The 56,015-nt window shown below is 43.4% G+C and carries 51 protein-coding genes, 6 tRNA genes and 1 other RNA gene (1 of these 58 only partly in view); 42 read left to right on the forward strand and 16 right to left on the reverse strand.

What is annotated here, in order from left to right; translation table 11 throughout:
- The 3 genes in view from lpxB to ACQP6D_RS09415 are tightly spaced (at most 18 nt apart) and all read left to right on the forward strand, a layout consistent with a single transcriptional unit that may run on beyond the window.
- Positions 1 to 815 carry the 3' portion of a lipid-A-disaccharide synthase gene (gene lpxB, locus ACQP6D_RS09405; RefSeq protein WP_427858042.1) on the forward strand. It extends 358 nt beyond the left edge of the window, so the window shows 815 of its 1,173 coding nt (coding positions 359–1,173); the start codon falls outside the window, past its left edge; it ends in the stop codon at positions 813 to 815.
- Positions 812 to 1,423: a ribonuclease HII gene (rnhB, locus tag ACQP6D_RS09410; protein ID WP_427858043.1), complete on the forward strand. Its 612-nt coding sequence runs from the start codon at positions 812 to 814 to the stop codon at positions 1,421 to 1,423. Before lpxB ends, rnhB begins: the two co-directional genes overlap by 4 nt.
- An 18-nt stretch (positions 1,424 to 1,441) precedes the next feature.
- Positions 1,442 to 1,624 carry a hypothetical protein gene (locus tag ACQP6D_RS09415; protein WP_367645234.1) on the forward strand — a complete coding sequence of 61 codons (183 nt, stop codon included), beginning with the start codon at positions 1,442 to 1,444 and terminating at the stop codon, positions 1,622 to 1,624.
- Here ACQP6D_RS09415 and dksA read toward each other — a convergent pair.
- The 3 genes from dksA to proC form a co-directional block, all read right to left on the reverse strand.
- The gene (gene dksA / locus ACQP6D_RS09420; RefSeq protein ID WP_100140828.1) at positions 1,602 to 2,018 is read right to left on the reverse strand and encodes an RNA polymerase-binding protein DksA; all 417 of its coding nucleotides are present in this window, start codon (positions 2,016 to 2,018) and stop codon (positions 1,602 to 1,604) included. The genes ACQP6D_RS09415 and dksA overlap by 23 nt on opposite strands.
- 160 nt (positions 2,019 to 2,178) lie before the next feature.
- Complete coding sequence (locus tag ACQP6D_RS09425; RefSeq protein ID WP_427858044.1) at positions 2,179 to 2,742, reverse strand: YggT family protein; 564 nt, start codon at positions 2,740 to 2,742, stop codon at positions 2,179 to 2,181.
- Positions 2,743 to 2,750: 8 nt separating this feature from the next.
- Positions 2,751 to 3,545 (reverse strand): pyrroline-5-carboxylate reductase, encoded by a 795-nt coding sequence (gene proC, locus ACQP6D_RS09430; RefSeq protein ID WP_427858045.1) that lies wholly within the window; start codon positions 3,543 to 3,545, stop codon positions 2,751 to 2,753.
- A gap of 303 nt (positions 3,546 to 3,848) precedes the next feature.
- On the opposite strand from proC, the gene ACQP6D_RS09435 reads away from it, so the two are divergent.
- Together ACQP6D_RS09435 and pdxY are read left to right on the forward strand one after the other, a co-directional pair.
- Positions 3,849 to 5,519, forward strand: coding sequence for a vWA domain-containing protein (locus ACQP6D_RS09435; RefSeq protein WP_427858046.1), 1,671 nt, complete (start codon positions 3,849 to 3,851; stop codon positions 5,517 to 5,519).
- A 623-nt stretch (positions 5,520 to 6,142) separates the two neighbouring features.
- Positions 6,143 to 7,009, forward strand: coding sequence for a pyridoxal kinase PdxY (gene pdxY / locus ACQP6D_RS09440; RefSeq protein WP_427858047.1), 867 nt, complete (start codon positions 6,143 to 6,145; stop codon positions 7,007 to 7,009).
- A 91-nt stretch (positions 7,010 to 7,100) separates the two neighbouring features.
- Here the strand turns inward: pdxY and ACQP6D_RS09445 are convergent, their stop codons facing one another.
- Positions 7,101 to 7,817: a YggS family pyridoxal phosphate-dependent enzyme gene (locus ACQP6D_RS09445; RefSeq protein WP_367645227.1), complete on the reverse strand. Its 717-nt coding sequence runs from the start codon at positions 7,815 to 7,817 to the stop codon at positions 7,101 to 7,103.
- A gap of 160 nt (positions 7,818 to 7,977) precedes the next feature.
- Here ACQP6D_RS09445 and ACQP6D_RS09450 point away from each other — a divergent pair, with 160 nt between their 5' ends.
- From ACQP6D_RS09450 to ruvC, 4 genes are all read left to right on the forward strand, one after another.
- Complete coding sequence (locus ACQP6D_RS09450) at positions 7,978 to 9,021, forward strand: type IV pilus twitching motility protein PilT (protein ID WP_267392020.1); 1,044 nt, start codon at positions 7,978 to 7,980, stop codon at positions 9,019 to 9,021.
- A gap of 387 nt (positions 9,022 to 9,408) precedes the next feature.
- The gene (locus ACQP6D_RS09455; RefSeq protein WP_427858066.1) at positions 9,409 to 10,617 is read left to right on the forward strand and encodes a PilT/PilU family type 4a pilus ATPase; all 1,209 of its coding nucleotides are present in this window, start codon (positions 9,409 to 9,411) and stop codon (positions 10,615 to 10,617) included.
- A 105-nt stretch (positions 10,618 to 10,722) separates the two neighbouring features.
- Positions 10,723 to 11,427 carry an N-acetylmuramate alpha-1-phosphate uridylyltransferase MurU gene (gene murU / locus ACQP6D_RS09460; protein ID WP_267392022.1) on the forward strand — a complete coding sequence of 235 codons (705 nt, stop codon included), beginning with the start codon at positions 10,723 to 10,725 and terminating at the stop codon, positions 11,425 to 11,427.
- Positions 11,428 to 11,547: 120 nt separating this feature from the next.
- Positions 11,548 to 12,099: a crossover junction endodeoxyribonuclease RuvC gene (gene ruvC, locus ACQP6D_RS09465; RefSeq protein WP_100140820.1), complete on the forward strand. Its 552-nt coding sequence runs from the start codon at positions 11,548 to 11,550 to the stop codon at positions 12,097 to 12,099.
- Between the two features lie 109 nt (positions 12,100 to 12,208).
- On the opposite strand, the gene ACQP6D_RS09470 is transcribed toward ruvC, so the two are convergent.
- Complete coding sequence (locus tag ACQP6D_RS09470) at positions 12,209 to 12,994, reverse strand: DUF2071 domain-containing protein (protein ID WP_427858048.1); 786 nt, start codon at positions 12,992 to 12,994, stop codon at positions 12,209 to 12,211.
- A gap of 322 nt (positions 12,995 to 13,316) precedes the next feature.
- On the opposite strand from ACQP6D_RS09470, the gene dprA reads away from it, so the two are divergent.
- The 23 genes from dprA (at position 13,317) to rpsJ (ending at position 37,100) form a co-directional block, all read left to right on the forward strand.
- Entirely contained in the window at positions 13,317 to 14,495 is a 1,179-nt protein-coding gene (gene dprA, locus ACQP6D_RS09475) for a DNA-processing protein DprA (RefSeq protein WP_367412756.1), read from the forward strand.
- 11 nt (positions 14,496 to 14,506) lie between these two features.
- Positions 14,507 to 14,965, forward strand: coding sequence for a DUF494 family protein (locus ACQP6D_RS09480; protein ID WP_267392027.1), 459 nt, complete (start codon positions 14,507 to 14,509; stop codon positions 14,963 to 14,965).
- Between the two features lie 139 nt (positions 14,966 to 15,104).
- On the forward strand, positions 15,105 to 17,399 hold the full coding sequence (gene topA / locus ACQP6D_RS09485) for a type I DNA topoisomerase (protein WP_427858049.1): 2,295 nt from the start codon (positions 15,105 to 15,107) through the stop codon (positions 17,397 to 17,399).
- A 79-nt stretch (positions 17,400 to 17,478) separates the two neighbouring features.
- Complete coding sequence (rsmD, locus tag ACQP6D_RS09490; protein WP_427858050.1) at positions 17,479 to 18,051, forward strand: 16S rRNA (guanine(966)-N(2))-methyltransferase RsmD; 573 nt, start codon at positions 17,479 to 17,481, stop codon at positions 18,049 to 18,051.
- A gap of 88 nt (positions 18,052 to 18,139) precedes the next feature.
- On the forward strand, positions 18,140 to 18,394 hold the full coding sequence (locus ACQP6D_RS09495; protein WP_100140814.1) for a YfhL family 4Fe-4S dicluster ferredoxin: 255 nt from the start codon (positions 18,140 to 18,142) through the stop codon (positions 18,392 to 18,394).
- A gap of 112 nt (positions 18,395 to 18,506) precedes the next feature.
- Positions 18,507 to 18,590 (forward strand) — tRNA-Tyr (locus tag ACQP6D_RS09500).
- A gap of 39 nt (positions 18,591 to 18,629) precedes the next feature.
- Positions 18,630 to 18,703, forward strand: a tRNA-Gly gene (locus tag ACQP6D_RS09505).
- 24 nt (positions 18,704 to 18,727) lie between these two features.
- Positions 18,728 to 18,802 (forward strand) — tRNA-Thr (locus ACQP6D_RS09510).
- A gap of 42 nt (positions 18,803 to 18,844) precedes the next feature.
- The gene (tuf, locus tag ACQP6D_RS09515) at positions 18,845 to 20,035 is read left to right on the forward strand and encodes an elongation factor Tu (protein WP_100140805.1); all 1,191 of its coding nucleotides are present in this window, start codon (positions 18,845 to 18,847) and stop codon (positions 20,033 to 20,035) included.
- Between the two features lie 8 nt (positions 20,036 to 20,043).
- Positions 20,044 to 20,119: transfer RNA gene (locus tag ACQP6D_RS09520), tRNA-Trp, on the forward strand.
- A gap of 62 nt (positions 20,120 to 20,181) precedes the next feature.
- Positions 20,182 to 20,634, forward strand: a complete 453-nt coding sequence (gene secE / locus ACQP6D_RS09525) for a preprotein translocase subunit SecE (RefSeq protein WP_427858051.1) — start codon at positions 20,182 to 20,184, stop codon at positions 20,632 to 20,634.
- Positions 20,635 to 20,636: 2 nt separating this feature from the next.
- Positions 20,637 to 21,170 carry a transcription termination/antitermination protein NusG gene (gene nusG / locus ACQP6D_RS09530; protein ID WP_100140812.1) on the forward strand — a complete coding sequence of 178 codons (534 nt, stop codon included), beginning with the start codon at positions 20,637 to 20,639 and terminating at the stop codon, positions 21,168 to 21,170.
- 126 nt (positions 21,171 to 21,296) lie between these two features.
- Entirely contained in the window at positions 21,297 to 21,728 is a 432-nt protein-coding gene (rplK, locus tag ACQP6D_RS09535; RefSeq protein ID WP_037406890.1) for a 50S ribosomal protein L11, read from the forward strand.
- Positions 21,729 to 22,424, forward strand: coding sequence for a 50S ribosomal protein L1 (rplA, locus tag ACQP6D_RS09540; protein WP_100140811.1), 696 nt, complete (start codon positions 21,729 to 21,731; stop codon positions 22,422 to 22,424).
- 279 nt (positions 22,425 to 22,703) lie between these two features.
- Positions 22,704 to 23,204 carry a 50S ribosomal protein L10 gene (gene rplJ / locus ACQP6D_RS09545; RefSeq protein WP_100140810.1) on the forward strand — a complete coding sequence of 167 codons (501 nt, stop codon included), beginning with the start codon at positions 22,704 to 22,706 and terminating at the stop codon, positions 23,202 to 23,204.
- A 54-nt stretch (positions 23,205 to 23,258) separates the two neighbouring features.
- Positions 23,259 to 23,633: a 50S ribosomal protein L7/L12 gene (gene rplL, locus ACQP6D_RS09550; protein ID WP_100140809.1), complete on the forward strand. Its 375-nt coding sequence runs from the start codon at positions 23,259 to 23,261 to the stop codon at positions 23,631 to 23,633.
- Between the two features lie 187 nt (positions 23,634 to 23,820).
- On the forward strand, positions 23,821 to 28,002 hold the full coding sequence (gene rpoB, locus ACQP6D_RS09555) for a DNA-directed RNA polymerase subunit beta (protein WP_100140808.1): 4,182 nt from the start codon (positions 23,821 to 23,823) through the stop codon (positions 28,000 to 28,002).
- 56 nt (positions 28,003 to 28,058) lie between these two features.
- Positions 28,059 to 32,234 (forward strand): DNA-directed RNA polymerase subunit beta', encoded by a 4,176-nt coding sequence (gene rpoC / locus ACQP6D_RS09560; RefSeq protein ID WP_370389597.1) that lies wholly within the window; start codon positions 28,059 to 28,061, stop codon positions 32,232 to 32,234.
- A gap of 207 nt (positions 32,235 to 32,441) precedes the next feature.
- Positions 32,442 to 32,813 (forward strand): 30S ribosomal protein S12, encoded by a 372-nt coding sequence (rpsL, locus tag ACQP6D_RS09565; RefSeq protein WP_025329900.1) that lies wholly within the window; start codon positions 32,442 to 32,444, stop codon positions 32,811 to 32,813.
- 92 nt (positions 32,814 to 32,905) lie between these two features.
- Positions 32,906 to 33,376, forward strand: a complete 471-nt coding sequence (gene rpsG, locus ACQP6D_RS09570; RefSeq protein ID WP_025329901.1) for a 30S ribosomal protein S7 — start codon at positions 32,906 to 32,908, stop codon at positions 33,374 to 33,376.
- A gap of 18 nt (positions 33,377 to 33,394) precedes the next feature.
- A complete protein-coding gene (fusA, locus tag ACQP6D_RS09575) occupies positions 33,395 to 35,497 on the forward strand; it encodes an elongation factor G (protein WP_100140806.1) in 2,103 nt (700 codons plus the stop codon).
- 83 nt (positions 35,498 to 35,580) lie between these two features.
- Positions 35,581 to 36,771 (forward strand): elongation factor Tu, encoded by a 1,191-nt coding sequence (gene tuf, locus ACQP6D_RS09580; RefSeq protein WP_100140805.1) that lies wholly within the window; start codon positions 35,581 to 35,583, stop codon positions 36,769 to 36,771.
- A 17-nt stretch (positions 36,772 to 36,788) separates the two neighbouring features.
- Positions 36,789 to 37,100 (forward strand): 30S ribosomal protein S10, encoded by a 312-nt coding sequence (rpsJ, locus tag ACQP6D_RS09585; RefSeq protein WP_025329903.1) that lies wholly within the window; start codon positions 36,789 to 36,791, stop codon positions 37,098 to 37,100.
- Between the two features lie 183 nt (positions 37,101 to 37,283).
- Here the strand turns inward: rpsJ and ACQP6D_RS09590 are convergent, their stop codons facing one another.
- The 3 genes from ACQP6D_RS09590 to lptM all read right to left on the reverse strand — a co-directional run bounded on the left by ACQP6D_RS09590 (position 37,284) and on the right by lptM (position 40,161).
- Positions 37,284 to 38,495, reverse strand: coding sequence for a PLP-dependent aminotransferase family protein (locus ACQP6D_RS09590; protein ID WP_427858052.1), 1,212 nt, complete (start codon positions 38,493 to 38,495; stop codon positions 37,284 to 37,286).
- 276 nt (positions 38,496 to 38,771) lie between these two features.
- Positions 38,772 to 39,998, reverse strand: coding sequence for a diaminopimelate decarboxylase (gene lysA / locus ACQP6D_RS09595; RefSeq protein ID WP_427858053.1), 1,227 nt, complete (start codon positions 39,996 to 39,998; stop codon positions 38,772 to 38,774).
- A complete protein-coding gene (gene lptM / locus ACQP6D_RS09600; RefSeq protein ID WP_100140802.1) occupies positions 39,991 to 40,161 on the reverse strand; it encodes an LPS translocon maturation chaperone LptM in 171 nt (56 codons plus the stop codon). The genes lysA and lptM overlap by 8 nt, the downstream gene beginning before the upstream one ends.
- A 130-nt stretch (positions 40,162 to 40,291) precedes the next feature.
- On the opposite strand from lptM, the gene cyaY reads away from it, so the two are divergent.
- The 6 genes from cyaY (at position 40,292) to ACQP6D_RS09630 (ending at position 46,018) form a co-directional block, all read left to right on the forward strand.
- Entirely contained in the window at positions 40,292 to 40,615 is a 324-nt protein-coding gene (cyaY, locus tag ACQP6D_RS09605) for an iron donor protein CyaY (protein ID WP_267392032.1), read from the forward strand.
- Between the two features lie 19 nt (positions 40,616 to 40,634).
- The gene (locus tag ACQP6D_RS09610) at positions 40,635 to 41,534 is read left to right on the forward strand and encodes a LysR family transcriptional regulator (protein WP_267392033.1); all 900 of its coding nucleotides are present in this window, start codon (positions 40,635 to 40,637) and stop codon (positions 41,532 to 41,534) included.
- Between the two features lie 601 nt (positions 41,535 to 42,135).
- Positions 42,136 to 43,257 (forward strand): T6SS immunity protein Tli4 family protein, encoded by a 1,122-nt coding sequence (locus ACQP6D_RS09615; RefSeq protein WP_427858054.1) that lies wholly within the window; start codon positions 42,136 to 42,138, stop codon positions 43,255 to 43,257.
- A 600-nt stretch (positions 43,258 to 43,857) separates the two neighbouring features.
- Complete coding sequence (gene thiL, locus ACQP6D_RS09620) at positions 43,858 to 44,823, forward strand: thiamine-phosphate kinase (RefSeq protein ID WP_267392035.1); 966 nt, start codon at positions 43,858 to 43,860, stop codon at positions 44,821 to 44,823.
- Positions 44,807 to 45,328, forward strand: coding sequence for a phosphatidylglycerophosphatase A family protein (locus ACQP6D_RS09625; protein ID WP_427858055.1), 522 nt, complete (start codon positions 44,807 to 44,809; stop codon positions 45,326 to 45,328). Before thiL ends, ACQP6D_RS09625 begins: the two co-directional genes overlap by 17 nt.
- Before the next feature lie 144 nt (positions 45,329 to 45,472).
- Positions 45,473 to 46,018 carry a ZapG family protein gene (locus tag ACQP6D_RS09630; protein WP_427858056.1) on the forward strand — a complete coding sequence of 182 codons (546 nt, stop codon included), beginning with the start codon at positions 45,473 to 45,475 and terminating at the stop codon, positions 46,016 to 46,018.
- A gap of 72 nt (positions 46,019 to 46,090) precedes the next feature.
- Here ACQP6D_RS09630 and ACQP6D_RS09635 read toward each other — a convergent pair whose 3' ends face one another.
- Entirely contained in the window at positions 46,091 to 47,509 is a 1,419-nt protein-coding gene (locus ACQP6D_RS09635) for an exonuclease domain-containing protein (RefSeq protein ID WP_427858058.1), read from the reverse strand.
- A gap of 220 nt (positions 47,510 to 47,729) precedes the next feature.
- Here ACQP6D_RS09635 and ACQP6D_RS09640 point away from each other — a divergent pair.
- Both ACQP6D_RS09640 and ACQP6D_RS09645 read left to right on the forward strand, forming a co-directional pair.
- A tRNA-Arg gene (locus ACQP6D_RS09640) sits at positions 47,730 to 47,806 on the forward strand.
- A 5-nt stretch (positions 47,807 to 47,811) separates the two neighbouring features.
- A tRNA-Glu gene (locus ACQP6D_RS09645) sits at positions 47,812 to 47,886 on the forward strand.
- Positions 47,887 to 47,989: 103 nt separating this feature from the next.
- Here ACQP6D_RS09645 and ACQP6D_RS09650 read toward each other — a convergent pair.
- The 4 genes from ACQP6D_RS09650 to ACQP6D_RS09665 form a co-directional block, all read right to left on the reverse strand.
- The gene (locus tag ACQP6D_RS09650; protein WP_427858059.1) at positions 47,990 to 48,706 is read right to left on the reverse strand and encodes an SIMPL domain-containing protein; all 717 of its coding nucleotides are present in this window, start codon (positions 48,704 to 48,706) and stop codon (positions 47,990 to 47,992) included.
- Positions 48,707 to 48,825: 119 nt separating this feature from the next.
- An RNA gene (gene ffs / locus ACQP6D_RS09655) (signal recognition particle sRNA small type) lies at positions 48,826 to 48,923 on the reverse strand.
- Between the two features lie 165 nt (positions 48,924 to 49,088).
- Complete coding sequence (locus tag ACQP6D_RS09660) at positions 49,089 to 49,415, reverse strand: hypothetical protein (protein ID WP_427858060.1); 327 nt, start codon at positions 49,413 to 49,415, stop codon at positions 49,089 to 49,091.
- Between the two features lie 105 nt (positions 49,416 to 49,520).
- Complete coding sequence (locus ACQP6D_RS09665) at positions 49,521 to 50,930, reverse strand: DEAD/DEAH box helicase (protein ID WP_370386576.1); 1,410 nt, start codon at positions 50,928 to 50,930, stop codon at positions 49,521 to 49,523.
- A gap of 425 nt (positions 50,931 to 51,355) precedes the next feature.
- Between ACQP6D_RS09665 and recA the strand changes: the two genes are divergently transcribed.
- Both recA and trpE read left to right on the forward strand, forming a co-directional pair.
- Positions 51,356 to 52,405, forward strand: a complete 1,050-nt coding sequence (gene recA, locus ACQP6D_RS09670; RefSeq protein WP_367431260.1) for a recombinase RecA — start codon at positions 51,356 to 51,358, stop codon at positions 52,403 to 52,405.
- Positions 52,406 to 52,637: 232 nt separating this feature from the next.
- Positions 52,638 to 54,113, forward strand: coding sequence for an anthranilate synthase component I (gene trpE, locus ACQP6D_RS09675; RefSeq protein ID WP_427858061.1), 1,476 nt, complete (start codon positions 52,638 to 52,640; stop codon positions 54,111 to 54,113).
- Positions 54,114 to 54,288: 175 nt separating this feature from the next.
- On the opposite strand, the gene modD is transcribed toward trpE, so the two are convergent.
- From modD to ACQP6D_RS09690, 3 genes are all read right to left on the reverse strand, one after another.
- Positions 54,289 to 55,134, reverse strand: coding sequence for a ModD protein (gene modD, locus ACQP6D_RS09680; protein WP_427858062.1), 846 nt, complete (start codon positions 55,132 to 55,134; stop codon positions 54,289 to 54,291).
- Between the two features lie 135 nt (positions 55,135 to 55,269).
- Positions 55,270 to 55,509, reverse strand: coding sequence for a hypothetical protein (locus ACQP6D_RS09685; protein WP_427858063.1), 240 nt, complete (start codon positions 55,507 to 55,509; stop codon positions 55,270 to 55,272).
- 309 nt (positions 55,510 to 55,818) lie between these two features.
- Positions 55,819 to 56,015 (reverse strand): hypothetical protein (locus ACQP6D_RS09690; RefSeq protein ID WP_427858064.1); only part of this gene is annotated, 197 nt, incomplete at its 5' end.

Raw genomic sequence — 56,015 nt, forward strand, 5'->3', positions numbered from 1 at the left:
CCACTGTGCATTATGTTAGCCCGTCTGTGTGGGCCTGGCGGCGCAAGCGAGTAAAAAAAATCGTCAGACAAGTTGATGAAGTGCTGTGTTTGTTTCCGATGGAGCCGGAATTATATCGACAAGCAGGCGGGCGAGCGCGTTTTGTAGGTCATCCACTGGCGCAGACATTGCCGTTGCAGGTTGATCGTCAGGCCAGACGTCAGCAATTGAAACTACCTGAGCAGGCTCCGGTATTTGCATTAATGCCGGGTAGTCGGGTGAGTGAAATTGATTTTATGGCGCCATTGTTTTTACAGGCAGCCGAAATCATCCGCCAGCGCTATCCGCAGGCTGAGTTTTTAATACCATTGGCTACTGCAGCAACGCGTCAGCGGATGCAAACTTTGCTGGCGCAGCCGGCATGGCAAAAACTGCCAGTACGATTGATGTCTGCGCATGCGGAAATGGCGTGTCAGGCTGCTGACGTGACTCTGGTAACCAGTGGTACGGCTACGCTAGAAGTAGCCTTGTGTCAGTGTCCAATGGTAATCAGTTATAAGATATCGCCATTAACCTATGCTTATGTAAAACATAAAATTAAAGTGCCTTATGTTGGGTTGCCTAATATTTTGTTAGACAGAGGCGTGGTGCCGGAGCTCTTACAGGGAAATGCTACTCCGCAGAAGCTGGCTCAGGCGGTGATCCAATGGTATGAATCGCCACAGGAAATTGAAACCCTGCGAACAGATTTTTTGGCACTGCATCAGCAGTTGCGTTTGAACACTGACGAACTAGCTGCACAGGCTGTGCTCCAGCACGCTATGGGGCAGGTATGAGCTTCGATTTAGGTGTATTACCCGCTCATGCCGGTGTGGACGAAGCTGGACGTGGCCCTTTAGTGGGCAGTGTTTATGCCGCAGCCGTGATTCTGCCGGCAAATTATGATTTACCCGGTCTCACTGATTCCAAAAAATTATCTGAAAAAAAACGTGATCAGCTGGCGATACAGATTAAACAGCAGGCAACTGCATGGTCTGTAGCCGCAGCCGATGTCAGTGAAATTCATCAGTATAATATTCTGTTTGCCACTATGCGCGCGATGGCTCGTGCGGTGATGAATTTGCATACTGTTCCTAGCAAAGTCTGGATAGATGGCAATCGCATACCTGCTGATTTAACCTTGCCGGCAGAAGCTGTGGTAAAAGGGGATTTGAAAATAGCTGCTGTGTCGGCAGCTTCGATTCTGGCTAAAACGGCACGGGATGCAGAAATGTATGCGTTGCACCAGCAATACCCTCAATATGGTTTTGACCGGCACAAGGGCTATGGTACGGCCGCACATTTGGCTGCTCTCCGGCAATTTGGGGTATTACCCCAGCATCGTCAGGATTTTGCACCGGTAAAAGCTTTACTGCTACAGGGTAAATGCTTTGTAGAAATCTAATTTTTTTTAGGTTTGATTTTGTCTGGTGATATGGGAATTACTGGTGGCAAAAAAAAGTCTGAGACACTGCCTATAATTGCAAGCTTGATAAGCGGAATAGTTGAAACAATATTTCTGGCGGCAAATAAAAAACGCTTTCTATTTCAGAAAGCGTTTTTTGGTGCTTATCAATTCAGTATCAGTCCACAAACTGTTTTTTAATTCGCTCACGCCTTTCCTGTGCTTCGACAGACAGAGTTGCAGTCGGTCGAGCCAGTAAGCGTTTCAGGCCGATAGGTTCACCGGTATCTTGACAGAAGCCATAATCCCCTTCATCCAGTTGACGTAAAGAGGCTTGAATTTTGCTAAGTAGTTTGCGTTCGCGGTCACGGGTACGCAGCTCCAGAGCATATTCTTCTTCCAGTGTCGCACGGTCTGCCGGATCTGGAGTGGTAGATTGTTCCTGCAAATGACCGGCAGTATTATTGGCATTGTGAATCAGCTCATCCTGAAGTTTCAGCAGCAAATCACGGAAGAAGGCTTGATGTTCTTCATTCATGTACTCTTCTTCAGGGCCGTTCCAGGCTTGGATGTCTTGTTCAGTGAGTTTAGCCATTATACAGTCTTTCTTTTGCGTAGCTCATTTAAGCAATTAGCTCAGGAATTGACAACTAGCTCTGTTTTTGAACAACATAATCCAGTTGTCAGGCTGTTAAAAAAGTTCGGGCATGATAGCATGTTTTTATAATCTATTCGTAAATTTGCATTAGACAACACTATCCACTAATCAGCCAGTATGAAATTTTATTTGCTGCTAGCGGTAACCACCAATCTAGACATAGCCATAATACAATTAGAATCACTGTCGCAGAAAAATCATATTTACCTAAGCGCAGTACAGCAAAAGGGCGGGTAAGAGGGGTGAAAATGCGCTGTAGGGTCAATAAAAGCACTGAATATGGCTTGCAGAGGCTTAAAAACATTCGTAATACCAGACCGATGAACAACGCGTAACACATGGCTCTGAGTGAAAACAGAACACTGGAAAATAAACTGGCTGCTATGCTACGCATATCTGGCTGTGTCCAGCCGAAAGTGGTAATGAGATTAATAACGGAAGCCAGAAAATAAATAATTATGGTAGCCACAATGCAGGCGATATCCCATCTACCTAGAGGTGGCACGATTCTGCGTAAAGGCCGTATTAGCCAATTGGTTGTTCGTACACTGAATTGCGCCAGCGGATGTAAAAAAGGCAAATTTCCCCACTGTAGCAAAAGCCGTGCCCAGCACATGATGGCTAGGGCACTGGCTAACAGAAAAATAGTTTTACTGATCACAAGTTACCTTAAGGAGCTAGTTGTTGTTGCATTTCTTCTGCACGGGTAACACTGGCTGCCACGCCATCAGCCACAACCTGCGACAGCTGATGCTGGTCGAATACTGATGTGGCGGCAAAAGTGGTTCCCCCTTTGGAGGTGACATTTTTCTGTAACTGCACAAATTCAGTACCAGACTGTTCTGCCAGTGAAACTGCACCTTTGAATGTGCCCAGACTTAATTGATGAGCTTCTTTTGTGCTGAATCCTTGTTGTATGGCAGCCTGTTGTAAAGCATTAAGAAAATAGAATACATATGCTGGGCCACTGCCACTGATGCCAGCAATACGGTTAATGGCGCTTTCTTCGTCCAGCCAAACCACTTCTCCAGTGGTACGCATAATGTTTTCGGCCAAATTTTTATCTGCTGTATCAATATTAGATGGTGCGTACAAACCGGAAATACCTAGGCCAATCTGACAGGGTGTATTAGGCATAATGCGGATGATGCGGTGGTGATTTTGAAGAAACTGGCTCAATGTGTTGATGGTTAATCCGGCAGCGATACTCAGCACTAAAGCACCGTTTAACTCAATACCTGCAGTTGACTGCTGCATATCCTGTGGTTTAACTGCTAGCACCAGTACGTCATCAGCATTCAGGGTAGGTAGTTTTTCACTACACCTAACCTGATAACAGCTGCTCAAATGTTGGCGTTTTTCCAGATTACGGTCAATCACTTCGATATCATAGCCGCCTTGTTTGCTCATTCCTGCAACGATGGCTGTAGCCATATTACCGCCACCCAGAAAATAAATACTCATTTCATTTCCTCTTTTTATTTATAAATATTAACAATTTGAATACAACAATATTCCAAGCTTGAAGCGAATGAATATTGAATATGCAATTCAATATTATATTCAAGATTTCTTGATACCGGTAAATGATTAAAGAGAGCTGTGGATTGAATAATCAGTTTTTATGTTGTGCGTAGCTCTTCCAACAACATAATTTTATTCGATAATTTCAAAGCTAAATACTATTTAAAATTACTACATGAGTTGGAATTTATTTAGGCTATATGTTAAATATATCATCTACTCTGATAAATAAAGGTGTTTATGTTGATAATAAATTCACAGCTTAGTAAAACCGGACGTTGTCTACTCGTGGCGTGGGTTGTAGGGTTATTGAGCGCTTGTGGTTCAGTCCATACAGTAAATGATGCTAAAGGTAGGGTGAACCAGGATGTTCCGGTAGCGGTCAATGCAGCGCCTAAGATAGGAAATTATGAATCCAGAATTGGCTTTAAAGGGGCTGAAACTTCACGCATATTTATGCAGACTGTGTACGAACATAATCAGCCAGATACAGCAAGGTATAAAAATTATTCAGATAATCCTATAAAACAAGTGATTACAGAGCCGGTAAGTACATTCAGTCTGGATATGGATACGGCCAGCTATGCAAACAGTCGGCGGTTTATAGCTAATGGAAGAATGCCGCATCCTGATGCTGTACGGGTGGAGGAATTTATTAATTATTTTCCGGATGCTTCGAATGAAGTACTGAAACCTCTCCTAGGTTCCCCGTTTGCTGCGACTTATGAGCTGACACCCAGTCCATGGAATGCAAACAAGGTATTGCTGAGGGTAAATATCAAGGCTGAAAACGTCCAATTTAAAGAGTTACCGCCATCAAATCTGGTATTCCTGGTTGACACCTCTGGCTCGATGGAAGGGCCGGATAGGTTAGATTTGTTAAAAAAATCATTAAAGTTATTAGTGAGCAGATTACGCCCGCAGGATAGAGTCTCTATTGTTACTTATGCAGGTAGTGCAGGGGTGGCGCTGGAACCAACATCAGGCAGCAATAAAGCCAAAATACGGGCTGCAATTGATAAGTTTGAGGCTGGTGGCAGTACAGCTGGCGGTGAAGGACTGAAGCTGGCTTATAAAATGGCTGAACAAGCCAAGGTAAAAGGTGGAATAAATCGCATATTACTGGCTACTGATGGCGATTTTAATGTTGGTATAAACAATGATGAAGAATTAAAGGCACTGGTGAGCACTGAAAAAGATAAAGGGATAACCTTATCAACACTGGGTTTTGGAGATGATAATTTCAATGATGCAATGATGGTGCAGATTGCGGATGCAGGAAATGGAAACTATAGCTATATTGATAGTTTGCAGGAAGCCCAAAAGGTATTACAGGAAGAAATGAGCGCAACTTTAGTTACTGTGGCTAAAGATGCAAAAGCACAGATTGAATTCAATCCTCGCCAAGTACTGGAGTATCGTCAAATTGGTTATGAAAAACGGCAGTTGAAACAAGAAGATTTTAATAATGATAAGGTGGATGCTGGTGATATAGGTGCAGGTAAAAAGGTTACAGTGCTGTACGAGCTTACTCTTGCCGGAGCCAAACCAAGTATTGATCCTTTGCGTTATCAACGCAAAAAAACGGATTCTGCCGGTGCTCAGAATGGAGAAATTGCTTTTCTCAAATTACGTTGGAAAGAGCCTGACAGTAAAAAAAGTGAAATGGTTTCTTTCCCAATAGAGAAGAAAGTGTTAGGAAGTTCTTTTGAACAGGCAGGGGTTGAAACTCGTTTCTTAGCGGCTGTGGCCGCATTCGGACAGAAACTGCGCCATAACCCAGAACTTGCAGAGACTTCTTACGAGCAGATTGCTAACTGGGCAAATAATGCCAAGGGTAACGATCCTCAAGGCTATCGCAATGAGTTTGTCCGCTTGGTCAGAAAAGCTGCTGTTCTTCAAACAAGTAAATAGTAATGAAGTGGATAACGAAAAATAAAGCAAACCATTTTTGTCATACATTAGTAATCGATGGAACTATTTTGCAGCTTTTTCAATGTTTGTGAATTCGATTTCAACGAATAATCTCTTTTTGAAGCTTAAAAACCAGCTATAAAGGCTGGTTTTTTGTTTTCATTGTATCTGGTTTAGTTTTAAAAAAAGAAAAACCTTTCATAGGCATAAGAATACTAGGTACATATAACAAAATAGGTAATAAAAGCAAAATGCACTGCCTACAGCGGAGAAAAGAGTTTTAGTATGCTGGAGTTACGACTACAATTTAATTAATAATCAGTTTAATCAGCAAAGTAGGGGTTTTTCTCCTGATGTATACTGGTGCACATTTCATCAGAAAACCTGATTAAATCTCTATATGAGGTGATGTAAGCAACCAATACAACTTTATATGTTGGCAATTGGTATGTATTGTTGTTAAAAAGAAAAATTGTGATTTAAGGTGTTGTGGTAAGTAAGTATTTATTTCTGCCGGCATAATCTGCGTATAATCGGCATAAATTTATATATGTCTGCTTACATAGCATATTTTTAGCACATTTGATGATTCTTGAATTATCAGATTGTAAAATGGCAATTTTATGAAAAATATACTTTCAATTCAGTCTCATGTGGTATTTGGCCATGCGGGTAACAGCGCAACGGTCTTTCCTATTCGCCGTTTAGGCGTTAATGTTTGGCCCTTAAATACAGTCCAATTTTCTAATCACACACAGTACAGGCAGTGGCAGGGTACAGTGATGCCGGCTCAGCATTTACTGGATGTGGTTGATGGTATTGCGGCCATTGATGAACTGAAAAACTGTGATGCTGTACTGAGTGGATATATGGGTTCTGCCGAGCAAGGCAGTGCCATTATTGATATTGTCCGCAAAGTGAAGCAGGCCAATCCTCAGGCCATTTATTTCTGTGACCCAGTTATGGGCCATCCAGAAAAAGGCTGTATTGTTGCCGGAGGTGTGGCCGAATTCTTATGTGATGTAGCCCTGCCACAGAGCGATATGATTGCGCCTAATCTGTTTGAACTTGAAGAGTTGAACAACAGGCAACGCATTCAAAATGTGGAAGAAGCGGTTGCTGCCTCTCGGGCTCTTTGTACAAAAGGTCCGCGTGCTGTGCTAGTGAAACATTTAAGTCGTGCTGGGTATCAAACCGACCGCTTTGAAATGCTGTTGGTTACGCCGGATTCAGCGTGGCATATTCACCGGCCGCTGGTGGATTTTGGTGAACGTCAACCTGTAGGCGTAGGTGATATGACAAGTGGAATTTTTCTGGCAGATTTTCTTTCTGGTAAATCTTTGCTTGAAGCATTTGAACATACAACTTCAGCTGTCTATGCGGTTATGCAGGAAACTTTAAAACGCCGGCAGTATGAATTGCAAATTGTAGCCGCTCAGGATGAAATTGCTCATCCGTCACAGTGGTTTAAGGCAGAAAAAATAGCCTGAAGCAGTACTTGATTAAACTGACAATAATTTAGTAGAAAAACGGCCGGTGAGCAGAGCTTACCGGCCGTCTTATAATCAATTTTAAAGCTAACTAATCATATTTTGTCTGTGTATAGTGACGTTGACCAAAAATAGCACTACCTATCCGAACATGAGTAGCTCCACTGGCAATAGCCGTATGCATGTCGGCACTCATTCCCATAGATAATACATCAACTGTGAATCCTGAATGATGCAGGTGCTGGAATAAAGTCTGCATCATACCGAATTGCTGCCGCAATTCGGTTTCAGTACTATCTGCTTTGGCCACGCACATCAGCCCGCGAAATTTTAGACGTGGTAAAGTGCTGATGAAACTAGCTAATTTCAATAATTCTGTTATATTTGCTCTAATACCATGTTTATTTGTTTCAGCAGCAATGTTTATTTCAATACAAACATTCAAGGGTGGTAAGTGCTCTGGCCGCTGTTCATTTAAACGGCGAGCAATTTTTTCACGGTCAATCGTATGCACCCATTGTGCCCGTTCTGCCACAATCCGGCTTTTATTTGATTGAATGTGTCCGATCATATGCCAGACAATATCGTATTCGGACAGCATGCTGGTTTTATCACTAAACTCTTGAATGTAATTTTCACCAAAATCACGCTGACCAGCTTGATACAGTGTGGCTATATCACTGACAGGAAAGGTTTTGCTCACCGCAATCAGTTGAACGTTTTGTGGCGCTTCAGTTTGCTGGCGGATGCTGGCTATTTCAGCCAATACCTCACGCCAGTGTGTAATCAGAGAATCTGAATTTTTCATATCACATAGTTTTTTTTCAGTTTTTTGAATTCAATTCGGCTGTCTTTGAAAAAATTTTTCCAGCATCACAAACATTTTCATTTTAAAGCTTCGGCAACTTGATTAAAATAAGAGCAGATATTTGTCCCTGCACATCGCAGGCAAGCATAACGGAGTAAATATGCAGCTAACCGATTTATTGGCCTTCGGCGTTAAAAACAAAGCTTCCGACTTGCATCTGAGTGCTGGTCTTCCTCCTATGATACGCGTTAATGGTGATATCCGCCGTATTAATCTGCCCGAACAGAGCGCAGAAGAAGTAGGTAAAATGATAGCTTCCATTATGAACGACTATCAACGCAAAGATTATCAGCAAAATCTGGAAACTGACTTTTCGTTCGAACTTCCCAATGTCTCTCGGTTTCGTGTCAATGCCTTTAACACCGAGCGCGGCCCCGCTGCAGTTATGCGTACCATTCCCAGTAAGGTATTGACGCTGGAAGAGCTCAAAGCGCCAGCAATTTTTCAAAAAATTGCTGAAATGCCACGTGGACTAGTGCTGGTAACAGGACCTACCGGCTCCGGTAAATCAACTACTTTGGCTGCAATGATTGATTACATCAATAATCACGATGCCGGCCATATTCTAACCATTGAAGATCCGATTGAGTTTGTGCATCAGAGTAAAAAATCGTTGGTAAACCAGCGTGAACTTCATCAGCATACACTCAGCTTTGCTAATGCACTGCGTTCAGCTTTGCGCGAAGACCCTGACGTGATTCTGGTAGGGGAAATGCGAGACCCTGAAACAATAGGTCTTGCACTGACAGCTGCTGAAACCGGTCACCTTGTGTTCGGTACTTTGCATACTACTGGTGCAGCAAAAACGGTAGACCGTATTGTGGACGTATTTCCTGCTGGTGAAAAAGAAATGGTGCGTTCTATGTTGTCTGAAAGTCTTCAGGCAGTAATTTCTCAGACTTTACTGAAAACTAAGGATGGCAATGGCCGTGTTGCAGCTCATGAAATCATGATCAGTACTCCGGCAGTGCGCAACCTGATTCGTGAGAACAAAATTGCTCAGATTAACTCTACTTTGCAGACGGGGCAGAAATTTGGTATGCAAACGTTAGACCAGTGTTTACAACAATTGCTGCGTGAAAATCGTATCAGTTTAGATGTAGCACGATCTAAAGCGGTCAGTCCTGATCAGCTGGCAGGATAGTAATTTATAGTTTTATATTCAGGAAAGCGTGTTGCCATGGATATGCTGAAAGACGCCTCAAAAGAGTCCAGCTTGTCTGATTTATTATCAGATATGGTTAACCACTATCAACATCCCACCGCTGCATCAGCAACAGCTACACCTTCTCCCATTGTGGCAGAAGCACCGTCAGCAAATACTGTAAAAACAGATGCAAATGTAGCGGCTATACCGATACAAAATACACCAGATTCGAGGTCGGCAGATAAAGAAACAAGCACAGCAATGATGCAGGCAACACCTGTTGCTGCAATAGAAACCAAATCTGTACCTGCAAACGAACAGATTCCGGTCTCATCGGTTTCATCTACTGTCGAGTCACGCCAGACAACTATACACAATAAAACAATGACAGATTCTTCTACCGCAGTGCCGGCTCCAGCTACAACCGTCAGCACCCCAGCTCCAGTCACACTGGAACGGGAAGTAGTTCATATTCATCCAGTGCTGGAAAAAATGGCTGTTGAAGCCGTACGTCTGAATGCCGCTGATATTTTTATCAGTCCTAGTTTTCCACCATCATGGAAAATCGATGGCAAAATCACCCCCGCACCAACCAAACCTTTAACCGGCGAGGAAACTGCCAAGATTGCCATGTCTACCATGACAACCGTTCAGCGGCAGCGGTTTATGCAAGAACTGGATTTAAACTATTCCATTATTGCCAAAAATGGTGTGCGTTTCAGGGTTAATGCCTATCATGAACAAGGTAGGGTGGGTATGGTGCTGCGTCGGATTACTACCGATATCCCCACCACCCAGAGTCTGTTTTTACCACCAGTGCTGGATGAGCTGGTGATGAAAAAACGCGGGCTGATTATTCTTGCTGGTCCTACTGGTAGCGGTAAATCCACTACCATGGCCGCTATGCTGGATTATCGTAATGCCAATTCCGCCGGCCATATTCTCACCATTGAAGACCCGATTGAATACGTGCATAAACCCAAGAAGAGTATTATCACCCACCGTGAAGTCGGAGTGGATACTCTGAGCTGGGACAATGCAATGCAAAGTGCATTGCGTGAAGCACCAGATGTTGTTTGCGTAGGGGAGGTACGCAGTGATGAGAGCATGGCCTATGCACTGAAACTAGCGCAGACCGGTCACTTGTGTTTCTTTACTTTGCACGCCAGTAGTGCTAATCAGGCAATTGAACGTATTCTGAATTTCTATCCTGAAGAACAGCATAAGCAAGTGCTGATGGACTTGGCACTGAATCTCGTTTGCATCATCGGCCAGCGGCTGGCTGTGAAAAAAGATGGTAAAGGCCGTCGGGCTGTTATTGACCTGTTAATTAACACCGCCACTGTTCAGGACTATATCTACAAAGGCGAACTAATGCAGATAAAAGAGCTGATGGCCAAAGCAGGTAATGATGGTATGCAAACGTTTGATCAGTGTTTGTTTCAGCTTTATGTTGATGGTGTTATTGATTTTGAAGAAGCTTTACGCCAATCAGACTCACCAAATGATTTGCGCCTGCGGATTAATTTATATGAGCAAGGTGAAAAAGGCACAGCAATCTTTAATAGTGGTACTGAGCTCAATCTGATTTAGATTGTCTGTTCCCATTAATCAATTATCATCCTTAATTTTCAGGCAAAGCTGATCGCTTTGCCTGTTGTATTATAGGCTGCAAAAATATCAAGGAATTTAATCATCATGAAAGCCATGATTCTTGCCGCAGGACGCGGTGAACGCATGCGTCCACTGACAGATACCTGTCCAAAACCATTACTAAAAGTAGGTGGAATACCATTAATCGAACATCATTTGCGCCGCCTACAGAAGGCAGGTTTTCGAGAAATTGTGATTAATCATGCTTGGTTGGGAGAACAAATTGAAAATTCTTTGGGAAACGGGCAAGCTTATGGTCTGGAAATTTCTTATTCTGCTGAAAAAGAAGGAGGGCTAGAGACAGCAGGTGGAATTGCTACTGCTTTACCTATGCTCGGCAATACACCGTTTTTGGTGATAAACGGAGATGTACTAACTGATATTGATTTTGTCGGGGCGTTAGAAATCAGTAACGAATTAGAACAGTCTGGTAATCTGGCTCACTTATGGCTAGTAGATAATCCATCTCATCATCCAGAAGGAGATTTCCATCTGTTGTCATCAGGAAAAATAACCGAACGTCAGACGAATACTTCAGCATTAACTTTTAGCGGAGTAGGTGTATATCATCCTGCCTTGTTTAAGGGTATTCAGGCTCATAACAGAGCAAAACTGGCTCCTTTATTGCGTAAAGCCATGCAAAATGATCTGGTTAGTGGTGAATATTACAATGGCTTCTGGCTGGATGTAGGAACAATAGAAAGATTACAGCAGGCCAATCAATGGTTCGAAACCAGACACGGCAAATGAGCCACAAACAATGGCTATATACGGTAACATTATTCTCATTCAAATAGATAAAATTAATTGACAGGCTATATTGTCTGTCACTTATTTTTAGCATATTTACTTTGATTTAGCAGTATAAACATGCAAATACAGCAGTCTGAACAATCCACTATCCGTATTCTTGGTGTCGACCCCGGTAGCCGTGTAACCGGCTTTGGCGTAATTGACGTAATCGGTCGCCAGCACATTTATGTTGCCTCTGGCTGCATAAAAACCGTCGCGGGCTCAACACTTGCCGATCGCATCCGAGTTATTGTACAGAATTTACGCGAAGTGATTGCCACTTATCAGCCCACACAGACAGCAGTCGAACAGGTGTTTGTCAACGTTAATCCTGCGGCCACACTGGTATTGGGTCAGGCACGTGGAGCGGCCATAGCTGCACTGACACTAGGTGAGTTACCGGTATTCGAATACACAGCCCTGCAGGTAAAGCAGGCTGTCGTCGGGCAGGGTAAGGCGGCTAAGGAGCAGGTACAGCATATGGTGGTACAAATGTTGTCTCTGTCTGGAACACCTCAGGCAGACGCTGCAGATGCCCTAGCAGTAGCATTAACCCATGCCCTACGCAATTATAGTCTGGCTTCGAAAATTCAACAGGGATTAACCATTAAATCTGGCCGTTTTCGTTAAATTAAAATAATCAGATTTATTCATAAACAATTTAGCAGCTGATAATCTAAATCTACTACTGAAATCCCAACCTTTGCCCAACTAACTTTATTATCTATTTGCAATTATTTTATAAAGCAGTGGGTGGCAAATAAATGGTAAATTCATTAATAGGTTGAAGCAATACACTGTAGGGCTGTTGTTGTTCATCTTCTTGAACCAGTTTCATCCGGCTCAATAAAGCAAATTGTGCTGATTCAAGTGTAGCTGGTTTCACAGCCAATCGATCATGCCAAACCCGATAAGTTCCCAATTTACCATTACGTCGATAGTAAAAACCAGCCAATGGATGGGTCAGATAGACTAGTGCCGTTTCGTTGTCAGCAAAACCTTGAAAATGAAATTGTTGTTCAGGTTGCTGCTTTAATTGTACTCTAGCCGGCGCCCACTTTGCCTTTGTATGCATTTCATAATGTCGATAGCAGCCTGATTGCTGGTCAAAGTCACAAATAAAACCCATTTTGCCCGGATGCCAAGGTAGTTTCCATATATGACGAGGTACCATAATGGTCCACGAATCCAATATCGTACCCAAAAACCAGACACAACGTTCGCCGGTTGTCGTATCAATTATATAAATTCGGTAATTGGTCTGTCCCATGCTGAATACAGGAAACGGATAAACTGCTGATGTAAAATCCACGTCCATAAATGGCACAACTGAAAGCAAACCTTTTTCCTGACCATCAATAAAGATAGTATCCAGCTTGAAACGAGGGGGAAATAATCCTGCAAATCTGTGTGCATCAACTGCATAAGTAATAATGGCAAAATGTTTTAATTTACAGTTAACATCGATTCCAGAAGGTGTTGGACGCGGATGTAGAAAATCCTTAAATTTAAGTGATAATGGCATATAATTACCCAAGACTTTCAATCCAGAAAGTTAATCAGTCTCAACCTACATTAATATTCGCAAAATTAAATATACAGTAATAATTTACAAAAATAAATATAAATTGATAATAATTTGCTAAAAATTTACAAAATAATGTTTTTAAAAAACAGCTAAGAATGTTGGATAATAAAATAAAACACAAAATTAAAATGTTATAATTTTTATTTTAATAATATTATTCTATTGAAATAATATTCAAATAATGCCATTAAATAATCAATTGTAATATAAATTATCCTTTGTCATAATTGATAAATTACAAACTGTAAAGAAAATGTAAATGAATGAGCTCGAGCGCTATGCTTGGATTGAGCTGGCATTAACACCTTATATTGGCAGTGAAACATTTTTACGTATCTTAAAACATTTTGGTTCGGCACAAATCGCTTTGGCCGCAGATGTGGCAGAAATTAAACCTTTCCTGATTCGTTCTCGGGCCGGTCAATACTGGCGCAGTGAGGAGGCAAGAAAAGCAGCTGAAGCCGCCCTGCAATGGGAGCAAAAGCATGAAAATGCACGCTTATTATTGCTGGCTGAAAATGATTATCCACCATTGCTTTCTGAAGGTTTGACACCGCCTCCATTATTATTTATACGTGGTAACATCCATTATCTGCAACAGCCCTCGTTGGCTATTGTTGGCAGCCGACATGCTACGCCACAAGCAATGCGTATTGCCCGTGATTTTGCCAAGGCATTAGCACAAAAAGAAATTGCTGTGATATCGGGCATGGCTGATGGTATAGATACCGCAGCCCATCAAGGTGCTTTACTTGGCAAAGGTACTACTGTTGCCGTCTGGGGCACAGGAATTGATCGCGTGTATCCGGCACGCAACAAATCATTGGCTGCTGAAATTGCCGAACATGGCTGTATAATTTCAGAATTTCCACTAGGCACTCGTTCTTTGGCCGGTAACTTTCCCCGTCGCAATCGCCTGATTGCAGCCCTCAGCCAAGGTACCCTAGTGATAGAGGCTGCAACCGAATCTGGCTCCCTGATTACTGCGCGATTGGCCGGTGAAATGGGTCGTGAAGTTATGGCAATACCTGGTTCGATTGATAACCCATTAAGCAAAGGTTGTCATGCATTGATAAAACAGGGTGCCAAACTGGTTGAAAATCTAGATGATATACTGCATGAGTGCCCTTTCCTCTTGCAAAAAACGCAAGTGCATTCATATAGCCATCAATCTTCACAATTTATTCAATTAGATACACCTGTACTGCTTGTTGAAGAGACTGAAGATCTCTTATTAGACAAAACAGCTGCATCAGCACTCACATCGCCGGAGAAACAAATTCTGGATGGATTAGGTTATGGTATCGTACATCCAGATACACTGGTCTCAACACTTGGCATCCCTGCTACAGATGTGTATGCTAATCTTATGGCACTGGAGCTAGGTGGCTGGATTACCGCACTGCCGGGCGGTTGTTATCAACGCATTAAATCTTGAAAGGATTGCAAATGATTGATGTAATAGCGTTTTTGATTGAGCACTTTCAAGACGTTGATGCTTTTCCTCCACGTAAAGATCTAGGAGCGCTTTTGGAAGAGGTGGGTTTTAATGATGATGAGATAGGGGATGCCTTAACTTGTCTTGACGAGCTGCGTTTCGAACCCCTGATTCCGGCCGATACCTTGCGCAGCAGTACCGGATTCCGAATTTTTAATGAAGAAGAGCTGGATGCACTCCCGTTGGATGTTCGTGGTCTAATACATTTTCTGGAACAGAATGGTGCACTCAATCCTGAACAACGTGAATTCGTACTCAATGCTTTAATGAATTTGCCGTATGACGACATCACTGTGGATCATGCTAAAGTACTGGCCTTACTGGTCTTGTGGGCACACCGGTCAGAATTGCCAGTACTCATTGGTGATGAATTAATGGCTGCGCTTAATGGTGAAGCCATGATGCAGTAAATTACTGACAGCGAAACGGCATTAAAGCTTTCAGTCAGAACGTCTGAAAGCTTTTTGCTTTGTCCGATTGTATTTATTAGAATAAAACAAACTACCAACATATCACAAATATTTAAATTACGAATGTGAGCCTGAGCGAATGGCAAAAAACCTGTTGATTGTTGAATCTCCATCAAAAGCGAAAACGCTGAAAAAATATCTTGGCAGCGACTTTGAAATTCTCGCTTCCTATGGACACGTGCGCGATCTGGTACCTAAAAGTGGTGCCGTCGATCCGGAAAATGACTTTGCCATGAAATACCAGCTGGTCAGCCGTAATGCCAAACATTTGGATGCGATTGTGTCAGCAGCAAAAGAAGCTGATGCACTTTATTTGGCAACCGACCCGGATAGAGAGGGTGAAGCTATTTCCTGGCATTTACAGGAAATACTCAAATCTAAGCGTGGCCTCAAAAACCTACACCCAAAGCGGGTAGTATTCCATGAAGTAACCAAAAAAGCCGTATTGGATGCGGTTGCTCATCCGCGTGAGCTGTCACAAACATTGGTGGATGCACAGCAGACACGGCGAGCTCTGGATTATCTGGTTGGTTTTAATCTGTCACCTTTATTATGGAAAAAAATTCGCCGAGGTCTGTCTGCTGGCCGCGTACAAAGCCCGGCATTACGCATGATTTGCGAGCGCGAACAAGAAATCCGTGATTTCACGGCACAGGAATATTGGACAGTTCATTTGGACAGCCACAAAGCGCGTACCAAATTCACCGCCAAACTCACACACTGGCAAGGACAGAAACTCGAGCAATTTGATATACCAGATGAAACTCAACAGCAGGAAATAGTCAGCGCCCTGCAGGGGCAGCCGGCACATGTTTCCAAGGTAGAAAAGAAAAAGCGCAGCCGTAATCCAGCTGGGCCATTTACCACCTCCACTATGCAGCAGGAAGCAGTGCGTAAACTTGGCATGACTACCGACCGTACCATGCGCACAGCCCAGCAATTATATGAAGGTGTAGACGTAGGGCAAGGTGCAGTGGGGCTGATTACCTATATGCGTACCGACTCCGTCAGCTTGTCAGATGATGCCGTTGTTGAAATACGCCATTATATTGATAACAAAATTGGCAGCGACTACTTACCATCTACAGCAAAGGTCTACAAAACCAAATCAAAAAATGCTCAGGAAGCACATGAAGCTATTCGGCCTACTTCGGTTTACCGTACACCAGAAGAAGTGAAACCCTTTCTGACTTCTGATCAGTTTCGCCTGTATCAGATGATTTGGCAACGTGCGGTGGCCTGCCAGATGGCACCAGCTCGTTTCGATACCACCAGTGTCGATATTGTTGTAGGAAAAGGTGTTTTTCGAGTAACTGGACAGGTACAGACATTTGCTGGTTTTTTAAGCGTTTACGAAGAAGGTGTCGACGATAGCGAAGATGATGAAAATGCCAAAAAATTGCCTCCATTGCAGGAAGGAGATGATTTGCCGGTAGATAAAATATTTGGCGAACAGCATTTTACTCAGCCACCACCCCGTTATTCTGAAGCCAGTTTGGTAAAAGCACTGGAAGAGTATGGCATTGGCCGTCCTTCAACCTATGCCAGCATTATTTCCACACTGAAAGAACGTGAGTACGTCACACTAGAACAAAAACGGTTTCTGCCCACCGATACCGGTGAAGTCGTCAATAAATTTCTTACCGAGCATTTCGGTCAATATGTAGATTACAACTTCACCGCCAGACTGGAAAATCAGCTGGATGATATTGCCGGCGGCAAGCGAGAATGGAAGCCGGTAATGCAACAGTTCTGGAAAGGTTTTGACAAAGAGGTTAAAGCCAAGGAAGACATCCCACGCGCAGAGCTGACAGCAGAAAATCTTGATGAAATCTGCCCGAAATGTGGAGCTCACCAGCTACAGATTAAATTTGGCAAACGTGGACGCTTTATTGCCTGTAGCGGTTATCCAGATTGCGATTACACCCGCAACGTGAATGAAACTGCTGAAGAGGCAGCCAAAGCTGCAGAAGAACCTACCATCGTTGAAGGGCGCAGCTGTCCCAAATGTGAAGGACAACTGGTATTCAAGCGTGGCCGTTATGGTAAATTCATTGGTTGCGCCAATTATCCCAAATGTAAATATATCGAACCTTTGGAAAAACCTAAAGATACCGGAATTGAATGTCCGAAGTGTCATCAAGGCAGCCTGATCGAACGCAAGAGCCGCTATGGCAAACTGTTTTACAGTTGCAATACTTATCCCGATTGTGACTATGCCGTGTGGAATCCGCCCATTAACGAACCCTGTCCGCAATGCGGTTGGCCGGTTCTGACCATCAAAACCACCAAACGGCGCGGAACCGAAAAAGTTTGTCCTCAAAAAGAGTGTGGCTATACCGAACAGATAGAACCTCCCGCACCCAAAGAATAGAGCAGGCTGCTCAAAATAAATAAAAAAACTTAAGACTTTCAGCATGCCTGAAAGTCTTTTTTTACCGGAAAAAACTGACATGGCCAGAATACTTCAGCAGCATCGCAATCAGGTACGCATTATTGGCGGTACCCATCGAGGCCGTAAAATAACATTTCCGACCGCCGAAGGTCTGCGTCCGACGGCAGATAGCGTGCGCGAACGTCTGTTTAATTGGCTGGGGCAAGACTTAACAGGTATGGCAGTACTGGATTTATTTGCCGGTAGTGGCGTAATGGGATTGGAAGCAGCTTCAAGAAGGGCTGAAACCGTTACGCTGATAGAAAAAAATCGTCTGGTGGCACAGGCAATAAAAAATAACCTTCAACAATTGAATTTCAATCAGGTAGAACTTATTTATACAGATGCACAGAATTTTCTCGCAACTAACAGCCAGCAGTTTGACATAATATTTCTCGATCCGCCTTACCAATGGCAGCAGTGGCCAGACCTTATGCAGGCCCTTGTCCCGCATCTGAGACCTCAGGCACATATCTATCTTGAAAGTAATACATTACCAACGCTGCCAACTGGGTGGCAGATACTGCGAGAGGGTAAATCAGGAATAAGTCGTTTTGAATTATTAACTTACTGTAAACCAGAAGCGCCTTGATTAACAGGCACTCAATGGGATACAGACAAAATAATGGTATAATCCGCGCCCAACGGTTTTGAGTAAAATTTAACGATAAAGGAAAAATATGTCACTCTTGATAACAGATGAGTGCATTAATTGCGACGTATGCGAGCCTGAGTGCCCCAACAACGCTATTTATCAGGGCGATGAAATTTATGAGATCACCCCGGAACGGTGCACACAGTGTGTAGGCCATTATGATGAACCACAATGTCAGCAGGTGTGTCCGGTAGATTGCATTATCATTGATGAAGAACACCCAGAAAGCGAAGAAGAGCTGGAAGCTAAATATCAACGGCTGATGGCAGAAAAAGAATAAAACGAAACAGGCTGAAGTGTATTTGAAACAGTTAATTACTCTCTTAAGTAAAAAAAATTGCTTAAGAAGCTTGACGAAGATACAAATCAACATTATCATGCCGTTCTCTTTTGGAGGGATTCCCGAGCGGCCAAAGGGGGCAGACTGTAAATCTGTTGCGAAAGCTTCGAAGGTTCGAATCCTTCTCCCTCCACCAAATTCCAGTCTTACTTGGAGTAGTTTTTTAAGTAAGTATGCGGGTGTAGCTCAATGGTAGAGCAGAAGCCTTCCAAGCTTACGGTGAGGGTTCGATTCCCTTCACCCGCTCCATATTAAGTAAATACCTACCGTAATGCCCATGTAGCTCAGGGGTAGAGCACTCCCTTGGTAAGGGAGAGGCCGACAGTTCAATTCTGTCCATGGGCACCACCTAAATTGATAAACCTAATCATCTTTAGATAGGAAGTAGCCATGGCTAAAGAAAAATTCGAGCGGAGCAAACCGCACGTAAACGTTGGCACCATTGGTCACGTTGACCATGGTAAAACCACATTGACTGCTGCAATCTGTACCATTTTGTCTAAAAAATTCGGTGGTGCAGCGAAAGCTTACGATCAGATTGACAATGCCCCGGAAGAAAAAGCCCGTGGTATTACTATTAATACATCACACGTAGAATACGAAACAGCCGAGCGTCACTATGCACACGTAGACTGCCCGGGACATGCTGACTATGTGAAAAACATGATTACCGGTGCTGCACAGATGGACGGTGCGATTCTGGTGGTATCTGCAGCTGATGGTCCTATGCCACAAACCCGTGAGCACATTCTGTTGGCGCGTCAGGTAGGTGTACCATACATCATCGTTTATATGAATAAATGTGACATGGTAGACGATGAAGAGTTGCTGGAACTGGTAGAAATGGAAATCCGTGATCTGCTGTCTAGCTACGAATTCCCAGGTGATGACGTTCCATTGATTAAAGGTTCTGCACTGAAAGCATTGGAAGGTGACCAGTCTGATATTGGTGAAGCTTCTATTATGGCTTTGGCTGATGCATTAGACAGCTACATTCCGACACCGGAACGTGCAGTAGACAAACCATTCCTGTTGCCGATTGAAGACGTATTCTCAATTTCAGGTCGTGGTACTGTGGTTACCGGACGTGTTGAACGCGGTGTAATCAACGTAGGTGACGAAATTGAAATCGTGGGTCTGAAAGACACCCAGAAAACTACTTGTACCGGTGTGGAAATGTTCCGCAAATTGCTGGATCAGGGTCAGGCTGGTGATAACGTAGGTGTATTGTTGCGTGGTACCAAACGTGAAGAAGTAGAACGTGGTCAGGTATTGGCAAAACCGGGCAGCATCACCCCGCACACCAAATTCAAAGCCGAGGTATACGTATTGAGCAAAGAAGAAGGTGGACGTCATACCCCGTTCTTCGCTAACTACCGTCCGCAATTCTATTTCCGTACAACTGACGTAACAGGCGCAGTAAGTCTGGCAGAAGGTGTAGAAATGGTAATGCCGGGTGAAAATGTGACCATCGATGTAGAGTTGATTCACCCAATCGCAATGGAAGAAGGCTTGCGCTTTGCGATTCGTGAAGGTGGCCGAACAGTTGGTGCCGGTGTGGTTGCTAAAGTTATCGCTTAAAGTTTTGTAGGCCAGTAGCTCAATTGGTAGAGTATCGGTCTCCAAAACCGAGGGTTGGGGGTTCGAGACCCTCCTGGCCTGCCAAAAAACAGACTAATCGGCCATAGGTCGGTTAGTCTTTTTTGTATTAATAAAAAGGTGGTTGTATGGACAACAAAACATCGAAAGATGTGGGAGCCAAAACCAAAGCACAATTAAAAGCTGAAGCTAAGCAACAACAGCAACTGGAAATCAAGCGTAATAAACGTTTTGATTTTCTTAAATACACCTTTTCAGCCATACTGATTGCTGCAGGTATTCTGGCATTCTATACTTTGGATGCGCAATTACCGCTTTACATTCGTTATTTATTTCCTTTAATCGGCGTAGTAGCGGCCATTGTAATCGTATTTTTCTGGAGTGCGGGCGGTCGTGAACTGACTGCCTATGTGCGCGATTGTGTGTCAGAAGCCAGAAAAGTAGTATGGCCTGAGCGCAATGAAGCATTGCGCATGACCCTGTTTGTACTGATATTTGTAGCTGTCTTGTCTTTATTTATTTGGGGTGTTGACAGCCTGATTTCATGGTTGTTGTTCGACATCTTTATGAAGAGGAGTTAAACATGGCAAAACAGTGGTATGTAGTACACGCTTATTCCGGTTTTGAAAAAAATGTTCAGAAAACCCTGAAAGAACGGATAGAACGTGAAGGAATGGGTGATTATTTTGGTCAGATACTGGTGCCGGTTGAAGAGGTAGTAGATATAAAAAATGGGCGCCGCAGTATTACTGAGCGTAAATTTTTTCCTGGTTACGTTCTGGTCGAAATGGACATGACTGATGCTTCATGGCATCTGGTTAAAAATACCCCGCGCGTTACTGGATTTATTGGTGGTACCGCTAATAAACCTTTGCCTATATCTGCTCGTGAAGTTGATGCTATTCTCCATCAGGTACAAAGTGGTGTGGAAAAGCCGAAGCCTAAAGTTTTATTTGATGTGGGTCAGCAGGTACGCGTCAATGAAGGTCCATTTAAAGACTTTAATGGTGTCGTCGAAGAAGTTAATTACGAACGCAATAAATTGCGCGTTGCTGTACAGATATTCGGTCGTGAAACACCAGTAGAATTGGAATTTTCTCAAGTAGAAAAAATTTAACTGTAAAAAATACAACACGAATAAACCTGTGCTTGTAAGGGAAAGAAATTTTCTTTATAATCACGGGTCTTGCTTTTGGGGAGCAGTATTAACTGCGTCATACCCGTTTATTTGGAGTTTAAACAAGTGGCAAAAAAAATTGTAGGCTACATCAAACTGCAGATTCCTGCAGGTAAAGCCAATCCATCTCCTCCGGTTGGCCCGGCTTTGGGTCAGCGCGGCCTGAATATCATGGAATTCTGTAAAGCATTCAATGCAGCTACGCAGAATGTAGAACCTGGCTTGCCGGTTCCGGTAGTGATTACAGCTTTTGCAGATAAATCATTTACCTTCGTGATGAAAACCCCTCCAGCATCTATTTTGCTGAAAAAAGCAGCTGGATTGCAAAAAGGCAGCTCTAACCCACTAACACAAAAAGTGGGTAAGGTAACTCGTGCTCAGCTGGAAGAAATTGCTAAGGCTAAAGAGCCTGATTTAACTGCTGCTGATTTGGACGCAGCGGTACGCACCATCGCTGGTAGCGCCCGTTCAATGGGTTTAGATGTGGAGGGTGTGTAAATGGCAAAACTTTCTAAACGTATGCAGGCTATCCGTGCTGCTGTAGAAACAAACAAATTGTACGCCATTGATGAAGCATTGAATCTGGTTAAAGCCAATGCTACTGCTAAATTTGATGAATCTATTGATGTATCCTTTAATCTGGGCGTGGATGCACGTAAATCTGATCAGGTAATCCGTGGTTCAGTGGTATTACCTAAAGGTACCGGTAAAACCGTGCGCGTTGCGGTATTCACTCAAGGTGCTAATGCTGAAGCAGCTAAGGCAGCTGGTGCTGACGTAGTAGGCTTTGATGATCTGGCTGCTGAAGTTAAAGCGGGTAATCTGAATTTTGATGTGGTAATTGCTTCACCAGATGCCATGCGTGTAGTTGGTCAGCTGGGTACCATTCTAGGTCCTCGTGGCCTGATGCCGAATCCTAAAGTAGGTACTGTTACCCCGAATGTGGCCGAAGCAGTGAAAAATGCTAAAGCTGGTCAGGTGCAGTATCGTACAGACAAAGCAGGTATTGTGCATGCTACTATTGGACGTGCTTCTTTCGAAGCTGCTGATTTGCGTGAAAACTTTAATGCATTGCTAGATGCTATTGTAAAAGCTAAACCGGCAGCAGCTAAAGGTCAATATCTGCGCAAAATTGCAGTTTCTAGCACTATGGGTGCTGGCCTGCGTGTTGACAGTGCTTCTGTAACTAATTAAGCAGTAAATATATAGTTATTGGCAGTCTGAATCAATTTTAGGCTGCCATCTAAATTCATATAAATGGTATGCATTTATATGTCGGGCTACTTAGAAATAAGTAGATGTCCAAGACCGTAGGGAATCTGTGCAAATTGTATAGATTTTAAAAATGTACCCTACGCAGACGGTAGTCCCAGATAATCTTAAGTAAGTGTGCTTACGGATGTCTTTTTGGGTTGCCGCGCTGGGTGGAGTAATACGCTTATTACTCTGTTTAAAAACAGTGGGAGGTAGACCTTGAGTCTCAATATTGAAACCAAGCAAGCAGCCGTAGCCGAAATCGTAGCAGCCATTGCTAACGCTCAAACTATGGTTATTGCCGAGTATCGTGGTATCAGTGTTGCCAGCATGACCGAACTGCGTGCCAATGCCCGTAAAGCAGGTGTATATCTGCATGTATTGAAAAATACATTGGCTCGTCGCGCTGTTGAAGGTACTTCATTTGCCGGATTAGCTGACCAGATGGTTGGTCCGTTGGTTTATGCGGTTTCTGAAGACCCGGTAGCTGCTGCAAAAGTACTGCACCAGTTCTCAAAAAAAGATGAAAAAATCGTATTGAAAGCAGGTTCATATAATGGTGACTTGCTGGACGTTGCTCAGGTAGCAGAGCTTGCTTCTATACCGAGCCGCGACGAATTACTGGCCAAATTGCTGGGTATTATGCAAGCACCTGTTTCTGGCTTTGCCCGTGCACTGGCTGCTTTGGCCGAGAAAAAAGCCGGCGAAGAAGCTGCATAATTTTCATCCTCTATATATTTAAATTTACATTCTCAATTATTGGAGTTTAATAGCATGGCTATTACTAAAGAAGACATCCTGGAAGCAGTTGGTAACCTGACCGTAATGGAATTGAACGACCTGGTTAAAGCTTTTGAAGAAAAATTTGGTGTATCTGCAGCTGCTTTGGCTGTTGCTGGTGGCGGTGCTGCCGGTGGTGCTGCTGCCGCTGAAGAAAAAACTGAATTTGATGTGGTATTGACTTCTGCTGGTGCACAAAAAGTTGGCGTGATTAAAGTGGTTCGTGCCATCACTGGCTTGGGTCTGAAAGAAGCTAAAGACTTGGTAGATGGCGCACCTAAAACTCTTAAAGAAGGTGTATCTCAGGCTGAAGCTGACGATATCAAAAAACAACTGGAAGAAGCCGGCGCTTCTGTCGAAATTAAGTAATTTCAGTTGTGTTTTACAGGCTGGTAGCTTAGGCTACCAGCCTGCTTTCGCTTGTCTACCTAAAGTGAAATTTTATAAATATTTACATAAATAGCTATTATTTACTTAATTTTACCTTGTTAGTTTGGCTAATTGCCTGAGTATTTATAAAACCTTACTTGCCAAACCTCCCTACTGGAGACTGTTCATGTCCTACTCTTTTACTGAAAAAAAACGCATCCGTAAAAGCTTTGCCAAACGCGCCAATGTATTGGAAGTGCCGTTTTTATTGGCTACGCAGTTGGATTCTTATACACAGTTTTTGCAGATGGAAACGCCTTTTGACCAACGCGCCGACATGGGTCTTCAGGCGGCATTCCAGTCTATTTTTCCGATTATCAGTCATAACGGTTACGCACGTCTTGAATTCACGCATTATGTTTTAGGCGAGCCATTATTTGATATTCCTGAATGTCAATTACGCGGTATTACCTATGCTGCTCCATTACGAGCTCGTATCCGTCTAGTTATCTTGGACAAAGAGTCATCTAAACCGAATGTCGTAAAAGAAGTACGTGAAAATGAAGTTTACATGGGTGAAATACCATTGATGACACCGAGTGGTTCGTTCATCATCAATGGTACTGAGCGTGTGATTGTGTCACAGTTGCACCGTTCGCCTGGGGTATTCTTTGAGCACGACCGTGGTAAATCACATTCGTCCGGTAAATTACTGTTTTCAGCTCGAATTATTCCTTACCGTGGTTCATGGTTAGATTTTGAATTCGATCCAAAAGACCTGCTATATTTCCGTATCGACCGACGTCGCAAGATGCCGGTAACGATTTTGCTTAAAGCATTAGGTTTCACGCCAGAACAGATTCTTAACATGTTCTATGATCGTGAAAGCTACCATCTGTCTAAAGATGGTGTGCATACCAATCTGATTCCATCTCGTCTGAAAGGTGAAACTGCTAAGTTCGATTTGGTCGACAAAGATGGTAAAGTATTGGTGCAGAAAGGCAAACGCATTAATGCTAAAAATATTCGTGATATTGTTGCCGCTGATATTAAATGGTTAGAAGTTGAACCAGAAAGCCTGATAGGTAAGGTGCTGGCTACAGATGTCATCGTGCCGGATACTGGAGAAGTGCTAGCCAAAACCAACGATGAAATCACTGAAGAATTACTGGCTCAGTTTGATATTCAGGGAGTTAAAGAAATTTCTACCCTTTATATCAATGATCTGGATCAGGGTGGCTATGTATCCAATACTCTGCGCACTGATGAAACCGATGGGCAGCAGGCTGCACGCATTGCCATTTACCGCATGATGCGGCCTGGTGAACCGCCAACCGAAGATGCTGTTGAAGCATTATTTAACCGTTTGTTCTTCAACGAAGACAGTTATGATTTATCTCGTGTCGGCCGGATGAAATTTAATACCCGTACTTATCAGCAGAAACTGCTGGAAGCACAACAAGAATCCTGGTATGGCCGTCTGATGACACAGACTTTTGCTGATGCCGATAAAGAAGGCAATCATGTGCTGACTATTCCGGATATCGTTTCAGTCATTGCCACGTTGGTTGAGTTGCGAAATGGTCATGGTGAAGTCGATGATATCGATCATCTGGGTAATCGTCGTGTGCGCTCCGTTGGCGAGCTGGCCGAAAATCAGTTTCGCAGTGGTCTGTCACGTGTAGAACGAGCTGTAAAAGAGCGTTTGAATCAGGCTGAATCCGAAAATCTGATGCCGCACGATTTGATTAACGCTAAGCCTGTATCTGCTGCGATAAAAGAATTTTTTGGATCCAGTCAATTATCCCAGTTTATGGATCAGACCAATCCACTGTCTGAAATTACGCATAAGCGCCGTGTTTCTGCACTGGGTCCGGGTGGTCTGACGCGTGAACGTGCCGGCTTTGAAGTACGTGACGTACATCCGACTCATTATGGCCGCGTGTGTCCGATTGAAACACCGGAAGGTCCGAACATTGGCTTGATTAACTCTCTGGCTGTCTATGCGCGTACCAATAAATATGGCTTCTTGGAAACCCCTTACCGTCGCGTTGTGGATGGTAAAGTAACCAATGATATTGACTACCTGTCTGCTATCGAAGAAGGTCGTTTTGTTATCGCTCAGGCCAATGCTGATTTAGATAATGAAGGTCGCATTATTGGTGATCTGGTTACCTGTCGTGAAAAAGGTGAAACCATTATGGCTACCCCTGACCGCGTGCAATATATGGACGTGGCAACAGGGCAGGTAGTTTCCGTGGCCGCTTCACTGATTCCATTCCTAGAGCACGATGACGCGAACCGTGCCTTGATGGGAGCCAACATGCAACGTCAGGCGGTTCCTTGTCTGCGTGCAGAAAAACCACTGGTGGGTACCGGTATTGAGCGCTCTGTTGCGATTGACAGTGCGACTGCCATTGCTGCCAGCCGTGGTGGTGTCGTTGAATACGTTGATGCCAATCGTGTAGTGGTACGAGTTAATGACGATGAAGCCACTGCTGGTGAAGTGGGTGTGGATATTTACAATCTGGTGAAATTCACCCGTTCGAACCAGTCAACCAACATTAACCAGCGTCCGGCCGTACAAAAAGGGGACGTGATTGCCCGTGGTGATGTGATTGCCGACGGGGCATCAACCGATCTGGGTGAATTGGCACTGGGTCAGAACATGACCATCGCCTTCATGCCTTGGAATGGTTACAACTATGAAGACTCAATTCTGATTTCAGAACGGGTGGTTGCTGGTGATCGTTATACCTCTATCCACATTGAAGAATTGAATGTGGTATCACGTGACACCAAGCTGGGTGCTGAAGAAATTACCCGTGATATTCCGAATCTGTCTGAACGCATGCAAAACCGTTTGGATGAATCCGGTATTGTGTACATTGGCGCTGAAGTTGAGGCCGGTGACGTTTTAGTGGGCAAGGTAACACCTAAAGGTGAAACCCAGCTGACACCAGAAGAAAAACTGCTGCGTGCCATTTTTGGTGAAAAAGCCAGTGATGTTAAAGATACTTCGCTGCGTATGCCTACAGGTATGAGTGGTACCGTAATTGACGTGCAGGTATTTACCCGTGAAGGCATTGAACGCGATAAACGTGCTAAAGCCATTATTGATGCTGAGCTAAAACGCTATCGCCAGAACCTGACTGACCAGCTGCGTATTTTCAATGACGATGCCTTTGACCGTATCGAACGCTTGATTTTGGGTCAGAAAGTGAATGGTGGTCCGCTGAAGCTGGCTAAAGGCAGTGAAGTGACTAAAGACTACCTAGCCTCATTGCCTAGCCGCCATGACTGGTTTGATATTCGCCTGAGTGATGAAAGCATTGCCAAGCAAGTGGAACTTATTAAAGAAAGTTTACAAGCTAAACATGAAGAATCAGACGCTCAGTACGAAATCAAGAAGAAAAAACTGACTCAGGGCGATGAACTGCAGCCGGGCGTACAGAAGATGGTTAAAGTCTTTATCGCCATCAAACGCCGCCTAAAAGCCGGTGACAAAATGGCCGGTCGTCACGGTAATAAAGGTGTGGTATCTCGCATTCTGCCAGTTGAAGACATGCCGTATATGGCTGACGGCCGTTCTGTGGACATTGTACTGAATCCACTGGGTGTGCCAAGCCGTATGAACATTGGTCAGATTCTGGAAGTGCATTTAGGTTGGGCTGCCAAAGGTATTGGTGAACGCATCGACCGCATGCTGACCGAAAAACGTGCTGCTGATGAAGTTCGTGCTTTCCTTGAGAAGGTATACAACAGCAGTGGTAAGAAAGAAGATTTGTCTCAGTTTAATGATGAAGAAATCATCAATCTGGCTCAACATCTGCGTAAAGGGATGACTGTAGCCACCCCAGTATTTGATGGTGCGGAAGAATCCGAAATCAAAAACATGTTGGCACTGGCCTATCCTGAAGACGATCCGGAAATCCAGAAACTGGGCTTTAACGATACTCGTACGCAGATGACCCTGTACGATGGTCGTACTGGTGAAGCTTTTGACCGTAAAGTCACCGTTGGTGTGATGCATTACCTCAAACTGCACCATTTGGTGGATGAAAAAATGCATGCCCGTTCAACTGGTCCGTACAGTCTGGTGACACAACAGCCGCTGGGTGGTAAAGCTCAGTTTGGTGGTCAGCGTTTTGGTGAGATGGAGGTGTGGGCACTGGAAGCTTATGGTGCTGCTTATACCCTGCAGGAGATGTTGACTGTGAAATCAGATGATGTGAACGGTCGCACCAAAATGTACGAAAACATTGTTAAAGGCGAATACAAAATCGATGCCGGTATGCCGGAATCTTTCAATGTGTTGTTGAAAGAAATTCGCTCTTTGGGCTTGGATATGGATTTGGAACGTTATTAACCGACACCGGCCGCATGCAGTAGCTGCTACTGCATGCGGCATCGTCAGGAGCAAATATGAAAGCTTTATCAGACTTATTTAATCCGCTGCAAAATGCCAGTGCCGAAGAAGAATTTGACGCGATTAAAATCGGTATTGCATCGCCGGATACCATTCGTTCTTGGTCGTACGGTGAAGTGAAAAAGCCGGAAACGATTAATTACCGTACGTTCAAGCCAGAACGTGATGGTCTCTTCTGTGCCAAAATTTTCGGCCCGATCAAAGATTATGAATGCTTGTGTGGTAAATACAAACGCCTGAAATTTCGCGGGGTAACCTGTGAAAAATGTGGTGTGGAAGTAACCTTGTCCAAAGTGCGTCGCGAACGCATGGGACATATTGAATTGGCTGCACCCGTAGCGCATATCTGGTTTCTGAAATCGTTACCATCCCGTTTGGGTATGGTGCTGGATATGACATTGCGTGATATTGAACGCATTCTGTATTTTGAAGCTTATGTGGTTACAGACCCAGGCTTGACTTCATTGCAGCCGCGTCAGTTGCTGAGTGAAGAAGAATACATCAGCAAATATGAAGAATTTGGCGGTGACTTTGAGGCCAAGATGGGCGCAGAAGGTATTCGTGACCTGTTGCGTGCCATGGATATTGCCCATGAAGTAACGGTATTGCGGCAGGAACTGGAATCCACCAGTTCTGATACCAAAATCAAAAAAATCGCTAAACGTCTGAAAGTACTGGAAGCCTTCCAGCGTTCCGGCATGAAGCTGGAATGGATGATTATGGACGTGTTGCCAGTATTGCCACCGGATCTGCGTCCACTGGTACCGCTGGATGGTGGTCGTTTTGCTACTTCTGACTTGAATGATCTGTACCGTCGTGTCATCAACCGTAATAACCGTCTGAAACGCTTGCTTGAATTGCGTGCACCAGACATCATCGTACGCAATGAAAAACGTATGCTGCAAGAAGCGGTTGATTCACTATTGGATAATGGTCGTCGTGGTAAAGCCATGACCGGAGCTAATAAGCGTCCGTTGAAATCACTGGCCGACATGATTAAAGGTAAGGGCGGTCGCTTCCGTCAAAACTTGCTGGGTAAACGTGTGGATTATTCCGGCCGTTCGGTGATTACCGTGGGACCGTACCTGCGTCTACACCAGTGTGGTCTGCCGAAAAAAATGGCTTTGGAGCTGTTCAAACCATTTATTTTCCACAAACTGGAACAACTTGACCCAACTGTCACTACCATCAAAAAAGCCAAAAAGATGGTGGAACAGGAAGAACCGATTGTATGGGATATTCTCGAAGATGTGATTCGTGAACATCCAATATTGCTTAACCGTGCACCAACCTTGCACCGTCTGGGTATTCAGGCGTTTGAACCGATTCTGATTGAAGGTAAGGCTATTCAGCTGCATCCATTGGTTTGTACTGCGTTCAATGCTGACTTTGACGGTGACCAGATGGCGGTACACGTACCATTGAGTCTGGAAGCGCAAATGGAAGCACGCACTCTGATGCTGGCTTCTAATAACGTGTTATCACCAGCCAATGGTGATCCGATTATTGTACCGTCACAGGATATCGTCTTGGGTCTGTACTACATGACCCGCGACAAAATTAACGGAAAAGGTGAAGGTAGCCTGTTTGCCGATGTGAAAGAAGTGCACCGTGCTTATCAGACCCGTCAGGTTGAGCTCGGTACCAAAATTACCGTGCGTCTGCGCGAATGGGTGAAAAACGGTCAGGATGAATTTGTGCCCGTGGTAAATCGCTACGAAACCACCGTTGGTCGTGCGTTGCTGTCAGAAATTTTGCCTAAAGGCCTGTCGTTCGAACACATTAACAAAACGCTGAAGAAAAAAGAAATTTCTAAGCTGATTAACGCTTCGTTCCGTCGCTGTGGCTTGCGCGATACCGTCATCTTTGCTGACCATCTGATGTATACCGGTTATGCGTTCTCTACTCGTGCTGGTATCTCCATCTGTGTAGATGACATGCTGGTGCCAGAAAGCAAACCACAGTTGCTGGCTGAAGCCAATGCCGAAGTGAAAGAGATTGAAGACCAGTACCGTCAGGGTTTGGTTACCAACGGCGAACGCTACAACAAAGTTGTCGATATCTGGGGTCGTACCGGTGATAAGATTGCCAAAGCGATGATGGATAATCTGTCTACCCAGAAAGTGGTTGACCGTGATGGCAATTTGGTTGATCAGGAATCCTTCAACTCCATCTACATGATGGCTGACTCAGGCGCCCGTGGTTCTGCGGCGCAGATTAAACAGCTATCTGGTATGCGTGGTTTGATGGCCAAACCAGATGGTTCCATTATTGAAACACCGATTACGTCCAATTTCCGCGAAGGCCTGACCGTATTACAGTACTTTATTTCTACTCACGGTGCGCGTAAGGGTCTGGCTGATACGGCGCTGAAAACCGCTAACTCTGGTTATCTGACTCGCCGTCTGGTCGACGTGACTCAAGATTTGGTGGTGGTTGAAGATGATTGTGGAACCAGTGATGGTTTTGTGATGAAAGCTGTAGTGCAGGGTGGTGATATTATTGAATCCCTGCGTGACCGCGTTTTAGGTCGCGTCACTGCTGAAGATGTTGTGGATCCGACCAGTGGCGAAACACTAGTCGAAGCCGGAACGTTATTGAACGAAAGTCTGGTTGATTTAATTGACAATTCCGGTGTTGATGAAGTCAAAGTACGCACACCGATTACCTGTAAAACTCGCCATGGCTTGTGTGCCAAATGTTATGGCCGAGATCTGGCACGCGGTAAACTGGTGAATGCCGGTGAATCTGTCGGTGTGATTGCAGCGCAATCCATTGGTGAACCGGGTACTCAGCTGACCATGCGTACTTTCCACATTGGTGGTGCAGCATCTCGAGCTGCTGCAGCCAGCCAGGTAGAAGCTAAATCAGGTGGTACTGTACGTTTCTCCAGCCAGATGCGCTACGTAGCCAACAATAAGGGTGAACTGGTTGTTATTGGTCGTTCATCTGAAATCGTGATTCATGATGATATCGGTCGTGAGCGTGAGCGCCATAAAGTACCTTACGGTGCACTGTTGCAGGTCAAAGATGGCGGAGTAGTTAAAGCTGGTCAGACCCTGGCTACATGGGATCCGCATACCCGTCCGATGATTACTGAATTTGCCGGTCGTGTACGCTTCGAAAATATCGAAGAAGGCGTAACTGTGGCCAAACAGACCGATGATGTAACTGGTTTGTCTACACTGGTGGTGATTGATGGTAAACGTCGCTCTTCTACCCAGTCTAAGCTACTGCGTCCAACCGTTAAGCTATTGGATGACAAAGGCGAAGAAATTCGCATGGCTGGTAGTGAAACTGCTGTTTCCATGGCCTTCCCAGTAGGTGCGGTGATTACCGTGCGTGAAGGACAGGAAGTCGGTAAAGGTGATGTGCTGGCGCGTATTCCGCAGGCTTCATCTAAAACCCGCGATATTACCGGTGGTCTGCCGCGTGTGGCCGAGTTGTTCGAAGCGCGCACCCCGAAAGACGTTGGCATGCTGGCCGAGGTAACCGGTACCGTATCCTTTGGTAAGGAAACCAAAGGCAAACAGCGTCTGATTATCACAGATGCAGATGGTGTGGCGTACGAAACCCTGATTTCCAAAGAAAAACAGGTATTGGTACACGATGGTCAGGTGGTGAATCGTGGTGAAGTCATTGTTGATGGTGCGGTAGATCCACACGATATTCTGCGTTTGCAGGGTATTGAAGCGCTGGCGCGCTACATCGTACAGGAAGTACAGGAAGTGTATCGCCTGCAGGGTGTGAAGATTTCCGACAAACACATCGAAGTGATTATTCGGCAGATGCTGCGTCGTGTGAACATTGCTGATGCCGGTGACAGCCACTTCATTACCGGTGAGCAGGTTGAGCGTGGTGATGTGATGATTGCCAACGAAAAATTGTTGGCAGAAGGTAAAGAACCGGTGCGTTTCGATAACGTATTGCTGGGTATCACCAAAGCATCGTTGTCTACTGATTCCTTTATCTCTGCTGCTTCCTTCCAGGAAACTACTCGAGTTCTGACGGAAGCTGCCATCATGGGTAAACGTGATGATTTACGCGGTCTGAAAGAAAACGTAATTGTGGGTCGTTTGATTCCGGCCGGTACCGGTCTGACCTATCACCGTAGCCGTCGTCAGAAATGGCAGGAGCAAGTGGCGGCTGAAGCGGCAGATAAAGGTGAGTAACCAAAATTGCTGCTGAAAGCTAAAACAAACCGCTGAAAATTTTTCAGCGGTTTGTTTTATGTTTATGGTTTTATATGATTGTTTTTCCAGCAGATATATTGGTGCGGTAGCTTGATTATCTTGACTGGGTAATAAATCAAGTGTTAAAATAACAGCTTTGCCGACATGGTGTCGGCATGTATTGACTCAACAGGATAAAGAGAAAATATGCCTACTATCAACCAATTGGTACGCAAAGGACGTCAGGCTCCGGTTTACGTCAACAAAGTACCTGCTCTGGAGGCTTGCCCTCAGAAACGTGGTGTATGCACCCGTGTATACACCACAACCCCTAAAAAACCTAACTCAGCTCTGCGTAAAGTATGCAAAGTGCGTCTGACCAACGGATATGAAGTAATTTCATACATCGGCGGTGAAGGCCACAACCTGCAAGAACACAGCGTAGTACTGATTCGCGGCGGTCGTGTAAAAGACTTGCCGGGTGTGCGTTATCACACCGTACGTGGTTCTCTGGACACTGCAGGTGTTAAAGACCGCAAACAGTCCCGTTCTAAATACGGTGCTAAACGTCCTAAATAATGGGACGCATCGGCAGGAAAACTGTCGAGTAAGTGAATATTTACATAAATATTCGTGGGTAAATCCCAGCTGAATAGTTTAAGGAAATTGAAATGCCAAGACGTAGAGAAGTCCCGAAACGTGACATATTGCCAGATCCGAAATTCGGCAGTATCGAATTATCTAAATTCATGAATGTGCTGATGATTGACGGTAAAAAATCTGTGGCTGAACGCATTGTATATGGTGCGCTGGAACAGATTGAAAAGAAAACCGGCAAAGAAGCCATTGAAGTGTTTAACGAAGCCATTGCCAACGCCAAACCGGTTGTAGAAGTAAAAAGCCGTCGTGTCGGTGGTGCAAACTATCAAGTTCCTGTTGAGGTTCGTCCTGCCCGCCGTCTGGCTCTGGCCATGCGCTGGGTACGTGATGCGGCTCGTAAACGCGGCGAAAAATCCATGGATTTGCGTCTGGCTGGTGAATTGATTGATGCGGCAGAAGGCCGCGGCGGTGCATTGAAAAAACGTGAGGAAGTACATCGTATGGCCGAAGCCAACAAAGCCTTCTCTCACTTCCGCTTCTAATGCAGAAAGGCAATTATCGTGGCTCGTAAAACCCCTATTGAGCAATACCGTAATATCGGTATTTCTGCACATATTGATGCTGGTAAAACCACCACTTCAGAACGTATTCTGTTTTACACCGGCATGACTCACAAACTGGGTGAAGTGCATGATGGTGCGGCCACTACTGACTGGATGGAACAGGAACAGGAGCGCGGTATTACCATTACCTCGGCTGCTGTAACTACTTTCTGGAAAGGTATGGCCGGCCAGTTTAAAGAACATCGTCTAAATATTATTGATACCCCGGGACACGTAGACTTTACCGTTGAGGTGGAACGTTCTATGCGTGTTCTGGATGGCGCAGTGATGGTTTACTGTGCTGTGGGCGGTGTACAGCCTCAGTCTGAGACTGTATGGCGTCAGGCCAACAAATATAAAGTGCCTCGTCTGGCTTTCGTCAACAAAATGGACCGTCAGGGCGCTAACTTTTTCCGCGTGGTAGAGCAGATGCAAACTCGTCTGCGTGCCAATCCAGTACCGGTTGTGATTCCGGTGGGTGCGGAAGATGGTTTCGAAGGCGTAGTCGACCTGTTAAAAATGCAGGCTATCGTATGGGATGATGCTACTCAGGGTCTGAAATTTGAGTATGCGGATATTCCGGCTGATCTGAAAGACGTAGCTGAAGAATGGCGCGAAAAAATGGTGGAAGCTGCGGCTGAAGCCAATGAAGAGCTGATGGAAAAATACCTTGGCGGCGAAGAGCTGAGCGAGGAAGAAATTGTTGCTGCACTGCGTGCACGTACACTGGCTGGCGAAATTCAGCCAGTATTGTGTGGTTCTGCGTTTAAGAACAAGGGTGTACAACGTTTGCTGGACGCTGTGGTTGAATATCTGCCTAGCCCGACGGACATTCCACCCGTTGCAGGTGAAACACCTGACGGTGAAAAAGACAGCCGTAAAGCCAGTGATGATGAGAAATTCTCTGCATTGGCGTTCAAGCTGATGAACGACAAATACGTTGGTCAGCTGACTTTCATCCGTGTGTATTCCGGCGTAGTAAAATCCGGTGATACCGTAGTGAATTCGGTGAAAGGCACCAAAGAACGTATTGGTCGTCTGGTACAGATGAAAGCGAATGACCGCGATGAAATCGAAGAAGTTCGTGCCGGCGACATTGCTGCGGTGATTGGTCTGAAAGATGTGACTACCGGTGAAACTTTGTGTGATACTGATGCGCCGATTATTTTGGAACGCATGGAATTCCCAGAACCTGTAATTCACGTTGCGGTTGAACCGAAAACCAAAGCTGACCAGGAAAAAATGGGTCTGGCTCTGAACCGTTTGGCTAAAGAAGACCCGTCTTTCCGCGTGAAAACTGACGAAGAATCTGGTCAGACCATTATTTCCGGTATGGGTGAATTGCATCTGGAAATTATTGTTGACCGTATGAAACGCGAATTCGGCGTAGAAGCCAATGTGGGTGCTCCACAAGTGGCTTATCGTGAAACCATTCGTAAATCAGTGGAATCCGAAGCTAAATACGTGAAACAGTCTGGTGGTAAAGGTCAGTATGGTCACGTAGTAATCACCATGGAACCTCTGGAACCAGGTGGTGTGAACTACGAATTCATCGACGAGATTAAAGGTGGTGTGATTCCACGCGAATTCATCCCGTCTGTGGATAAAGGTATCCGTGATACCATGACCAACGGTATTTTGGCTGGCTATCCAGTAGTGGATATTCGTGTACGTCTAACATTCGGCTCTTACCATGATGTGGACTCTTCACAAATCGCATTTGAATTAGCCGGTTCTATGGCATTCAAAGACGGTATGCGTAAGGCTTCTCCAGTATTACTGGAGCCAATTATGGCGGTTGAAGTAGAAACACCGGAAGACTACATGGGTGATGTGATGGGTGACCTGAATCGTCGCCGTGGTATCGTACTGGGTATGGATGATGATGGTATTGGCGGCAAGAAAGTTCGTGCCGAAGTACCATTGGCAGAAATGTTTGGTTACTCAACCGATCTGCGTTCCGCTACCCAAGGTCGCGCCACATACTCCATGGAATTCAAAAAATACGCTGAAGCGCCTAACAATGTAGCTGAACAAGTCATTGCTGCTCGTAAAGGCTAAAGTGTTTATAGATAACCTAGAAGCATGACGCTTTTAGGTTATCATCGTTCTTTAATTGATCTTTATTCAAGGAAACTTAGCTCATGGCTAAAGAAAAATTCGAGCGGAGCAAACCGCACGTAAACGTTGGCACCATTGGTCACGTTGACCATGGTAAAACCACATTGACTGCTGCAATCTGTACCATTTTGTCTAAAAAATTCGGTGGTGCAGCGAAAGCTTACGATCAGATTGACAATGCCCCGGAAGAAAAAGCCCGTGGTATTACTATTAATACATCACACGTAGAATACGAAACAGCCGAGCGTCACTATGCACACGTAGACTGCCCGGGACATGCTGACTATGTGAAAAACATGATTACCGGTGCTGCACAGATGGACGGTGCGATTCTGGTGGTATCTGCAGCTGATGGTCCTATGCCACAAACCCGTGAGCACATTCTGTTGGCGCGTCAGGTAGGTGTACCATACATCATCGTTTATATGAATAAATGTGACATGGTAGACGATGAAGAGTTGCTGGAACTGGTAGAAATGGAAATCCGTGATCTGCTGTCTAGCTACGAATTCCCAGGTGATGACGTTCCATTGATTAAAGGTTCTGCACTGAAAGCATTGGAAGGTGACCAGTCTGATATTGGTGAAGCTTCTATTATGGCTTTGGCTGATGCATTAGACAGCTACATTCCGACACCGGAACGTGCAGTAGACAAACCATTCCTGTTGCCGATTGAAGACGTATTCTCAATTTCAGGTCGTGGTACTGTGGTTACCGGACGTGTTGAACGCGGTGTAATCAACGTAGGTGACGAAATTGAAATCGTGGGTCTGAAAGACACCCAGAAAACTACTTGTACCGGTGTGGAAATGTTCCGCAAATTGCTGGATCAGGGTCAGGCTGGTGATAACGTAGGTGTATTGTTGCGTGGTACCAAACGTGAAGAAGTAGAACGTGGTCAGGTATTGGCAAAACCGGGCAGCATCACCCCGCACACCAAATTCAAAGCCGAGGTATACGTATTGAGCAAAGAAGAAGGTGGACGTCATACCCCGTTCTTCGCTAACTACCGTCCGCAATTCTATTTCCGTACAACTGACGTAACAGGCGCAGTAAGTCTGGCAGAAGGTGTAGAAATGGTAATGCCGGGTGAAAATGTGACCATCGATGTAGAGTTGATTCACCCAATCGCAATGGAAGAAGGCTTGCGCTTTGCGATTCGTGAAGGTGGCCGAACAGTTGGTGCCGGTGTGGTTGCTAAAGTTATTGCTTAATCAGGAAGAATATAGATATGAAAAACCAGAAAATCCGTATTCGTCTGAAAGCTTATGACTACGCTTTGATTGACCGTTCTGCTCAGGAAATCGTGGACACTGCCAAACGTACTGGCGCTGTGGTAAAAGGCCCGATTCCTCTGCCTACTAAAATTGAACGTTTCAATCTGCTGCGTTCACCACACGTGAACAAAACTTCACGTGAACAGTTGGAAATCCGCACTCATCTTCGTCTGATGGACATTATCGACTGGACTGATAAAACCACTGATGCATTGATGAAACTGGACCTGCCAGCTGGCGTTGATGTAGAAATCAAAGTTCAATAATGAACTGAACGACAAAAAAACGGACTGGATTTATTCAGTCCGTTTTTAATTAACCTCAGCATACTACTACCTTAGAAAAATCACTGTTTGCCTAACGTTTGTGCTGATTAACTGAAAAATTTTATCTGATATATCTCAACACCATACCTGCCAATATTGATCAGTCAATGAATGATATCAAGTTTACATCATCACTGTTTTTTCTTGCAGATGATGAATTCGATGATTAATCATTTCAGCCAAAATTTTTATACCACGTTCGATTTTTTCTTCCGGCACTGTTACAAAGGCCAGTCGAAAGCAATTGGTTTTTTCAGCATGAGCATAAAAAGTTTCGCCAGGTACAAAAGCCACTTTCTGGCTGATTGCGTCGCTGAGTAATTCAGTAGCATTGATATTTTCCGGTAATTCTACCCAAATAAACATGCCACCTTCAGGCTGATTCCAATGAACTTGTCTGGGCATATAACGTTTTAGTGAATCCAGCATGTATTGACAGCGCTTGGCATAGATTTCGCGAATTTTGGGAATGTGATGTGTAAGAAAATTATTCTTGCTCAGTACCTGATAGGCTATATATTGAGTCAGACTGGGAGTATGTAAATCTGCTGCCTGTTTGAGTTGTACCAGTTTGCTGATAAATTGCTCGCTGGCAACAATAAAACCCAAGCGTAGCCCCGGAGTTAATATTTTTGAAAATGAGCCAAGATAAATGGTGTTTTCCGGTGCGAGACTGTACAGACAAGGTAAACGATGACCCTGATAATCTAAATCTCCATAGGGATCGTCTTCAACCAATATTAAATGATTATGTTTGGCTTTTGCTACCAGTGTTTGTCGCCGCGATTCGGTTAAACGACGACCTGTAGGATTTTGAAAGTTAGGGATGGTATACAAAAATTTTGCTTCAGCCGCCACATCATCGCTAATAGTTTCGGGTTTCAGCCCATCGCTATCACTTTCTATCGCAATATATTCTGGTGCGTATTGATTAAAAGCCTGTAATGCACCCAGATAAGTAGGGGTTTCTACCAAAACTTTATCATCAGAATCAATCAGCATTTTGCCTATTAAATCCAGAGCCTGCTGTGAACCGGTTACTATCAGAACCTGTGCTGGTTTTACTGCGGTTTGATCGCGCGCAGACAAATAATCAGCTATCCATTGGCGTAAAGGTGCATAACCTTCAGTGGGGCCATATTGCAATGCTCCGTAAATATCTTTGCTTTGTAGTACAGTGTCTGTGGCAGTTTTGATTTCTGTCAGCGGGAATGCATCGGGGGCAGGTAGACCTCCGGCGAAAGAGATGATATCGGGTTGCTCAGTTACCTTAAGAATTTCACGAATAGCAGAACTTTTTAATACCTGAGCACGATGCGAAAATTTCTGGTGCATATACGTATCTTTCCTGAAAGATAATCCATTTAATACGATAGAATATAGGTATAAGAATATTTATATGTAACGAAGGGTTAGGGTTAAAGAATAAAAATTGATTAATTCAGACAATTATCGCTAACTGGCTGATATAACCAGATACAATAACAGCAAATATCAGGAATGAATAAAAAAATTTATCTATCTGGAGAAAATATAGCGTATTGGCCTAAGGATTGAGCTAATACGCTGTTAATAGATTTATGCGATGATATTTAACTGTTACTGGGTTGTTTACAAACAGGCCTTTTCAGGACCCAGCAAATCAGTGAGGTTTTCACGTTGACGAATTAATTTATATTCTGCTCCATTTACCAGTACTTCTGCCGCTCGACAGCGGGTATTGTAGTTACTGGCCATACTCGATGCATAGGCACCTGTACTTTTAATCAACAGTAAATCACCAGCTTTAGCAGCAATGGTGCGGTCTTTGGCCAGAAAATCACCAGATTCACAGATCGGACCGACCACATCAGCGGTTAATTCATCTGCTGATGTCTGGTTGGCATTAACAATGGCGTGATAAGCCTGATAAAGCGATGGGCGCATCAAATCATTCATGGCGGCGTCGACGACAACGAAGTTCTTTTCCTCGCCATGTTTAATGTATTCAACAGTAGTCAGTAAAGTGCCGGCATTACCAATTAGACTGCGACCCGGCTCCAGCATTAGCTGCAAATGACGACCAGCCAGCAAACGCTCTACGGCAGCAGCATAAGCAACTAAATCCGGCACATTTTCGTTTTGATAAACAATACCGACTCCACCACCTAAATCAATATGTTCTAGGTGAATATTTAATGTGGCCAGTTTATCAACCAGCAGCAGCATGCGTTCCAGTGCTTCAACTAATGGCGATAAATCCGTTAACTGTGACCCGATGTGGCAGTCGATTCCAGTTATCTGCAGATGCGGTAAAGTGGCTGCCAGTTGGTAAGCTGCTATGGCATCTTGATAGGCAATACCAAATTTATTAGCTTTTAATCCGGTAGATATGTACGGATGAGTATGCGCGTTAACATCAGGGTTGATGCGCAAAGATATCGGGGCAATTTTGTCCAGTCTGGCTGCAATGGTATTGATGCGTTCTAGTTCCGGCAATGATTCAACATTAAAGCAGCGAATATTTTGCTTCAGCGCCCATTCTATTTCGGCACAGCTTTTACCCACGCCGGAAAAAATAATTTTTTTGGTATCGCCACCTGCAGTTAAAACGCGCTGTAACTCACCTCCGGAAACGATATCAAAGCCACAACCTAATCGAGCAAAATAGCGCAAAATAGATAAATTACTATTAGCCTTAACTGCATAGCATATTAAGGGCTGTAAAGCGGCAAAAGCCTGCTGGTATTGATTAAGGGCCGCAGTCATGGCTTGCTGGCTGTATACATACAGTGGTGTACCGTATTCAGCAGCTAAAACGGAATAGGGTATTTGCTCACAATGGAAAGAATCAGTCATGTTTAGGTAGTGTTTTCTGGTCAATTGGGTCGATGGTCAAGCCGGTTTGTATTACGCCGTATTTGGCTTTATCACCTTCTTTAGGCAGATATAAGTCACCTTTATAGCCACAAGCAGACAAAAAACAGGTTGCAAGCACACTTAAAAATAAAAAACGAAGCATTAATCTGGCTCACTTTGATTTGAATGGCCGGTACGGCAAATTGCCATCACGGATAAAACTAGGATTTAGCCATATTATATGGCAAGATAACAGCTTGAATGTAATAAAATGTAGAGTTACGGTAAGCGAAATGACCGAAAGTGAATTTTTACAGTATAGCGATGAGCTGTTTGGTTATATTGATGAATGTATAGATACTGGTGGGTGGGAGTTGGATTGTGAGGCAGGTGGTAATGTACTCACTATTGAGTCCGACAACGGTGAGCAGATTATTGTTAATCGTCATGTGGCTACTCAAGAATTATGGATTGCTGCAAAAAGCGGTGGTTATCATTTTGCTTACCACGAAGGGCAATGGATTTCTGGTCGTGATGGCAGTGAATTTTTTGCAGTATTAAGCCAGGTATTATCAGCTGCCTGTAATGATACGGTGCTGATACCGGTATTAAACTAATTTATACAAATGGGCGACTATGTTACACACCTTGATAAAACATGATTTAAAGGCTTTACAGGCATTTGTAGCCATTGTGGAGTGTCAGGGTGTTACTGCTGCTCAGAAGCGGCTTAATATGTCGCAGTCAGCCATCAGTACTCATCTGGCGCATCTTGAAGAGAGTCTAGGCGTGGTGCTATGCCGGCGTGGGCGTTCCGGTTTCGCCTTAACCAAAGCTGGCCATCAGTTATATGAAGCTTGTACATTACTGCTTCAGGCAACCAGTGAATTTCACCGTGAGGTACAGAACATTAAGTGGCACCGCTCAGTGTTGTCTGGTACTTTGCGTATTGGACTAGTGGAATATCTGCCGGTAGATTTTCAGAATATCCTTAATAAGGTCATTGCCAGTGCATATCAGCATTATCCGGAGCTACGGCTGTCAATAGATATTTGTGCACCGCAGGATATTGAGATTGCCATCGCCAATAATCAGATGGATTTTGGTGTTGGTTATTATTACAGCCTATTAAAGAATCTCCATTATCAACTGGTATTTGAAGAACGTGAGTATATTTATTGCCATATATCTCATCCAGCAGCTAAAGTGAGTGATTTAACATTAAATTTATTAGCTGAAGACTATCAATGGGTAAAACGTATTTATGCTCGGCAGCAAGAAGGTAATAGTTTGATGACAGGTAATACAACTGCTGTGGCTCATAAACAGCAAGCTACACTGATGTTTATTCTGGCAGGTAGCCATCTTGGCTTGTTATCTGAAGAAGTAGCGGAGTCTTATGTACGTAGCGGTGTATTAATACCACTGTTGACCCAGCAGGCTGCTAATATAGTAAATTATTTTGCTGTAACACGCCCGACCCCTGATCCTAGGGTAAACTGGTTTCTAGGAGAGCTGAGCGGGCTTTTGCCCTGACTTAGAATTGTTTTCGCTAATAAAATTTTCTAATCCATTTTGTTTGTGCCATTTATTTTAATAACCAATAAGCATTTGTACTATAGAATGAGTGACTGTTCCCCGCTGCCAATAATCGGTCAAATAGATTTTCCGCGCAAAACTCCTAATTAAAGTAAAGCTAGCACAACAATTCTTTTTCATAGCTAATTGCAAATATAAAAGAGTATAAGTAAAAGCTAAAGGAGATTAATTTAGCGGATGTGCGCAATAGCTGAAGCCAGATAAAAAACTTTTTTCTTGGTAAGAAATAACTCTATTTTTTACCTAAACGGATAGATAAAGTTATTGTTGCAGCCATTGTATTGGTTGCTGTTTAGGCGGTATTAAAGTGTATCAGTTATCGTACATTAATTGAAAAGACTTAATTCACAAACAGGCTAACAGCTGTATGTGCATAGAGATAATTTATATTATTTTGAAGGGCGCTTTATATGGGACTGGTGGAAGATTTAGATTCGAGCAAATAATGCTATTTATATGCAAGAAAATATTTTGAATTAACTATATAAAGAAGTTAATAAACCAGAATATTCTTCATAATGAAAAAGGTGCCTCTAGCATGAACACATTAACCCCCTTAAAAAAAAAGGGAGCCGTCACGATTGCTCTGTTGTTAACATTAATCAGTTGTCAGTCATTTAACAAAAATATCAAAAAATTGACTTTATCAGCAAACGAACAGCAGCAGGTTGATGCTTTACTAAACAATTCCCCGACACGCTGTGTTGGCACTTATTTAATTGATTTTCCTGCGGCATTTAAAGTCAATAATGAAAGCCTGTTTTATTATAAAGGCACGGGTGATTTTGTGATTACCACCCAAAAGCAGTATTTACCGCCGTTTAAACAGATGATCGCCCAGCGTGAGCAGGCGTTAAAAGATACTAAAACGATTGACCCGACCGATAGCCCCTATTTAAAAGCGGTGTATCCGGTACAGACTAAAATGCAAGGGATTATTTTTGAACGGATGGAGAGTCCAGGTACCGATGATTCTGCCAGAATTCTTGAGGGTTACCGCTGGCAAGACGAAGTGACGTTAAAAATAGAGATGAAAGCGCAAAACGGTTCTGATAAAAAACATGATGAAAATCGGATGAAATATCCAGAACTCTATACAAATGATGTCCCAAAAAAATTACAAGAACTACGCCAACTGTTTAAGCGAATTCAGCCACGTGATGATTTAAGTATTCCAATCACACCAGGCTTTTGTTTGTTACATGGATTTATGCAAGGTGAGGATAGCGAATGGAAAGATACCGGGGTTACTTATCGGTATAATGAGGACAATAATTTTTATTTTAGTATTTCGTATAACAATTATAAAGGTTTCTATAAGCTACTTGATCAAGCCGAAAGTTACGTAACCGATGATCGGGGGCACACTATTTATAAGGGCACGCGCGAAAGTCAAGGTTTGCTGTTAGAAGAGTGGTTAACCAAAGGGCAGTTTTTTTCGGATGAATCAGGTTATGAGTCAGATGACTGGTGGTATAAGTTTACATTAGGTATAAATATGCTGGATCCAACCTATAAAACGCCACAGTTGCAAATCAAAATGTATTATAAAATTCCCGAAGATGAAACTCAGGGGTATACGCAAGAGCAATTGATGGTGATTTGGCGAGAAATTACCAACAGTATTCGGGTGCGCGCGGGTGCTTTTGGATTGGAGTAAAGATAAATAATAGTGATATTGCCTTAATTTATTGAGGTATTTTCTAATTTGCTTGAATAGTAGTTCAATACTCGATCACAAACGGCGGTGGTAGTGTCCTCTAAAATGTGACGCTCTCCTTTGATGAGCCATCATTTTAATGAACAGTTTAGTTAAACCATTATTTCAGTTTATTTTCAAATTGAACAGGAGATAAATAATTTAAATGCGAATGTTTTGTCATCCGGTTAATGTAGGCTTCACAATACCACAACCGCATCGATTAGCCTTTTTCGACGCGATTAATAAATATCGTGATGACATTGGTTTGGTGGTTTTGATGTTGGCAATATAGCAATTATTTTTGTTTCTGTAGAATAATTGCTTATATATTGTTCAGTTATTATTATTTGAAGATGGCGATTATTCCTTGCTTTGTAAGTACCATATTGTCATTTTTTTAAATAATATGGGAATTAATCAAGCTTTGGAATAAAAAAATAAAGATTGCATATTTGGTTATTCATACAATTATCAGTATATTTAAATACAAGCTTTTGTGGCACGATAAGCTAAGAATCTTTAGAATTATCCTAGATTTTAGATAAAATTGGATATTTGGTGACAGAATTTGATTTCATTCAACAATATCTCTACCGGCAGCAGCAGGATAACGAACTGGTGTTGGGTATTGGTGATGATGCGGCCATTGTGCGGCCACGCAGTGGCTATGATTTGCATTTCAGTACAGATATGCTTGTGGGAGGAACCCATTTTTTTACAGATGTTGCCCCAGAAGATCTGGCGCATAAGGTATTAGCTGTCAATTTTTCAGATATGGCTGCTATGGGTGCTACTCCTCGCTGGGCTCTATTAAGCGTGGCATTACCGGAGCTGAAGCAAGACTGGTTAACCGCTTTTTGTGATGCATTGTTTGCACTGGCACGTCAATTTGGTGTTACCTTAATAGGAGGAGATACCACTAAGGGTAATTGGGTATTTAATGTTACCATTATTGGTGAAACACCACGCCAACAGGCATTACGCCGAGATGCAGCACAACTGGGTGATGATATCTGGGTGACTGGATTGCTGGGTTTGGCTGCGGCTGCTCTGGATGTGTACTTGCATAAGACTTCTTTACCAGCTGCAGTATTTGCTCAGTGTGAAGCTAAACGACTGCGTCCGGAACCTCGTGTTGCATTAGGAAAAGAGCTTTTATCACTGGCACATGCGGCACAGGATATATCTGATGGTCTCGCACAGGATATCAATCATATTCTCAAAGCCAGCAATGTTGGTGCAACAATAAATGTTGATTTGATTCCTTCATTACCAGATCTACGAATATCTGATGCATTTCTTCCGGCTCAGCTATACCATTGGCTTTTGGCTGGTGGTGACGATTATGAGCTGGTATTTACCGCTGCGCCCAGCCAACGTGAGGCAATTATGGCTGCAGCCAACAGAGCTACTACATCAGTAACAAAAATAGGTACCATTACCGCAGGGCGTGAGCTGCAATTAATTAATCATGCTGGCAATGTGATTCAGCTACAGCATCAGGGATTTGATCATTTTGGCTAATTCAGAAACGACTACACCTTTTGTTACCCCGACATGGCACTGGTTATGTAAGCATCCAGTGTGTTGGCTGGGCTTTGGCTTTGGTAGCGGTCTGGCACCTAAAGCACCTGGTACATTTGGGACGCTACCAGCATTGCCCTTGGCTTCATTGTGGCTCATGCTCGGTTTTTCGTTCTGGTACAACATTGTGTTTGCTGTCTTTCTTTTTCTGGTGGGTATATTTATTTGTGATTACACTGAAAAAGCATTACACCGACAAGACTATGGTGGCATAGTCTGGGATGAAATAGCTGCCATGGTGCTGATTTTATTCTGCATACCAGCTGGCTGGATATGGTGGTTGGCTGCATTTGCGGTTTTTCGCTTTTTTGATGCAGTTAAACCTTGGCCGATTCGCTGGTTTGATAAGCGTGTCCATGGTGGTTTTGGGATTATGCTTGACGATTTGATTGCGGCTCTGTTCAGCTTAGTGGTGTTGTTACTGAGCGTCTATCTAATGATTTAACCAAATACAAATGTTGAAAATGTTTAGAACGACTAAATTTGAGCCATATAGCCGTAAATTAAATTACTTTATAGCTTCGATGGCTGTTATAGTCACAGCCGCTAGACATAACAAAAGCGATATTGATTGGAAAAGGAAAACAGTATGAATGGTCAGCTTTGGTTATATGTATCTTTAGCTGCAATAATCGGATTGTTGCTTGGATTGGGTTTGATGTGGTTAATTCTGCGCCGTGGAAAACAGCACCAGCACTATCAGGCCGTGAAAACCAGTTTTGATAACTATCGTCAGCAGGTAGACAAACATTTTATTGATACGGCTAATGCTATAGATGAAATGAATTGTAGTTATCAGAAAGTATTACAGCTATTAAATGCAGATGCGAAGCAATTAATGGAAAAAAAAGTCTTACAGGAGCAGCTGCGCAAACGTGCTGACAAGAGCATTACATTGGATTTCATGAGTAAAGGGGTGAATAAAAACTCTCCGGCTGATGCAGAATCATCCTTACCCTATACTGATATTACACAGGCAGCGGTTATACCGATTAATGGAATGCCGGACCAAGTGCCTGATCGCATCGGCCCCAATGTTGTGCACACGCATGAACAGCTGACTCAGCCCAAAAATTCCGTTCGGGACAATATAGCGACAACTAAAAACGAAGACTTACAGCAAAGCAAATTTTGAATACAAAATTATCATATTACTGAACGCAGCAGGTTGTGACAGCTCATAAATACAACCTGCTGCTTTATTTCCTTAACAGATAAACTTAATATTTGTAGGTTTTTTCAGCCGTTGCTTCAGAAGTTTTGGTAGCAGCGGATGGAAGTACCAGTGTTGTTCATCCAGTCGAATGCAACCTGCCTGAGCTTCAATGATTACGTTGTTATCTGTAACAGCATCAATTTCAGTCAGCTGCAAATGGTGCCATTTGCCCCAGTCACAAACTGGTAATAACGGCGCATACTTTAAAACCAGCTTATTGTGTTTCTGGGTAGCAGCATCCTGTCGGCAATTACCATCACATAACCCTGCTGCCTGTTTAGGGCAGGGTTCATCTTGGGCAAGACTTTGTGGCGTTATATCGAGCACCGCCGGACACAAATCATACTGGCGAGCCCATTCTGCCAGTGCTCGCTTGGCTGCCCGTGGATGAACAAATAATCCAAACGGTGGTTGAGACAGGATCCCTTCTCTGAGGTGAACAATCCGAGCCTGCAGCTGACCATGAAAGTTTGGAACAAAAGTAACTGTATACCATTTCGCTGGTGCACTTTTTGCATCCGTACAACTATATCCATGATGCAACAAATAATAGCCTTGCAGCCAAACTGCATGCAATGTACTTACTGAAGGAATAAAATCTACGCTTCTAGCTAGCGACCAATCCTTAAAATTATTTTTATGCTGGAGTAGCGTGCACATATCAGTAAATGCACGTTCCACTAACCTTATTTTGGTGTTTTCCTGCTGATTTGGCTGCCATAGAATTAGACCTGCACAATCTGGTAAAGAATACAACTGCTGGTGTAATTCTGATTGAAGCCATGAAGGCAGAAAACCAGGTTTAATCAATGTTTGCCAGTGGGTCATCCAAACTGATATGGTTTTTTCTTTTAAGCTGTATTGTAAAAATTCAGCTAGAGCTATGACATCACCCATTGCCCGATGGCGTTTTGCAGCATCAATCTTAATTGCAAAGCGTTCAATAATGCTGTCTAGATTATGCTTAAAATATTGCGGATACAATTTGCGTGAAAAAGGCACAGTGTCTAGGGTAGGGGCAGCAAAGTTAATCTGGCAATGGGCAAAGGCATGGCGCAAAAAAGTGTAATCAAAGCGGCTGTTGTGAGCGACCAGTAAGTGCCCTCTTAATAAGGGTAATAATTCTGGGGCAATATCAGTAAAAACTGGCTTATCCTGCACCATTTCATTACTGATGCCGGTTAACTGAGTAATGAATTCGCTAATAGGCAGCTGTGGATTAATTAGCCACTGATGACGGCTGATACAACCTTCATGAAACCTCAAAATGGCTATTTCAGTAATCCGGTCATTTTCAAAGTGACCACCGGTGGTTTCCAGATCAACAATCGCAACTGGCAACGGCAGCGTGAACAAAACCGCTGCCAGCTCCGTAAATGCAGCGGCGTCATAATTGACAGCATGATTCATGACGCAAACAAATAACGCATAAAGAATAAGTATTTTATCTTAAAATGAATGCAAGTACAGCTAATAAACTATATAAAATGCATATTTAATCCTGTATTCAACACCCTTAAATCAAAGAATTCTTTTTCATCAAAACAATACATTGCCTATTATTAATTTTTTTTGAGCATCGCTAGTATTGACACTGGAGTCAATGTTGCCTATACTGCACATCTTTCACGCACCCGTAGCTCAGTTGGATAGAGTATCTGGCTACGAACCAGAGGGTCGGGCGTTCGAATCGCTCCGGGTGCACCAAATCCGCGCCCATCGTCTAGCGGTTAGGACATCGCCCTTTCACGGCGGTAACCGGGGTTCGATTCCCCGTGGGCGTGCCAGTTTAAAAGAAAAGCCAGTTCATTCGAGCTGGCTTTTCTTTTATCTTTCGTATTCAACTAAAGTCAATAACATGGATATAGTTAAAAGAGCATTGAAGCGAGATTAGGGTAATCCGGTCACCTGTATCTTTCCATTAATGTTTAGAGTTAATTGGGTTTCTCCAGCTGCAACGTCCTGAATTGGAGCAGAGTTACTAGCTCGGCTCATCATCATAGGGCTAGCATAAGAGTTATAATTTCGACCGCTCTGGCTGCTGCCTATACTCATATTCACTACTTTGTATCCATGTCCACCTAAATCATGAGTAATCTGTCGGGCTCGCTGCTGAAAAAGGGCAATGGCCTGCTGGGTCAATTTTGCTTCATTATTTTGCAGAGTAGCATCTGCAACCTGATAATCAATACCTTCAATCGCTGCCACTTTCTGTACTTCAGCAGCAAAACGATTTAGAGCAGATAAATTAGTACTTTTAATTTGTATCAGGGCAAAATCCTGCCAGCCATTGTCTATTCTCTTATCTTTTTGATAATCAAATCTAGGCTCAACCCTGCGGGTTAGCTGAGTGGTATTGAAATCCTCATGCCGGCGAGCAATGGCCAAAACCTGATTCAATTGATTAGTAACGTTACTGCTTACTTGTTGCCTGTTTATACCCTGCTGCTGAATTTTGAGTAGCAACACCATTTCATCGCGAGCTACAACTTGTTTCGCATCTGCGGTTAACTCAACGACACCATAATTCAGTCCTTCTGCCATGGAATTAAAACCACTAACAGACAGTATTATTGCGTACAAATAGGAAGAGTATCGAATATTCATTGTGTTAACTCTTGTTGTAATCAGATTGATGCAGATTAACAAAGCAGCAGAGTAAATACAATAATCAATTGATGAAAAGGAGAATAAGGAAATAAAAGATAGAATTTATTAGAGATGAGGGTGGCGAGCCAGACCCCCGGCACTGGTCGCTTTAAGCTGGGCTGCTTGCTTCCGCACCTGACCCGTTGTCCTAAATAACCATGCGGGGAGACCCGCCACAACAGCGCATTATACCAATAGTTGGATTAATCTCCAAATTTTTTCTATTGTAAATTAAAAAAGCCAAAAAAATTCAGCTATTTTTTGACTCCTTAAAATATTTATTATTTCGGTTACCTATAGAAAAACATTTTAAGAAGTTACATTTTATTTTAATTATCATTTAAGGTTTTTTTACTTTAATTATATCAAATCCTACGTTTCTCGGATCTTGAGATTTTTGATTTAAATATACACACCAACCACCTATTAAATTTCCATCTCCATAATTTTTATCAATACGAGCAAAGTGATATCCGCGTGACAACCAAACTTTGCCACCTAACGATTGAGCACAGGCAGCTGGTGCAGGAGTGTTTTTATCCTGTAAACGATATTGAAAATTCCCTTCGAAAAAATCCATTACATAATATTCTTCCCCTGCGAAACAAGCAGAAATAGCTGTAGTAAATAAACAAAAACCCAGGGTAAATTTCAAAAAATTTTTCACTACTTTTCCTTTATGATTTATAACTATTTAATTTACATTATTCTAGCATGGTAAGAAATAATATTATACACAATTCAATATATTAATTAATTATATTAAAATTAACTAAATACGGATTTTTGTTTTTCGAGCGCCAAAATTTGGTTGCAACAGAGCACATTGCGGATGATTATGCCGGCTAAAGCGGCGTGCTCGGCCAGGAATCTGCTGGCAAGTCACACTGACATCCTTATTATCCAATCCTTTATTATTGTTTTCTGAATTAAATTTGTTATTACGTTGATGCTGGTGTGGTGTGTGACTATTACTTTCCACTTTCACGGAGGATGTCTGTACAGCCTTATTTTCGGCCGGAGTCTGTTCCCACCAACGTGGCTCAAAACCCTCAATCCGCTCTATTAAAAGGTCATTTCCGGTCAATTCCTTTATCGCACCGAATACTTTCTGTTCCTGCTCATCCATTAATGAAATGGCCACGCCTTCTGCGCCGGCACGTCCCGTACGTCCTATTCGGTGTACATAGTCTTCAGCATTCAGTGGCAGTTCATAATTAATTACAAAAGGCAGTTCGGCAATATCCAGTCCTCTAGCCGCCACATCAGTAGCCACCAGAACACGTAAACTGCCTTCCTTAAATTGAGCCAGTGTTTCCAGACGTGTTTGCTGCGATTTATCACCATGAATTGCCTGTGCAGTAATACCCCGTCGGTTTAATTCGCGATTGACCTGATCAACACTTTGCTTGGTGTTGCAGAATACAATTACCTGATTCATGTTCAGGTCGCATATCAGCCGTTGCAGAAGAGAACGTTTGCGTCCACTATCCAATGCAATGATATGTTGCTCCACATTGGCCGAAGTAGTATTTTGTGCTGTTACCTGAATTTTCTCAGGGTGATGCATGAAATCCTGTGCCAGCCGCTGAATTGCCGGTGCAAAAGTAGCTGAAAACAGTAGTGTTTGCCGTTGCGGTGGCAGCATCTGCATAATTTTGCGGATATCATCAATAAACCCCATATCCAGCATACGGTCTGCTTCGTCCAACACCACAATTTCCACCTTGTTCAGTTGAATATTTTTTTGCTGAACATGATCCAGCAGACGTCCTACTGTAGCAATGACAATTTCACAGCCCTGACGTAAATTCTGTTTCTGGATTTCCATATTCATACCACCAAACAAAACCGTCTGGCGTAAAGACAGATTTTTTAGATACCCCTGTACATTCTGGTCAATTTGATCTGCCAGTTCACGCGTAGGTGTCAGTACCAACATACGTACCGGATGCATCGCCGGAGAAGTACTGGTATTTCCATAACACTTTAGTCGCTCCAGACTCGGCAGCATAAATGCTGCGGTTTTTCCAGTACCGGTTTGTGCTGCTGCAAGTAAATCCACACCAGCCAAAGCCTTTGGAATAGCGGCAGATTGGATAGGCGTAGGTTCCTGATAGCCCTGATCAGAAAGTGCAGAGACAATTTCCTGAGATAAGCCCAAATTGGCAAAAGCATTCATATAAGACAACCCCCAGCTGCTGCCAGCAATGACAAGCAACTGTAACGAATTCGATAGAACTAATTACTGAACAAATGTCAGCATTGTGAAAGACAACCTAACAACCGCTATCCGGCCGTCATGGAAGAGTCATAGCAACAACTAAAGTTACTAAAGTAAGACAATAGTGTATCATCTTTATCAACCTCTTATAAACTTGACTGACAACCGTCTGCAATCAATAAAAATTCGTAAAAAATTATTCTGAGGAAATAACTTCATAAGTGGAAAACAGGCAGCAGTCGGACATTTCCACTCACAGCAGACAATAACAAAACTGTAAAATTCAAATACATAGCATAACTAAACTTTTGCTAAACACCTGACCAGAACCTTATGCGATAATTGATTTATTTAATCAATTATAAACAGGCGAGCACAACATCATGTCAGATGAAAAAAGCAAAGCACTGGCTGCGGCCCTAGCCCAAATAGAAAGAAGTTTTGGTAAAGGTTCCATCATGAAAATGGATGGCAGCCATACTGATGAAAACCTTGAAGTCATTTCTACCGGTTCACTTGGACTAGACTTGGCTTTGGGCGTAGGTGGCCTACCCAGAGGTCGTATTGTAGAAATCTACGGTCCAGAATCATCCGGTAAAACCACACTCTGTCTAGAAGCCATTGCTCAATGTCAGAAAGGTGGAGGTACCTGCGCCTTTATCGATGCCGAAAATGCCTTTGACCCCATCTATGCACGTAAACTAGGTGTAAAAGTTGAAGAATTATTGGTTTCCCAACCGGATACCGGTGAACAGGCTCTGGAGATCTGTGACATGCTGGTACGCAGTGGTGGTGTAGATATGGTTGTCGTTGACTCCGTTGCTGCACTGGTACCTAAAGCTGAAATCGAAGGCGAAATGGGTGACAGCCATGTTGGTTTACAGGCTCGTCTGATGAGTCAGGCCTTACGCAAATTAACTGGTAACATTAAAAAAACCAACACACTGGTTATCTTTATCAACCAGATTCGCATGAAAATCGGCGTAATGTTTGGAAACCCTGAAACCACGACTGGCGGTAATGCACTTAAATTTTACTCATCCGTACGATTAGACATCCGCAAAATCGGCCAGATTAAAAAAGGGGATGACGTCATTGGTAACGAAACACGCGTGAAAGTGATTAAAAACAAAGTTGCTCCGCCGTTTAAGCAAGCCGAATTTGATATTTTATATGGCGAAGGCGTAAGCTGGGAGGGAGAACTGATAGATATTGGTGTTAAACTGGGTATCGTTGAAAAAGCTGGTGCTTGGTACAGCTACAATGGCAGCAAAATTGGTCAGGGTAAAGATAATGTACGCCAGTGGCTTAAAGACAACCCAGAAATTGCCAATGAAATCAATTTTAAAATTCGCAACAAAGTCGGTATCACTGCGCAGAATACCGAAGGGCAACTGGACGAAACTGACGGTGAAGCACCAGTTGACGAGTAAACCAGCAAAAAAGCTGCCCATCAAACGGCAGCTTTTTTATTGACAAGTCTGATTTCACTCCAAATAACAGTATATTAAGTCATCTCTCCTACTTGCATGTCATAACAAAAAAGCCTGCGTAAAAAATGCTTTTCATTATGAATTACGCTATGATATGAATCAGTAAAAAACAATAGTTTAAAAGCATCATTATTCTGAGCAAGCATATCAATACACAGACCAAATAAATATCATGATTACCCTAGCTGAATACCAGCAACAGACTGCAGCCGGCTATACGCATATCCCTTTAGTGCAGGAAGTGTTAGCCGACATGGATACCCCCTTATCGCTCTATCTTAAATTAGCAAACAAACCATTCAGCTACCTGCTCGAATCTGTAGTAAACGGCGAGCGGTTTGGACGTTATTCTTTTATAGGTCTACCCTGTGATACCTATTTGAAAATATCTGGGCAAACCACCAATGTATATCAGCAAGCGCAGCTAGTTGAGACATATCAGGGTAATCCACTGCCTTTTATCAACCAATTTCAGTCCCGTTATAAAACACCTGCTATTCCGAATTTGCCTCGCTTTACCGGAGGACTAGTTGGCTATTTTGGTTACGAAACAATATACCATTTCGAGCAGATTGCTCACCGTCTAAAACAAGCAGATAAACCTAACCCCATAGGGACACCAGATATATTTTTATTACTTTCCTTAGAGCTGGCCGTAGTAGATAATCTATCCGGTAAAATCTACCTGATTGTTTATGCAGATACCAGCAAAAAAGACGGTTATCAACAGGCAAAGTCACGGCTTGAGGAACTCCGTACCGCTCTGCGTCAAAGCGTACAATTACCCCTTTCTCTTGGTAGCAAGCGTACAGAAGCTGTACCAGAAACCGGTGCTGAGCAGTACAAAAATTATGTTAAGCAAGTACGGGAATACATTCTTGATGGTGATTGCATGCAAGTCGTGCCTAGCCAGCGCCTAAGTATGCCTTTTCATGACAATCCACTCAGTCTCTATCGTGCTTTACGCACCTTAAATCCTTCACCTTATTTATTTTATTACCATTTTGACGATTTTCATGTGGTTGGTTCCTCACCGGAAATTCTGGTGCGGCGAGAACAGAACAACGTTACCGTACGTCCCATTGCCGGTACTCGGCCTCGTGGAAAAACATCGGAAGAAGATCAGGCGCTGGCACAGGAACTGAGCCACGACCCTAAAGAAGTAGCTGAGCATGTTATGCTAATTGATCTTGGTCGCAATGACGTCGGGCGCATCAGCAAAACAGGACAAGTAAAAGTGACCGATAAAATGGTTATTGAGCGTTATTCTCATGTCATGCATCTGGTTTCCAACGTTGAGGGTGTGTTACAGGATGGCATTTCCAATCTAGATGTACTCGCCGCAACTTTTCCAGCCGGAACACTATCAGGAGCACCCAAAGTGCGTGCTCTGGAAATTATCGAAGAGCTAGAACCAAATAAACGTGGTATCTATGGTGGCGCAGCCGGCTATCTAAGTTTTTCTGGTGACATGGATTTATGTATCGCCATCCGTACCGGAGTTATCAGAAATAACACTCTTTTTGTACAAAGCGGGGGCGGCATCGTATTTGACTCTGATGAAGAACTGGAATGGCAAGAAACTCAGAATAAAGCTAAAGCCGTAATCCGAGCAGCACATATGGTGCAGCAAGGGCTGGATAAATAACCAGTCTTCAGGCTTATACGGTAGATAAAAAACGAGGGCTAAGCTGACATCACCAAAACACACCATCTTAGCCATCGTTAAACCAAATAAAATACAAAAACAAGCAAAGCATTGCATAAGCGGGGTCGATATTACAGAACCAACCCTTGAGCCATAACTTCGACTGAAATTCAACTCAAATAGGTTGTAAACGTACCTTAATATCTATCGGTGGCGCATAATAGGGCGCAGAAGTTACCAATAATAGCGCGCCGGCACGCATATAATCCGCCACATTCATTAACGTAATTCCTCCTGCTGCTGATAGCAAACACCTCGGTGCCAGCGATTGAGCTTGCTGCATTACCAAAGCAAATTGTTCCGGTGAAAACTTATCCAATTGCACAATATCAGGCTGTACATTTAAAGCAGCCACAGCCTCTTCAATATTATCTGCTTCAACAATAATCTTCTTTTCCGGCGCAGACCGCCGGAGTTTAGTCACCATAGCATCCCAGTTATCGGGTTCTGCATAAAAACGGCGATGATTGGCAAATAACAACACCGATTCAGCCGTACCTGCACGATGTAAAATCCCCCCACCATCAATCACCGCCACAATTGCCAGCGTCTTAGTGCCGGGAATATTTTTGCGCGTACAGGCAATCTGTACCAGTGGATTAATAGCCTGAGCCGTGGTCACCATCTGCGCCATATATTGCGCCACACCGCCACACCATTCCAGCACATTTTGTACCACTTTCCAGCCCAAATGCAGCTTTTCTGCTGCGCCGGAAGCCGTCACTAATACAGTACCTGCAGCCACATCTTCCCCATCTTTCACATGAGCCGCCACATCCAGAGCCAGCTTTTGCAACAACCTTACAGCCACAGCCACACCACTTACCCGACCGGCCATCTGCCGACAAAACGTCATCTGTCCTAAACGGTCACCCACACCCAAAGCTCGTGTCGTTAAATCACCATATGCAACATCGTCCAGTAACAGCCTGTCCAGTTCAGCATCAGATAAATAAAACATTCTCTATTTCCCCCTAAAATTAATAAGCAGCATACAAATAAAAACAGCTAATATCCAGAACAGCAGTAAATATAGCCTGCGGAATATTTACACTACGAAACTTTGCTGCCTTACTTTATTATTTTAATATTTTTCTCAATTTGTTAAGAGAGAATCAGAATATCCCATTCCGGTAACATTCTTACGCCAAGGATAAATATCTTTTCGCGTAATACCTCTATTCTCAACAATCGATTGTACTTTCATAGGATGCAACTTCTGAGGAATAATATGCTTTATGTTTTGCACATTTTGTTTACCACTTTCAAAACTACTCTCAAGCAGCAAAATCAAAAAAAACGCATCCACAATTTCGTCATAATATAAACAATACATAATAGACTACTGACAGAGCGCGACCATATCATCAGTATTACCACTGTACCTTCGACCTAATTTAATTTGCAGGTAACTAGATGAAACGATACACATGCTCGAGCAAATGAAAACACGCGTGCATAACCATCAGATGAATCGCTAGTGAAAAAAATCAACTTATAAAAAGCCTGCTAAGGAATAGACCTTAGCAGGCTTAATTTAACGGAAAAAAATAGTAATCGCCGTTTCTAAAAGCCATAAACAGAAAAAAGAAAAGTCAAATACCAAGTCAAAGCACTACAACAGTCAAATCAGAAAGGGATTGAGTCAAATGACTGAATGAAGACCAATAACCGGGGCGAGAGCGGTAAAAATAAAGCTTATTAAAACAGTGGATTGGCAGATTGGATAAAAATAAGCGGAGGAAGTAGTTGACAGGGTGGATGTAGGGGCGTATAGTTCGCCTTCTTCGCTGAGACGCGAGCCGAAACGAACGAAACAGTTTAAAGTAGAACGCAGTCGAA

It is taken from the genome of Snodgrassella sp. CS2 (assembly GCF_050310315.1).
Taxonomy (GTDB): Bacteria; Pseudomonadota; Gammaproteobacteria; order Burkholderiales; family Neisseriaceae; genus Snodgrassella; species Snodgrassella alvi_E.

Coding starts and splice junctions, on each gene's coding strand:
- rnhB (WP_427858043.1), top strand. CDS start 812: ATGAGCTTCGATTTAGGTGTATTACCCGCTCATGCCGGTGTGGACGAA.
- dksA (WP_100140828.1), bottom strand. CDS start 2,018: ATGGCTAAACTCACTGAACAAGACATCCAAGCCTGGAACGGCCCTGAA.
- proC (WP_427858045.1), bottom strand. CDS start 3,545: ATGAGTATTTATTTTCTGGGTGGCGGTAATATGGCTACAGCCATCGTT.
- pdxY (WP_427858047.1), top strand. CDS start 6,143: ATGAAAAATATACTTTCAATTCAGTCTCATGTGGTATTTGGCCATGCG.
- ACQP6D_RS09445 (WP_367645227.1), bottom strand. CDS start 7,817: ATGAAAAATTCAGATTCTCTGATTACACACTGGCGTGAGGTATTGGCT.
- ACQP6D_RS09450 (WP_267392020.1), top strand. CDS start 7,978: ATGCAGCTAACCGATTTATTGGCCTTCGGCGTTAAAAACAAAGCTTCC.
- ACQP6D_RS09455 (WP_427858066.1), top strand. CDS start 9,409: ATGACAGATTCTTCTACCGCAGTGCCGGCTCCAGCTACAACCGTCAGC.
- murU (WP_267392022.1), top strand. CDS start 10,723: ATGAAAGCCATGATTCTTGCCGCAGGACGCGGTGAACGCATGCGTCCA.
- ruvC (WP_100140820.1), top strand. CDS start 11,548: ATGCAAATACAGCAGTCTGAACAATCCACTATCCGTATTCTTGGTGTC.
- ACQP6D_RS09470 (WP_427858048.1), bottom strand. CDS start 12,994: ATGCCATTATCACTTAAATTTAAGGATTTTCTACATCCGCGTCCAACA.
- dprA (WP_367412756.1), top strand. CDS start 13,317: ATGAATGAGCTCGAGCGCTATGCTTGGATTGAGCTGGCATTAACACCT.
- ACQP6D_RS09480 (WP_267392027.1), top strand. CDS start 14,507: ATGATTGATGTAATAGCGTTTTTGATTGAGCACTTTCAAGACGTTGAT.
- topA (WP_427858049.1), top strand. CDS start 15,105: ATGGCAAAAAACCTGTTGATTGTTGAATCTCCATCAAAAGCGAAAACG.
- rsmD (WP_427858050.1), top strand. CDS start 17,479: ATGGCCAGAATACTTCAGCAGCATCGCAATCAGGTACGCATTATTGGC.
- ACQP6D_RS09495 (WP_100140814.1), top strand. CDS start 18,140: ATGTCACTCTTGATAACAGATGAGTGCATTAATTGCGACGTATGCGAG.
- tuf (WP_100140805.1), top strand. CDS start 18,845: ATGGCTAAAGAAAAATTCGAGCGGAGCAAACCGCACGTAAACGTTGGC.
- secE (WP_427858051.1), top strand. CDS start 20,182: ATGGACAACAAAACATCGAAAGATGTGGGAGCCAAAACCAAAGCACAA.
- nusG (WP_100140812.1), top strand. CDS start 20,637: ATGGCAAAACAGTGGTATGTAGTACACGCTTATTCCGGTTTTGAAAAA.
- rplA (WP_100140811.1), top strand. CDS start 21,729: ATGGCAAAACTTTCTAAACGTATGCAGGCTATCCGTGCTGCTGTAGAA.
- rplL (WP_100140809.1), top strand. CDS start 23,259: ATGGCTATTACTAAAGAAGACATCCTGGAAGCAGTTGGTAACCTGACC.
- rpoB (WP_100140808.1), top strand. CDS start 23,821: ATGTCCTACTCTTTTACTGAAAAAAAACGCATCCGTAAAAGCTTTGCC.
- rpoC (WP_370389597.1), top strand. CDS start 28,059: ATGAAAGCTTTATCAGACTTATTTAATCCGCTGCAAAATGCCAGTGCC.
- rpsL (WP_025329900.1), top strand. CDS start 32,442: ATGCCTACTATCAACCAATTGGTACGCAAAGGACGTCAGGCTCCGGTT.
- rpsG (WP_025329901.1), top strand. CDS start 32,906: ATGCCAAGACGTAGAGAAGTCCCGAAACGTGACATATTGCCAGATCCG.
- tuf (WP_100140805.1), top strand. CDS start 35,581: ATGGCTAAAGAAAAATTCGAGCGGAGCAAACCGCACGTAAACGTTGGC.
- rpsJ (WP_025329903.1), top strand. CDS start 36,789: ATGAAAAACCAGAAAATCCGTATTCGTCTGAAAGCTTATGACTACGCT.
- ACQP6D_RS09590 (WP_427858052.1), bottom strand. CDS start 38,495: ATGCACCAGAAATTTTCGCATCGTGCTCAGGTATTAAAAAGTTCTGCT.
- lysA (WP_427858053.1), bottom strand. CDS start 39,998: ATGACTGATTCTTTCCATTGTGAGCAAATACCCTATTCCGTTTTAGCT.
- lptM (WP_100140802.1), bottom strand. CDS start 40,161: ATGCTTCGTTTTTTATTTTTAAGTGTGCTTGCAACCTGTTTTTTGTCT.
- cyaY (WP_267392032.1), top strand. CDS start 40,292: ATGACCGAAAGTGAATTTTTACAGTATAGCGATGAGCTGTTTGGTTAT.
- ACQP6D_RS09610 (WP_267392033.1), top strand. CDS start 40,635: ATGTTACACACCTTGATAAAACATGATTTAAAGGCTTTACAGGCATTT.
- ACQP6D_RS09615 (WP_427858054.1), top strand. CDS start 42,136: ATGAACACATTAACCCCCTTAAAAAAAAAGGGAGCCGTCACGATTGCT.
- ACQP6D_RS09630 (WP_427858056.1), top strand. CDS start 45,473: ATGAATGGTCAGCTTTGGTTATATGTATCTTTAGCTGCAATAATCGGA.
- ACQP6D_RS09635 (WP_427858058.1), bottom strand. CDS start 47,509: ATGAATCATGCTGTCAATTATGACGCCGCTGCATTTACGGAGCTGGCA.
- ACQP6D_RS09650 (WP_427858059.1), bottom strand. CDS start 48,706: ATGAATATTCGATACTCTTCCTATTTGTACGCAATAATACTGTCTGTT.
- ACQP6D_RS09665 (WP_370386576.1), bottom strand. CDS start 50,930: ATGAATGCTTTTGCCAATTTGGGCTTATCTCAGGAAATTGTCTCTGCA.
- recA (WP_367431260.1), top strand. CDS start 51,356: ATGTCAGATGAAAAAAGCAAAGCACTGGCTGCGGCCCTAGCCCAAATA.
- trpE (WP_427858061.1), top strand. CDS start 52,638: ATGATTACCCTAGCTGAATACCAGCAACAGACTGCAGCCGGCTATACG.
- modD (WP_427858062.1), bottom strand. CDS start 55,134: ATGTTTTATTTATCTGATGCTGAACTGGACAGGCTGTTACTGGACGAT.
- ACQP6D_RS09685 (WP_427858063.1), bottom strand. CDS start 55,509: ATGTATTGTTTATATTATGACGAAATTGTGGATGCGTTTTTTTTGATT.